The sequence below is a fragment of the Atopobium fossor DSM 15642 genome, assembly GCF_000483125.1.
In the GTDB taxonomy this organism is placed as follows: Bacteria; Actinomycetota; Coriobacteriia; order Coriobacteriales; family Atopobiaceae; genus Atopobium; species Atopobium fossor.
The window spans coordinates 288,357-345,315 of the sequence record NZ_AXXR01000003.1 but is presented as its reverse complement, the minus strand read 5'-3'; the positions used below and the strand labels follow the sequence as shown (position 1 = coordinate 345,315).

Annotated in this window: 49 protein-coding genes, 1 tRNA gene and 1 pseudogene (1 of these 51 running past the window's edge); 32 read left to right on the top strand and 19 right to left on the bottom strand. The window is 46.8% G+C overall.

The window, feature by feature from the left end:
- The 4 genes and pseudogenes from G469_RS0101660 to rlmD all read right to left on the bottom strand — a co-directional run.
- Nucleotides 1-1,371: pseudogene (locus G469_RS0101660) on the bottom strand (L,D-transpeptidase); the annotation flags it as partial.
- Nucleotides 1,372-1,459: 88 nt separating this feature from the next.
- Entirely contained in the window at nucleotides 1,460-1,834 is a 375-nt protein-coding gene (gene crcB, locus G469_RS0101655; protein WP_028263565.1) for a fluoride efflux transporter CrcB, read from the bottom strand.
- Between the two features lie 106 nt (nucleotides 1,835-1,940).
- On the bottom strand, nucleotides 1,941-2,450 hold the full coding sequence (locus G469_RS0101650) for a GNAT family N-acetyltransferase (protein WP_028263564.1): 510 nt from the start codon (nucleotides 2,448-2,450) through the stop codon (nucleotides 1,941-1,943).
- Nucleotides 2,451-2,455: 5 nt separating this feature from the next.
- Nucleotides 2,456-3,646: a 23S rRNA (uracil(1939)-C(5))-methyltransferase RlmD gene (gene rlmD, locus G469_RS0101645; RefSeq protein ID WP_028263563.1), complete on the bottom strand. Its 1,191-nt coding sequence runs from the start codon at nucleotides 3,644-3,646 to the stop codon at nucleotides 2,456-2,458.
- 255 nt (nucleotides 3,647-3,901) lie between these two features.
- Between rlmD and G469_RS0101640 the strand changes: the two genes are divergently transcribed.
- The 7 genes from G469_RS0101640 to G469_RS0101610 all read left to right on the top strand — a co-directional run bounded on the left by G469_RS0101640 (nucleotide 3,902) and on the right by G469_RS0101610 (nucleotide 12,316).
- Complete coding sequence (locus tag G469_RS0101640; RefSeq protein ID WP_035425223.1) at nucleotides 3,902-5,962, top strand: elongation factor G; 2,061 nt, start codon at nucleotides 3,902-3,904, stop codon at nucleotides 5,960-5,962.
- A 191-nt stretch (nucleotides 5,963-6,153) separates the two neighbouring features.
- Nucleotides 6,154-7,485 (top strand): hemolysin family protein, encoded by a 1,332-nt coding sequence (locus tag G469_RS0101635; protein WP_028263561.1) that lies wholly within the window; start codon nucleotides 6,154-6,156, stop codon nucleotides 7,483-7,485.
- 230 nt (nucleotides 7,486-7,715) lie between these two features.
- Nucleotides 7,716-8,345, top strand: coding sequence for a hypothetical protein (locus tag G469_RS08840; protein WP_156908388.1), 630 nt, complete (start codon nucleotides 7,716-7,718; stop codon nucleotides 8,343-8,345).
- A gap of 28 nt (nucleotides 8,346-8,373) precedes the next feature.
- The gene (locus tag G469_RS08835) at nucleotides 8,374-9,003 is read left to right on the top strand and encodes a cyanophycin synthetase family protein (RefSeq protein ID WP_051353686.1); all 630 of its coding nucleotides are present in this window, start codon (nucleotides 8,374-8,376) and stop codon (nucleotides 9,001-9,003) included.
- Nucleotides 9,004-9,134: 131 nt separating this feature from the next.
- Complete coding sequence (locus tag G469_RS0101620; protein WP_028263560.1) at nucleotides 9,135-9,608, top strand: YtxH domain-containing protein; 474 nt, start codon at nucleotides 9,135-9,137, stop codon at nucleotides 9,606-9,608.
- Between the two features lie 141 nt (nucleotides 9,609-9,749).
- Nucleotides 9,750-10,733 carry a PRC-barrel domain-containing protein gene (locus G469_RS08830; RefSeq protein WP_051353685.1) on the top strand — a complete coding sequence of 328 codons (984 nt, stop codon included), beginning with the start codon at nucleotides 9,750-9,752 and terminating at the stop codon, nucleotides 10,731-10,733.
- 62 nt (nucleotides 10,734-10,795) lie between these two features.
- Complete coding sequence (locus G469_RS0101610) at nucleotides 10,796-12,316, top strand: polysaccharide deacetylase family protein (RefSeq protein ID WP_028263559.1); 1,521 nt, start codon at nucleotides 10,796-10,798, stop codon at nucleotides 12,314-12,316.
- A 1-nt stretch (nucleotide 12,317) separates the two neighbouring features.
- Here G469_RS0101610 and G469_RS0101605 read toward each other — a convergent pair whose 3' ends face one another.
- Nucleotides 12,318-13,508: an Nramp family divalent metal transporter gene (locus G469_RS0101605; RefSeq protein WP_245579102.1), complete on the bottom strand. Its 1,191-nt coding sequence runs from the start codon at nucleotides 13,506-13,508 to the stop codon at nucleotides 12,318-12,320.
- Between the two features lie 127 nt (nucleotides 13,509-13,635).
- A complete protein-coding gene (locus tag G469_RS0101600; protein WP_028263557.1) occupies nucleotides 13,636-15,468 on the bottom strand; it encodes a magnesium transporter MgtE N-terminal domain-containing protein in 1,833 nt (610 codons plus the stop codon).
- 361 nt (nucleotides 15,469-15,829) lie between these two features.
- Here G469_RS0101600 and G469_RS08000 point away from each other — a divergent pair, with 361 nt between their 5' ends.
- The 5 genes from G469_RS08000 (at nucleotide 15,830) to G469_RS0101575 (ending at nucleotide 19,612) form a co-directional block, all read left to right on the top strand.
- Nucleotides 15,830-16,669: a C39 family peptidase gene (locus tag G469_RS08000; protein WP_051353684.1), complete on the top strand. Its 840-nt coding sequence runs from the start codon at nucleotides 15,830-15,832 to the stop codon at nucleotides 16,667-16,669.
- Between the two features lie 122 nt (nucleotides 16,670-16,791).
- Nucleotides 16,792-17,514, top strand: coding sequence for a response regulator transcription factor (locus G469_RS0101590; RefSeq protein ID WP_028263556.1), 723 nt, complete (start codon nucleotides 16,792-16,794; stop codon nucleotides 17,512-17,514).
- A complete protein-coding gene (locus G469_RS07995) occupies nucleotides 17,511-18,842 on the top strand; it encodes a sensor histidine kinase (protein ID WP_051353683.1) in 1,332 nt (443 codons plus the stop codon). The genes G469_RS0101590 and G469_RS07995 overlap by 4 nt, the downstream gene beginning before the upstream one ends.
- A gap of 77 nt (nucleotides 18,843-18,919) precedes the next feature.
- The gene (locus G469_RS0101580) at nucleotides 18,920-19,405 is read left to right on the top strand and encodes a hypothetical protein (protein WP_211225392.1); all 486 of its coding nucleotides are present in this window, start codon (nucleotides 18,920-18,922) and stop codon (nucleotides 19,403-19,405) included.
- A gap of 3 nt (nucleotides 19,406-19,408) precedes the next feature.
- Nucleotides 19,409-19,612 (top strand): hypothetical protein, encoded by a 204-nt coding sequence (locus G469_RS0101575; RefSeq protein WP_028263554.1) that lies wholly within the window; start codon nucleotides 19,409-19,411, stop codon nucleotides 19,610-19,612.
- A 92-nt stretch (nucleotides 19,613-19,704) separates the two neighbouring features.
- Here G469_RS0101575 and G469_RS0101570 read toward each other — a convergent pair whose 3' ends face one another.
- Both G469_RS0101570 and G469_RS0101565 read right to left on the bottom strand, forming a co-directional pair.
- Nucleotides 19,705-21,444 carry an ABC transporter ATP-binding protein gene (locus tag G469_RS0101570; protein WP_028263553.1) on the bottom strand — a complete coding sequence of 580 codons (1,740 nt, stop codon included), beginning with the start codon at nucleotides 21,442-21,444 and terminating at the stop codon, nucleotides 19,705-19,707.
- The gene (locus G469_RS0101565; RefSeq protein WP_028263552.1) at nucleotides 21,445-23,253 is read right to left on the bottom strand and encodes an ABC transporter ATP-binding protein; all 1,809 of its coding nucleotides are present in this window, start codon (nucleotides 23,251-23,253) and stop codon (nucleotides 21,445-21,447) included.
- A 129-nt stretch (nucleotides 23,254-23,382) separates the two neighbouring features.
- On the opposite strand from G469_RS0101565, the gene G469_RS0101560 reads away from it, so the two are divergent.
- The gene (locus G469_RS0101560; RefSeq protein WP_028263551.1) at nucleotides 23,383-24,456 is read left to right on the top strand and encodes an AraC family transcriptional regulator; all 1,074 of its coding nucleotides are present in this window, start codon (nucleotides 23,383-23,385) and stop codon (nucleotides 24,454-24,456) included.
- Nucleotides 24,457-24,560: 104 nt separating this feature from the next.
- On the opposite strand, the gene G469_RS0101555 is transcribed toward G469_RS0101560, so the two are convergent.
- Together G469_RS0101555 and G469_RS0101550 are read right to left on the bottom strand one after the other, a co-directional pair.
- Entirely contained in the window at nucleotides 24,561-25,112 is a 552-nt protein-coding gene (locus G469_RS0101555) for a LemA family protein (protein WP_028263550.1), read from the bottom strand.
- Nucleotides 25,113-25,295: 183 nt separating this feature from the next.
- Nucleotides 25,296-25,385 (bottom strand) — tRNA-Ser (locus tag G469_RS0101550).
- Nucleotides 25,386-25,454: 69 nt separating this feature from the next.
- Between G469_RS0101550 and tadA the strand changes: the two genes are divergently transcribed.
- Nucleotides 25,455-25,934, top strand: coding sequence for a tRNA adenosine(34) deaminase TadA (gene tadA / locus G469_RS0101545; protein WP_028263549.1), 480 nt, complete (start codon nucleotides 25,455-25,457; stop codon nucleotides 25,932-25,934).
- Here the strand turns inward: tadA and yfcE are convergent.
- A complete protein-coding gene (gene yfcE, locus G469_RS0101540; RefSeq protein ID WP_028263548.1) occupies nucleotides 25,915-26,457 on the bottom strand; it encodes a phosphodiesterase in 543 nt (180 codons plus the stop codon). The genes tadA and yfcE overlap by 20 nt on opposite strands.
- Nucleotides 26,458-26,653: 196 nt before the next feature.
- Nucleotides 26,654-26,842: a DUF362 domain-containing protein gene (locus G469_RS0101535; RefSeq protein WP_028263547.1), complete on the bottom strand. Its 189-nt coding sequence runs from the start codon at nucleotides 26,840-26,842 to the stop codon at nucleotides 26,654-26,656.
- 329 nt (nucleotides 26,843-27,171) lie between these two features.
- Here G469_RS0101535 and dnaK point away from each other — a divergent pair, with 329 nt between their 5' ends.
- From dnaK to G469_RS07990, 9 genes are all read left to right on the top strand, one after another.
- Entirely contained in the window at nucleotides 27,172-29,064 is a 1,893-nt protein-coding gene (dnaK, locus tag G469_RS0101530; RefSeq protein ID WP_028263546.1) for a molecular chaperone DnaK, read from the top strand.
- 11 nt (nucleotides 29,065-29,075) lie between these two features.
- Nucleotides 29,076-29,846 carry a nucleotide exchange factor GrpE gene (gene grpE, locus G469_RS0101525; RefSeq protein WP_028263545.1) on the top strand — a complete coding sequence of 257 codons (771 nt, stop codon included), beginning with the start codon at nucleotides 29,076-29,078 and terminating at the stop codon, nucleotides 29,844-29,846.
- A gap of 66 nt (nucleotides 29,847-29,912) precedes the next feature.
- Nucleotides 29,913-30,824, top strand: a complete 912-nt coding sequence (locus G469_RS0101520; protein WP_028263544.1) for a DnaJ C-terminal domain-containing protein — start codon at nucleotides 29,913-29,915, stop codon at nucleotides 30,822-30,824.
- 1 nt (nucleotide 30,825) lies between these two features.
- Nucleotides 30,826-31,251, top strand: a complete 426-nt coding sequence (locus G469_RS0101515; RefSeq protein ID WP_028263543.1) for a heat shock protein transcriptional repressor HspR — start codon at nucleotides 30,826-30,828, stop codon at nucleotides 31,249-31,251.
- Between the two features lie 129 nt (nucleotides 31,252-31,380).
- On the top strand, nucleotides 31,381-32,400 hold the full coding sequence (locus G469_RS0101510; RefSeq protein ID WP_028263542.1) for an SPFH domain-containing protein: 1,020 nt from the start codon (nucleotides 31,381-31,383) through the stop codon (nucleotides 32,398-32,400).
- Nucleotides 32,401-32,409: 9 nt separating this feature from the next.
- Entirely contained in the window at nucleotides 32,410-32,595 is a 186-nt protein-coding gene (locus G469_RS0101505) for a hypothetical protein (RefSeq protein ID WP_028263541.1), read from the top strand.
- Nucleotides 32,596-32,703: 108 nt separating this feature from the next.
- The gene (gene clpB, locus G469_RS0101500) at nucleotides 32,704-35,292 is read left to right on the top strand and encodes an ATP-dependent chaperone ClpB (protein WP_028263540.1); all 2,589 of its coding nucleotides are present in this window, start codon (nucleotides 32,704-32,706) and stop codon (nucleotides 35,290-35,292) included.
- Nucleotides 35,293-35,416: 124 nt separating this feature from the next.
- A complete protein-coding gene (locus G469_RS0101495; protein ID WP_084522263.1) occupies nucleotides 35,417-36,544 on the top strand; it encodes a PASTA domain-containing protein in 1,128 nt (375 codons plus the stop codon).
- 3 nt (nucleotides 36,545-36,547) lie between these two features.
- The gene (locus tag G469_RS07990; RefSeq protein ID WP_035425222.1) at nucleotides 36,548-36,787 is read left to right on the top strand and encodes a hypothetical protein; all 240 of its coding nucleotides are present in this window, start codon (nucleotides 36,548-36,550) and stop codon (nucleotides 36,785-36,787) included.
- 103 nt (nucleotides 36,788-36,890) lie between these two features.
- Here the strand turns inward: G469_RS07990 and mscL are convergent, their stop codons facing one another.
- The 3 genes from mscL to G469_RS0101475 form a co-directional block, all read right to left on the bottom strand.
- Nucleotides 36,891-37,367 (bottom strand): large conductance mechanosensitive channel protein MscL, encoded by a 477-nt coding sequence (gene mscL / locus G469_RS0101485; protein WP_028263538.1) that lies wholly within the window; start codon nucleotides 37,365-37,367, stop codon nucleotides 36,891-36,893.
- Nucleotides 37,368-37,451: 84 nt separating this feature from the next.
- Entirely contained in the window at nucleotides 37,452-37,820 is a 369-nt protein-coding gene (locus tag G469_RS07985; RefSeq protein WP_051353682.1) for a hypothetical protein, read from the bottom strand.
- A 108-nt stretch (nucleotides 37,821-37,928) separates the two neighbouring features.
- Nucleotides 37,929-38,759, bottom strand: a complete 831-nt coding sequence (locus G469_RS0101475; protein WP_028263537.1) for an MBL fold metallo-hydrolase — start codon at nucleotides 38,757-38,759, stop codon at nucleotides 37,929-37,931.
- Between the two features lie 128 nt (nucleotides 38,760-38,887).
- On the opposite strand from G469_RS0101475, the gene tilS reads away from it, so the two are divergent.
- The 5 genes from tilS to G469_RS0101450 are packed head-to-tail and all read left to right on the top strand — an operon-like array spanning nucleotide 38,888 to nucleotide 45,019.
- Nucleotides 38,888-40,387 carry a tRNA lysidine(34) synthetase TilS gene (gene tilS, locus G469_RS0101470; protein WP_028263536.1) on the top strand — a complete coding sequence of 500 codons (1,500 nt, stop codon included), beginning with the start codon at nucleotides 38,888-38,890 and terminating at the stop codon, nucleotides 40,385-40,387.
- 53 nt (nucleotides 40,388-40,440) lie between these two features.
- Complete coding sequence (gene hpt, locus G469_RS0101465; protein WP_028263535.1) at nucleotides 40,441-40,989, top strand: hypoxanthine phosphoribosyltransferase; 549 nt, start codon at nucleotides 40,441-40,443, stop codon at nucleotides 40,987-40,989.
- Between the two features lie 20 nt (nucleotides 40,990-41,009).
- Complete coding sequence (ftsH, locus tag G469_RS0101460; RefSeq protein WP_028263534.1) at nucleotides 41,010-43,031, top strand: ATP-dependent zinc metalloprotease FtsH; 2,022 nt, start codon at nucleotides 41,010-41,012, stop codon at nucleotides 43,029-43,031.
- On the top strand, nucleotides 43,021-44,214 hold the full coding sequence (locus G469_RS0101455; protein WP_028263533.1) for a pyridoxal phosphate-dependent aminotransferase: 1,194 nt from the start codon (nucleotides 43,021-43,023) through the stop codon (nucleotides 44,212-44,214). Before ftsH ends, G469_RS0101455 begins: the two co-directional genes overlap by 11 nt.
- On the top strand, nucleotides 44,204-45,019 hold the full coding sequence (locus G469_RS0101450) for a phosphatase (protein WP_028263532.1): 816 nt from the start codon (nucleotides 44,204-44,206) through the stop codon (nucleotides 45,017-45,019). The genes G469_RS0101455 and G469_RS0101450 overlap by 11 nt, the downstream gene beginning before the upstream one ends.
- On the opposite strand, the gene G469_RS0101445 is transcribed toward G469_RS0101450, so the two are convergent.
- Entirely contained in the window at nucleotides 45,014-45,733 is a 720-nt protein-coding gene (locus G469_RS0101445) for an exodeoxyribonuclease III (RefSeq protein ID WP_051353701.1), read from the bottom strand. The genes G469_RS0101450 and G469_RS0101445 overlap by 6 nt on opposite strands.
- A gap of 92 nt (nucleotides 45,734-45,825) precedes the next feature.
- On the bottom strand, nucleotides 45,826-46,719 hold the full coding sequence (locus G469_RS0101440; RefSeq protein ID WP_169726172.1) for a patatin-like phospholipase family protein: 894 nt from the start codon (nucleotides 46,717-46,719) through the stop codon (nucleotides 45,826-45,828).
- Nucleotides 46,720-46,818: 99 nt separating this feature from the next.
- Here G469_RS0101440 and folP point away from each other — a divergent pair, with 99 nt between their 5' ends.
- Nucleotides 46,819-48,357 carry a dihydropteroate synthase gene (gene folP, locus G469_RS0101435; RefSeq protein WP_028263529.1) on the top strand — a complete coding sequence of 513 codons (1,539 nt, stop codon included), beginning with the start codon at nucleotides 46,819-46,821 and terminating at the stop codon, nucleotides 48,355-48,357.
- An 18-nt stretch (nucleotides 48,358-48,375) separates the two neighbouring features.
- Nucleotides 48,376-49,197, top strand: a complete 822-nt coding sequence (locus tag G469_RS08825; protein WP_051353681.1) for a biotin--[acetyl-CoA-carboxylase] ligase — start codon at nucleotides 48,376-48,378, stop codon at nucleotides 49,195-49,197.
- Here the strand turns inward: G469_RS08825 and G469_RS0101425 are convergent.
- The gene (locus G469_RS0101425; RefSeq protein WP_028263528.1) at nucleotides 49,194-49,982 is read right to left on the bottom strand and encodes a type III pantothenate kinase; all 789 of its coding nucleotides are present in this window, start codon (nucleotides 49,980-49,982) and stop codon (nucleotides 49,194-49,196) included. The two genes, G469_RS08825 and G469_RS0101425, sit on opposite strands and share 4 nt — an antisense overlap.
- A gap of 253 nt (nucleotides 49,983-50,235) precedes the next feature.
- Between G469_RS0101425 and rpmE the strand changes: the two genes are divergently transcribed.
- Together rpmE and G469_RS0101415 are read left to right on the top strand one after the other, a co-directional pair.
- Nucleotides 50,236-50,643: a 50S ribosomal protein L31 gene (gene rpmE / locus G469_RS0101420; protein WP_028263527.1), complete on the top strand. Its 408-nt coding sequence runs from the start codon at nucleotides 50,236-50,238 to the stop codon at nucleotides 50,641-50,643.
- Nucleotides 50,644-50,865: 222 nt separating this feature from the next.
- Complete coding sequence (locus G469_RS0101415; protein WP_028263526.1) at nucleotides 50,866-55,989, top strand: LPXTG cell wall anchor domain-containing protein; 5,124 nt, start codon at nucleotides 50,866-50,868, stop codon at nucleotides 55,987-55,989.
- A gap of 89 nt (nucleotides 55,990-56,078) precedes the next feature.
- On the opposite strand, the gene G469_RS0101410 is transcribed toward G469_RS0101415, so the two are convergent.
- Nucleotides 56,079-56,959: the 3' portion of an HAD family hydrolase gene (locus G469_RS0101410; RefSeq protein ID WP_028263525.1), read on the bottom strand. Its footprint extends 67 nt past the window's final position; the window shows 881 of its 948 coding nt (coding positions 68-948); its start codon lies off the right edge, out of view; it ends in the stop codon at nucleotides 56,079-56,081.

The following is a 56,959-nucleotide window of genomic DNA, read 5'->3' as shown; positions in this document are numbered from 1 at the left end:
CCACCCCGTATGCATCCTTCCACTACTAGGATTGAGGTAGTACCACTTACCACCAACTTGCTGCCAGCCTGTAAGCATTTGGCCGTTGGAATTTAAGTAGTACCAAGCGCCTTTATCTTGCACCCAGCCTGTGCACAACACGCCTTGCTCTGAGTAATAGTAATAGTTGCTATCTTGTGAGTACTGCCAACCACAAATAGCTTTACCTGTTGTTGTATCAAAAAGGTGAGTTTTGCCATTAATGGTATGAGCGCCATATTGAATGGTGCCATTTACCAGATAAAACCAACCATCTCCAAACTTGGTAAGTCCGTCTGGAGGAAGAACGCCTTCGGCAAGACCATTAGCAAAACGTACCTGATTTCCTTCTCGCATGATTGTCATACGACCAGAGCCATCAAGCCAGCACAGTTGTTTGCCTTTTTGTCTCCAACATGAAGCAGCCATTGCACCTGAGTCTTCCAAAAAATAGCTTGCATCATTTAAATCAACCCAGCCTGTGCGCATCTTACAATTGCCTGGGTCTAACCAGTACCAAATACCTTTGAGCTTTTGCCAGCCACTTTTAAGAGCACCAGACTCAGTTGCTAGACACCAAGACCCTTCGGCAACACACCAACCGTTTTGTCCCATTGCACCAGAGGTATCAAAAGCATATTTTTTACCATTGATTTCACGAACTTGGTCTTGTATGCAAACGCCTTTAGCATCCATCCAATACCAAGTGTTGTGTATATACTTCCAGCCCGAGCACCTTGTGCCATTTTCAAGCCAGTACCAAGCTCCATCTGAAAAGTCCCAACCAGATGCATATCCAATCCAGGCTCCAGAAGAAGCAAAGTCACACCATGTGCCTCCAGCATTGCTTCGAGCATCTGCCATGGTAGCGTCTTGGTAAGAAAACCAATACCATACGTTGTTAATAAAACGCCACCCTTTTGCTATTTGTGCAGTGGCAGGATCTGCCCAGTACCAGTGATTGTTGATATAAAGCCACCCGGTATGAGCAGTACCATCTTGGTTGTAATAAAACAGCTTTCCATCTTGTTCTTGCCAGCCCACAAGAACTGGTTGTTTTTGGGACTCTTGTTGTGGGACAGATAGCTCTGTTTGAGGTTCAGAAACAGTGTTTGAAGAAGCTACAACGTCTTGTTGTTCTGAAACTTCTTGCTCATCTGAGACTGCTTGTGTCTCTAAGGCTTGCTGCTCACCAACAGATCCTTGTTCTGGCTCTTGTGCCCATGCAGATACAGGCACTCCAAAGCAAGTCACGCTAACCACAACAACAAGACTTACAACAAAAGACACAAAACAACGTTTAGGTAAAGCAACTCTTTTCATGGCATGCGTCCATTTCTGAGGAACGAGCATGTTTTCACTTTATTTTAAGCGTTAAGAGATAAATTATTTTGTTAAAAAGATTGTAGCGTGATAAGCCCTTGGCAGGAGTATTTAGTGATTAAAACATATGCACTAGCGTGTGACCAATCCAGCATGCACACAAAGCACCTGCTAAATTGGCTATTATATTTACTCCGCCCAACATAAACGAACCTTCGGCAAACAAGGTATAGGTTTCATTGCTAAAGGTCGAGAAAGTAGTGAGACCACCCATGATTCCTGTAGTAAGAAAGGTGCGGGCAGTATCATCCATACCAGTTTTAGGAGCCAATCCCATAATAAAACCTATGGCAAAACCACCTAGCATGTTGACCGCCAATGTACCCAAAGGGATGCTTATTAGAGTTGGGAATGGTGCACTTGAAATAAGGTAGCGTAAGCTTGCGCCCAGCGCGCCGCCTAGAGCTACTACAAGAAGTTTTTGCCAGGTCATCTGAGTTTCTCGATATGTTCGCAGTGTTTTTAGATGTTGTATTGATAGGGTAGGATATTTTTATAGGCAAAGCCTAAGTGAGAATATCTTTTTATGGGTGATATTGTTAATATCGCAGATCCAAACTCATTACATCAAAGTTTATATAGTCAAATCCAATTTTAAAAAAAGCTGGTATTACGCCTGTCTTCTTAAAGCCAAATTTTGTATATAAGTGAATAGCCGCCATGTTATCGCTACGGACCTCTAAATTAATAAACTCTAACCCGTTATTTTTAGCATGCATAATAATTTTTTGTAGAAGCTTTGATCCAATTTTGTTATTCCATTCACTTTTACGAACCGTAATACCCAAGTTAGCTCTATGTGACATTCTTCGAGGTAGTGCATGTAAATTTGCAGTGCCAACCAACTCAGTATCTTTCCAGGCGCACAGAAAAATACTTTGTTTATCATCTTGCATGGTCCTTAAAAAGCTCTGTTCTTGTTCTACGGTCATGCCGGAGCCTTCTGCACCGTAGCTAAGATTATTGGTCTCTGCACCAATTTTTTTGATGTATTCAATAATCTTCTCTGCATCTTCCGGTTTTGCTTCTCTGATGGTTATGTCAATCATGATTGTTATTCCTTTGACATCGACACGACCGTCTCCACATGCTTGGTATGTGGGAACATGTCTACGGGGGTCAAAGAATCAAGCTTCCAGCCCTTTTGGCGTAAGAACCACAGATCACGAGCTTGCGTTTGCGGATTGCAGGAAATATAAACAATGCGCTTAGGATTGCAAGCGCTGGCAGCCGATAAAAACTCTGGTGTAGAGCCAGCGCGCGGAGGATCAAGCATAATAACGTCGTAGTAAGCACTTGAGTGCATCTTATTGGAACGTTTGCTACCAGCAAGGTACTCGGTAGCATCCGCACGTACAAAACGCGCTGCTTGCTCTAAATGATTAGCACGAGCATTGCGCTTAGCATTAACAATAGCCTCTTCACCGCGTTCTACGCCAACTAGCTGTAGATCTTTGCAGCTATGTGCAGCACATAGACCAATGGTGCCGGTACCGCAGTAGGCATCCAGCAAACGCATGCCAGGCTCTAGTTGAGCACTTTTAATAGCAAGTGCATAGAGCTTCTCGGTTTGGCTGGGATTAGTCTGATAAAACGAGGTAGCACCTAACTCAAAAGTACAACCTAGTAAGCTGTCATGAATGATGCCCTTGCCATATAAAACGTTATTGCGACTGCCCAACATAGCGTTTGTTCGCCGCGTGTTTACGTTTTGCACAATGGTTGTAATCTCTGGATGAGCAGACAAGATTCCGTCTACAAAACGTAATTCTTGAGGGATATGGTTCCCGTTGGTAACAATGGTGAGCAGAATTTCTCCACCTACCATCGCTTTTCTTACTATGGCATGACGCAGCAAGCCAGAACCCTTATCCTCATGATAAGCGCTTACCCCTACCCGTTCTGCTACTCGTGCAACAGAGTTGAGTATGGGACGCAAAGAGAGTTCTTCTACCAGACATTCTGCGCAGGGTACAATGCGGTGCGTCCCTTGGGCAAAAAACCCGCTCCGGATACGACCTCGTGTGCCAGGAGCAAAAGGTGTTGCTGCTTTATAGCGATAAGCCCGCGGCTCATCCATGCCCACAATGGTAGAGATTTCACAGCCGTCTGCCTGTGCAAGATCACCAAACAACTGTGCTATAGCTTCTTGCTTGCGCTTTAGCTGGATGGGGTAGGGCACAGAAAGCCACTCGCATCCACCACATTGACGCGCAATGGGGCAAGTATACGTGCGGTATCCCATATAATCCTCCAGCGTGCAAAATGCAAATGTATTTTGATAATACCTTGTTGTGGACTGTCGTTGTATGAACAGCAAACAAAAATTGTAAGCATTAACCTGTCACAGTCTTAAAAAGCCCGTCTCCCGATACATGTTGGTAAGCTACCGTTTTGCGTGTAAAGTTAAACAAAGAGGCTCGCCACACAGTCATGCGGGTCCACCTCCTGGCTGTGCTGCGGCCGTAAGGCTCGAGCATATTCGTGCGAGGAGGCTATCATGTCACAACTAGACAAAGTAAGGAACGTGGTTTTGGTAGGCCAAGGCGGCGTGGGTAAAACCATGCTGGCCGAAGCGATGCTGCATCTTTCGGGCAAGACTTCAAGGTTGGGTGGCCATGCGGGTACCAAACCCACGCTAGATTACGACGAGCAAGAAGAGCGCCGCTCCTTTTCTATTTCCACAGCTACTGCCCCTATTATGTGGAAAAATACACGCATTAATATCTTAGATGCACCCTGCTACCCCGATTTTATTGGTGACGCCTATGCAGCGATGAGCGTCTGCGAAACTGCTTTGTTTATGGTAGATGCCACAGAGGGTGCACAAACTACCACCACGCGCTTGTGGTATGCGGCAGAGGATTTGTCCTTGTCGCGTGCGATTTTTGTAAACCGTTTTGATAAGACCGAGAAGGACTTTTATGACGTTCTTCTTGATTTGCAAGAGCATTTTGGCAATCGCTTAGGTGCCGTAACGCTACCCTGGGGTTATGGCGAAACCTTTGAAGGTGTCATTGATGTTGTACATATGGTTGCTCGTAAATTGGTGGATGGCAAGCCATGTGAGCAACCTATTCCAGAAGCATATGCAGGCATGGCTCAAGCCGCACGTGATTCACTTTGCGATTTGGTTGCCGAGGCAGATGACGAGCTCATGCTTAAATATTTGGATGGCGGTCAGCTTACGCAAGGCGAGTTGGAAAGCTTGCTGCATAAGGCCATCGTAGAGCGTATTTTTGTTCCTGTATTTACGGGATCGTGCGTGCGCGAAGAGGGCGTTATTTCATTCATGAATAACGTGGTTGAATATTTCCCCACACCTGAGGACTATGGCCCTGTGCCCTTGGTAAACGGTGAGGCTCTTAACATTGATCCTGGTGATGACCGTCCGGTAGTCTTTGTCTTTAAGTCTTTGAATGATACACAATCTGGTCGTTTGTCCTTCATTAAGGTGCTGGCCGGTACGGTCACAGCTGGTACAGAGCTTATTAATGCCCGCACACGCAAGACAGAACGCCTTACGCATCTTTATTTGATGTGCGGTCATGAAACAACGGACATTGAGGCTGTAGGTGCTGGCGATATTGTAGTTGTTCCTAAACTTGATGCCATGACAGGAGATACCCTGTCGGTAACGGGCAAGGTAGAAGCTGCTGCGTTCCGCTTCCCCAACTCCCTGTACAAAATTGCTATCGAGCCCGATAAGCGCGGTACAGAAGATAAACTCTTCACTTTCTTGGAGAAGAGCTGTGATGCAGACCCAACTATGAGTGTTTCTCACGATGAAGAAACCGGTCAGACAGTCATTTCCGCTATTGGTGAGGCTCAGGTTTCTGTTTTGCTCGAACGCCTGGAAGACCGTACAGGACTTACCGCTCACACCGTTGCCCTGCGTATTCCTTATCGTGAGACGATTCGTCGTACATCGTCTGCACAGGGTCGTCACAAGAAGCAGACTGGTGGCGCTGGACAGTATGGAGACTGCTGGTTGCGCGTAGAGCCTAACCCACTGGCTGGCTATGAGTTTATGGATGAAGTGGTGGGTGGTCACATTCCTCGTGGCTTTATTCCAGCTATTGATAAGGGCGTTCAGGAAACCATGACCGAAGGTGTCCTGGCAGGATATCCCATGATTGACATAAAAGTTGCAGTATACGAAGGCTCGTATCACCCAGTGGATTCCAACGAAATGGCCTTTAAAACAGCGGCACGCCTTGCGTTTAATAAGGCTGTTGAACAGGCAGAACCTGTTCTGCTTGAGCCCATGGCACATATGGAAGTCTCTATTCCAGAAAGCTATGCTGGCTCCGTAATGGGTGATATTTCTGCCAGTCGTGGTCGCGTTGAGGGTATGGAAGTAACCGATAAGGGCCTGACTTGCATTATTGCTACCGTGCCTTTAGCAGAAGTGTCAGACTATGCAACTCGTCTACGCTCACTTTCCCGTGGCACTGGTGAGTTTAATTTAGAGATTTCTGGTTATGAACAGGTTCCCCATGATGTTCAGGAGCGTTTGGCAGCCGAGTATGCTGCAAAGCGTGCTGCGGGTACTAAATAGGTCTAGCTGCAATAACATTTGGTAAGTAGGGTATAAATGGCTGCGCTTGAGTAGATAGGTGCAGCCATTTTTTGTATAACGAGCCGTGTTTAAGGTCGCGCACAAAGTAGTGCAGGTAAAGCTGTTAAAATACTCATATCTTGTTCGCTGGCGCATAAGCGCTAACGTTTTTGGAGGATGCGACTTTTCGCATGGACATAGTTATATCAATTGTTGTTACGGTACTTCTAACCCTGGTAAATGGTTATTTTTCCATGGCCGAAATGGCTTTATCTACAGCAAAACGTGCGCTTCTTGAGCATGAAGCGTCAGCGGGAGATGCCCGCGCGGCAGTAGCAGCGGAAGCTGTCGAGAACCCCGACTCATTTTTGGCAGCAATCCAGGTAGCTATTACTCTGGTTGGTTTTGCATCGTCTGCATTTGCAGCTACAAGTTTGTCTGCGCCCTTTGCGGCTTGGATGGTTTCTTTGGGCCTTGCTACATCGATGGCAGAGTTTGCAGCGCCTGTCATAATTACCCTGCTCATCTCATATTTTTCCATTGTAGTGGGAGAGCTCATTCCTAAGCGTATGGCCTTGAGTGATGCAGAGCGCATCGCAGAGTCTGTGGCTGGTCCACTTACAACATTCTCGACCCTTGCCCGTCCTTTAGTGTGGCTTACATCCGCCAGCGCAGATGGAGCGGCGCGCTTGCTTCATCTTAAAGCAACGTCTGATCGTCAGGCAGTTTCCGAAGACGAGATTAAATACCTTGTAACGGATACCGACGAGCTTTCCGAAGAAGAAAAATCAATGATTCATGAGGTCATTAGCCTAGGAGATACCATTGCTCGCGAGGTCATGGTGCCGCGCGTGGACATGACAGCCGTGGAAGATACGTTGTCCTGCAAAGAAGTGTTGGACATCATGCGTACCACGGGCTTCTCGCGCATTCCTGTGTATCATGACGAAGTGGATCGTGTTATTGGCATTGCGCACATCAAAGACCTTATCGAAGTCATTTTGTCTGGCGAGAAAATCGAGTACCCCGTTGCTCGGTACGTACGCAAGGCCGATTTTGTTCCCGATACTAAAGACATCATTCCACTGTTGTCTCAAATGCGTGCCAATCATGCACAGATGGTTATTGTTGTTGACGAATACGGTGGCACGGCTGGCGTGGTTACAGTGGAGGACATTGTAGAGGAAGTTGTGGGCGAAATTGAAGATGAGTTTGATCCAGACAATAAGTATTTAACGCAGCTTTCTGACACAGAATGGCTGGTAGATGGTCGTTACCCTATTGATGATGCTATAGAGCTTGGCTGGCCCTTATCGGACTCAGGTGAATATGAAACCATCGCGGGCTATGTATTGGATCAGGCGGATTCTGTACCTAATTCTGGCGAGAAACTCATGGTAGATGGATGGACTTTTAAAGTTGTTTCTGTACGTGGACGTCGTATTGCAAAGGTGCGGGTAAGTGCTCCTACACCTGCTTTTACCAGCTGTGCTCTTGACGGAGAATCTGATACCGTTCACTAATTGATAAACGGTATTTGCGCAGGTACACGTTCCTTCAAACAGATTTCACATCATATTGGTAGTATGAACGGGTAAAATTTTTACACACATAAATACGGTCCGGCGGAGCGCAAACCAAACACACCCTAGCTCTTGTCGGCGAGGCATAAATCAACCCCAATTAAACAACGCCTCAAATATCGCGGCAGCGCGATAGTACTACTGTTGCTGCGACGGATAAAGGATTTAGTTTGTTTAGGAGTTCTAACAAGGTACGTATGTGGTTGCTGGGTTTGGCTGCAACAGTTGTGATGATGCAGCTGGGCAACACGCTAGCATTTGCTGCAGACGTTCGAGCAATCGGTGTTGGAGACAGCACATCTGAAGTTGCCTCTAGTAACGATTTTCATAAAATTAAGGCCAGCGCTTCTCCTGCGGAATCTGCGGTGGATTCTCTGTTGGATGCGCATGAGCATTTGACATATCAGGTTCATAAACTTGGTCCTACCGAGACAAATATTAAGCCTGGCGCTGTTATCCAGGATGGTGGGGTAATTGTTAACCAGGATCAGGGATGGAAGAGTGGCTTGGCCTCTGCCTATACCATTGCCGATAATACCGGCGGAACTGCAACTGCTTCTGGCGTAGAACTTACCGAGTACAGCATGACCGTGGCAGTACCTGTTTCTAGGCGTGATCTTATCGGTAAGAAGGTAGAAATTTACTACAATGGAACCACCGTTACTGCAACCGTTACCGATACAGGCGGATTTGCTCCTTTGGGACGTGATCTTGACTTGGCCGGTGGCGTGTGGCGCGCCCTTGGTGCCAGTTCTACTGATGGCTGGGGCGTAAGGACGGTTAGCTACCGTTTCCTCTAAGCACAACAAGCACAGGGAGGCTTGCTCGATGGGCCAAATAATCGAAATTCAAAAAGTAACCGTTGGACCTCGCTATTTAACAGCTCGTATTCGTGTTGATGAAGAAGCTCCCTTGTTTACAAACGAGGATCTTGAGGGTACTACACGCGTTTACAATCTGATGCCACAAATTTGCGATCATGCTTGCTTTGGCGATGCCGGTAAGACATTTAGGGATGCATTGCATGCTACTGAGGTTGCCCATTTGTTCGAGCATATCTCGGTAGAACTTATTGCTCGCACTGGTTTGGGCGGTACTATTTCTACGGGTCGTACAACGCCTATTACCAGCGTAGATACCCGTACTTTTGATATTACCTTGGACTGCCCAGACGATGCGTTAGTTGCCGGTGCACTGTCAAGTGCTGCTTGGATTTTGCAGTGGGCTTATACGGGCGGAGGCAATCCCGAGCCGGGTATTGATGCCATTGTTGAAGGCCTTACTATGCTTGTGAAATCTTTGGATGATGCTTCTGAGTCGGGCAATAACAGCAGCGAGGACGCAGAGCTTCTTAACCAAACAGATTCCAAAAATGTTACTGCTAACAGTGCTTCTGACATTACTACCAGCACTGATGATGCTACCGCTATTGCAAGCAACACGGTTGATGGCGAGTAGTTCTTACCAATAATTACCAGCAAAGAAAACGTGCTGTACGTACACCTTAAGTACATTCCACACTGGTATACTTAAGCGCATAACCAAGCATGTATTGCCAGCGTGTGCTGGCTGTATGGGAAGGACGTAAGATGAGCAAGAAGAGTGGATTTGGATTTGTGCTGGGTACGGTCTTTGGCGCAGCCGTAGGTGCCGTAACCGGTTTGATGCTTGCTCCTCGTTCTGGTGCAGAAAGTCGTGCTATGGCAGCCGATGTCATGAACGATGCTTGGGATAATGCTAAAGATGCGTATGAGGTAACGAGCCAAAACACTGCCGAGAAGGTTGCTCACATTCGTCCTGTTGTAGATGCTACAACAGATGAGCTTCGTGCTAAGGTAGACGCAGCTCGTGAGCGCATGGATCAGGTTCGTAGTTCTTTGTCTGATGCTGTTGCTGTTGCCTCTGTTCAGGCACAGGATGCAATTTCTAATATTACAAGCCAGGTAGACGCGGTAGTTACTGAGGTTTCTGCCAATGCTGTTAAGGAACCTGTAGATGTGGAAGCTCAGGTAGAGATTGTTGATGAGGATACATCCAACGCATCAAGCGAGGTAGACGCCTAGTCCTTTATACAGTACAGCAACGTGTTATAACCTAAGGCTCTACCTTGTGGGTGGAGCCTTGATTTATATAGCATCAGGTCATCAGACATAGGGTACCAACACAACATGTCACGATTGTTAGAATGCAGCTGCGAGGTTTATATGCTCTCTCTTTCCAAAGTGCAAAACATCAAAGTCTTTACGACAAAACCAAACAAAAACGCAGATGAACTGGCACTTAAACGTATAGGTAAAGTACATCAGGTGGTTTTTGCACCCAATGGTAAGAAAATTATTGGCTTTATGGTTAAGCGCCCCGATGTGGTGGGCATGATCAAACGGGAGGATGTCTTTTTAGCATTTGACGCTTTTGATACCTGTGACGACGGTATTTATTGCACCAATAAGAAGACTGGCATAGGTTCAGCTGCGATTAAGCGCTTGGGTTTTGACTGGAATACTTGCATCATGTGGGCGGGCATGGACGTAATAACCACTAGTGGCAAGCGTCTTGGATATGTAGTAGATTTTGATTTCAATACCGCCACAGGGATGGTAGAAACCTTCAAGATTTCCAACGGTGGTACTGCAAAGGCTTTGATTGGCGCTATATACGTTCCCGCAAGTGCTCTACAAGGTCATCGTAACCAGACTATGATTGTGGCAGATGGTGTAGCAACTCAGGATTTCTCGGGAGGATTTGCTGCCAAAGCCGGTGAAGCTGTAGGTGCTGCTCAAGTTGCAGGAGCTAAGGCTGGTAAAAAAGTTGCAAAGGCTGCGGACAAAGCTTTAGAGAAAGGCTCCTATTCTTTTGGTCGTGCATTGGGTAAGGCTAGGCGTGCTGTCACCGAAGCTACACAGCTTGATCCAGAGGTAACCGAGATTGAGGCACAAGAAGTCAAAATTTCTTCGCCTGATACAGATGCAAAGATTGTGGATGGTCAATGTAGCGTAGCTACAAAAACTTCTCAAGAAACAACATCGCAAGCTGCAAAAACTTCTTCTACAAAATCTGTGAGAACAAAGGAAAAAACTTCATCGGATGATGCTACAGCCAAAGCCGCTCGCGCCTTAGGACGTAACCTTTCAAAAACTCGCGGTATGTTTGCTGCGTTTAAGGAAGAATTTGATAAGAGTAGTAAGTAAACCGTTATATACTTTAGAGTAACTGCTTTTCAAACGAAGTTATAAAAAATCTCGGAGGGCACATGGCACGCTCTGGTGCACATTACACACCGCATTCTCGCAACGATTCATCTATGCATGATTCTTCATACCGCAGTTCTGCACATGCAAATCCCGGTACTGCAGGTTCTGATACGTCTCGTCCAAGTACACCGCGTTTCTCGACTACTCGTGGCGATGCCTCTTATGCAGCTGCTGTACAGAAGAGTTCTGCTTCTAAAAATCCGTACTTGCAAGCACAAAGCTCTAACAGCAAGATTAAGCGCGATCGTGTTGGCTTTGTAACTGCCGATAAAGGCTTTGTTTCTGCTAAACGTCCCATGACGGGCAGCAAAAAGCCCAAGCGTGGCATGACACGCCGCGACTTTATTATGCTGGGCGGTCTTGCTGCTATAGCTGCGGCCTTACCCATTGGCTGGAACATTTTCCGTCCCGTTGAGATTGTTATTAACGGAGCTCGTCGTACCTACAACGTAAATACTCCCATGAGTGAAATTCTTTCCAAAGAAAAGATTAGCGTGACAGCGGGTAATCTTACGAGCGTTTCCGGCAACGTTATTACCGAGGGCAAGGGTTATGCTTACTCGGTTAAGATTGACGATAAAGACCTGTCCTTTGATGATGGCAACAACTATAAAATCCATGGCGGAGAAAACATCACCATTGGTAATGGTGGGGACATCATGGAAGAGTACTCCGTCGAGACAGTAGAGACGCAGCCTAAGCTCACAATGGATGGTACATGGGGTGCTGTTACCTATGTTTCTCAGTGGGGTAAGGTAGAGAAAAAGGAAATCCGTACAGGAAAAACTTCTGGCGAGACTGCCGATGGCGAAGTAACGCAAAAAGGTCAGGATTGCGTGCTTAAGACACGTAATTTGCAGCCTAAGGATGGCAAAAAGCTTATCTCTATTACCTTTGACGACGGCCCCAGCGTTTATACAGAACGGTATCTCCAGATTTTGAAAGATCATGGAGCGGTTGCAACCTTCTTTAATCTTGGCCAGAACGTGGACGAGATGCCAGAAATCTCTAAGAAGATTATTGATGCAGGTCATGAGATCATGAGTCACACGTATCATCATGACGTGCTTACCAAAGATTCCGCCGAGCGCGTTCAGTCTGAGTTAGATACCAGCTATGAGTCCATCAAAAAGGCTACGGGCGTAGAAACCACCATGGTTCGTCCACCTTACGGTGCGTTTACCGAGAAAACCTGGGCAGTAACTCAGGGTAAAATGAGTGCCTCTATTTTGTGGAACCAAGATTCACTTGATTGGTCGCGTCCTGGTGTGGATAAGATTGTGGCCAATTCTGTTAACGGCATCCAACCGGGTTACATCATTTTGATGCATGATGGCGGCGGTCCCCGAGAGCAGGATTTGGAAGCCCTCCCTCAGATTATTGATAAGCTTCATGACCAGGGGTATACCTTTGTAACCGTTACTGACCTTATGAAGGCAGATGGTGATGTGCCTGAGGATATCTTGACTGGTAAGGCCAAGATGCCCGAGGATGCTATTTGGCCTACAGAGCTTGGTTAAATTAAATGCCCAAGGCCTGCATGGCAAACATGACAATGGTTAAAAGGGTAACGGCAATAACAACAAACCAAGTTAGTACGTTCCAAATCTTGCCATTGCGATAGGGACCCATGAGGTGCTTATCGCTTGCAAGCAAGACCATGCATACCAACAAAACGGGCAGAGCAATGCCATTGATAATTTGAGCAACCATAAGGATGCCAAACAAATCGATGTTGGGGATCAGCACAATGAGCGCACTTAAAATGGTAATGGCCGTAATGATGCCACGATAAATGGGTGCCTCATGCCAGGTGCGATCTGCACCACGTTCCCAACCAAAAGCTTCGCATACAGCGCTGGCAGTAATACCTGGTAGTACACATGCTGCCAAGAAGGAAGCGCCAACTAAGCCAATAGCAAAAAGGGCAGAGGCATATTGTCCTGCCAAAGGGACAAGAGCGCGTGCGGCATCGGCGGCACTGTTTACCTCAATACCAGCAGGGAAGAGAACAGCGCCAGTGGTGAGAATAATAAACCATGCAATGATGCTTTGAGCTACGGCACCAGAGACATTATCGGCACGCTGTGCAGGAATGTCTGACTCATCCAGGTTTTTCTCGACAACATTACTGGAAACCATAAAGATCATATAGGGTGAGATGGTAGTACCAACGCTTGCTACCAGCAAAGAAATGTAAGCAGTGCTGGTACTAAGCTGGGGCACAACGGTTTTGTACAATGCCATGTTCCAATCTGGCTTACCTATAACGCCAGATACAATGTAGGTGATAAATACCGAACTAATAACCAGCAGGATTTTCTCGATACGACGGTATGAGCCGCTCATGGTAAGTATCCAGGTACCAATGGCTGCTACGGGAACACTAGCGTAAATAGGTACGCCAAACAGCAGCATGCTTGATGCAATACCTGCAAATTCGGAAATAGTTACTGCAAAATTTGCAATGATAAGGGCCAACATGGCTAAGGCAGAAATGCGCACGCCAAAGCGTTCGCGGATAAGTGAAGCAAAGCCTTTGCCGGTAGCACAGCCCATGCGCGCAGAGGTTTCTTGGACCACTACCAACAGTAAGGTCATGATGGGGATGGTCCACAGCATAGTAAAGCCAAAAGAAGCGCCTGAGGTAGAAAAAGTTGCAATACCACCGGCATCCATACCTGCAAATGAGGTGAGGATGCCAGGACCCATAGCAGCTAAGATGGCCGCGATGCCTGCCTTACCAGCAGCTTTGCTCACAGAATTGTTAGTGGAGCTGCTGGTTGATGTGCTTGTATTGCTGGGAGTACGTGTGGGTTTTTGTGCCTGAGCTGTCATACTATGCACCAATTCCATAAATCAGAACTGCTGCAACAATAATAAAGACTACTGCCGAGACAATCATGGCAATGGCAGCTAAAGAAACACCGGAGTTCTCTAGGTTTTTCTCGTCACGTTTACGCAGGATAGTAAGGTAAAGCGGGGTCAGTGCAAAGGACACAAGGATGCCCGCAACTGCAGCAATAATGCCCTTTATAAGGATGGTGTTTTGTGCATTGCTCTGAGAGACTACATTTACCAAACTACCCGAGATAAGGCCAACAAGCAGGGCAAACACTATACCCAATCCAAGCGATGAGAGAGCAAAACCAAGCATGGTTGGAGCATCTTCATCATCTGGATCATATTCAATAAAGGAGTTGGTAACATGGCTTGCAGCATCATTACCAGCAATAATAGCAACGGGGAGCATTGCACCCAACAAAAAGATGTTAAGCCAGCCTTGGGAGTTAAACAAAGCAGCTAGAGCAATCATGCTTAGCATCCAAACAAAGAACCACATCTCATTGCGCATAAGCCATAAGATGCCCTCCATGGGGCGGCGACCTTCGGAATCACCACTTGAGGCACCAGCAATTTGCAAATCCTCAGCGTGCTCTTCTTCCAAAACATCCAGAGCATCGTCTACGGTAACAATACCCAAAAGACGACGGTTGTCATCTACAACGGGCATGGCCAGCAAGTTGTATTTGGCAATGTTTTCTGCAACATCTTCCTGGTCATCTTCAGGACTTGCCACAATAAGCTCATCCTCAATGGCAATATCAGATAGTTTGGTATTTGAGCTAGCAATAACCAAAGAACGCATGGTAACCAAGCTGCTCAGGCGACCCTCGGCATCCTTTAGATAGATGTAGTGAACAGTTTCAAAGTCCTCATCCAGGTTGCGTAGAGCTTCTACCGCGTCATTAACGGTGGCATCTTCTGGGAGTAACACTGCTTCGGAGGTCATAATACGACCCGCCGTGTCTTCTCGGTAGCCAAGAAGCTGACGCACTGCCTTTTGTTCCTTAACGCCCATCAACCTCAGGAGCTTCTCGGCCTTTGCGTAGTCAAGCTCAGATACAAGCTCGGCTGCATCGTCCGGGTCCATTTCGGACAACATGCGTGATGCATCAAGCTCTGCCATGTCTCCTACGATTTCTGCTGCTTGATCGTCATCCAGCTCCGCCATGGCCTCTGCTGCTTGTGCGTCATCCAGTTGGGCAAATACTTGGCCTCGCAGACGGGGATCGAGCTGCTCAATAATATCTGCAATGTCTGCAGGATGTAGTTCATCTAACGTTTTATGGGTGACGGACAACTTAACATTGGACAGATTGCGATCCAGCAAGTCCATGTAGTTCCACGCAATAACGCGCTCGGGGATGTCTTTGCCAAAGTTGCGCATGATGCGTACGACGATCTTCTCGATAGTGGGAGAAAGAGAGCGTAGTAATCCGCGGGCGCCAACCTCTGCGCCAAGGAGGCGTAGCTGGCTGGAGCTGGTATCCGAAAGCTTAAGGTCGTTTACACGAACAACCTTCATACCGCGCGTATCTACAATCTGCTTATTAAGCAGGTCACGAGCGATAAGAACTTCTTCTGGCTGTAGATATGAAAAACGGATATCCGTTGAAGGAACGGTTAGGTGAACCTCATCCTCGTTAAAGGATTCTACATACTTGCGCCAGGAAATCATAAAAGGAGTCTTGCCGGGACCCTGAAACGCAAGAGATGTGACACGAGGGAAGACCTCGCCTGTTGCAATGCCGAGATCATTAACTACACCGATTTTATTGCCATCGGCATCAAGTACGGGGTTTCCCAAAAGTTGGGAGAGATAAATCATGCATGCTCCTTCCAGCTGTGCATTTTTTATGCACAAGCATTGCGCCGCTTACACGGTGCCGGTCATACCCCTCGCGGTAGACTCGGCAGAGCACACCACGGGGGCTATCGACTGTGAGGTCGAGGTTTCATAGTGCCCCTTCTCCTAGACTGCAAAAAACGCCACAAACACAAGGTTTGGCGAGTCTTTATTGTACACGTCAATTTTTTATATACAGCGGTAAGAATGTCAATTTCTTGTTTAATCTACGTTCTTGTCAAGCAAAATTAAGAAAATCTTTTGGCTTTTGGTTCTAGTTCCTTAAACCACCACCAGCAGATAATGCGCCCAAGGAACAATCTATTGGTGAGAAGGAAAAGCCATGAAAACCCTTAACAAAGAAGCTTTGCCTTATGACAATGTTGCTTGCGGAAGTGATACAGACATCTATAGTCGTAGTTCTTTAACTGCGCAATCCTATCATAGGCGCTATGAATATAAACGTCACAATCACCTTAGGCGCCTCATCGTTTTTTGTATGCTTGTAGGGATAGCATGTGCTGCTGTTTATGTGCACAATGGCTATTTGCCGTGGCAGCGACCATCAGAAACAACTCCTAACGAGCTTGTGTCTTTGTATGACCGCAATCCAGAAGCGCGGCAGTTTGTGCTTAATTACGACCAATACCACAATAATCCACCTGCAATTAATCTTTCGGAATTTGCTCATAGCCAAACAGTCCCTCTGCTTATGCAATGGGATGAACGGTGGGGGTACACGAGCTACGCTGGTCAATATTTTGCCCTCTCAGGGTGTGGGCCAACCTGTCTTTCGATGGCTTATATCTACCTTACAGGTGATACATCAATGTCACCGCTTGCAATGGGAACGTTTGCAACAGCTCATGGTTGGGCTGTTGATGGCATGGGAAGTGCATGGGCTCTTATATATGAAGGTGGTCGTGAGCTTGGTTTGAGCGTAACGCAAATTCCTTTACAAGAAAAACGCGTTAAAGCAAATCTAAAGGTTAATAATCCTATTATTTGCATTATGGGACCAGGTGACTTTACTAAGACAGGACATTTTATTGTCCTTGCAGGCCTTAAGGATGACAAAATTATTGTATGTGATCCCAACAGTAAAGAGCGTTCAAACAAAACGTGGACATATGACGAGCTTCAACATCAGATTCAAAACCTTTGGGTTCTTTGTAAAGCCTAAGTTTTCTTGGGCAGACGCTTTTTTCTGTAAGACGGTGCACCCTCATGAGAAAATAAGCATGTTTATAAACACTTTGTCTGACCAGAAAGTGACCAAACATCAAAGTTTAAGGAAGAGCCAAGATGTATCGCATTCTGTTAGTAGATGATGACCGTGACATTGTAAGAGCTCTTGAAATTTATTTACAAAACCCTCAATGGGAGCTCTTATGTGCGTACGACGGCAAACAGGCCGTTGCTGCTGTTGAGCAAGGTATCAAAACCAACAACCCCATAGATCTTGTTTTGTTGGACGTAATGATGCCCGTAATGGATGGCTCAGCTGCACTTGTGGCAATTCGTAAGCTGTGTAATGTGCCAGTAATTATGGTAACTGCAAAAAGTGAAGATACAGACAAGGTACTTGGGCTTGATTTAGGTGCAGATGATTATGTGACAAAACCTTTTGTACCTGTGGAGTTACTTGCACGTGTGCGTAGCGTATTGCGTCGGTATAAGGATTTAGGTGCAGCTAAGGCTAAAAATAAGATGGATGCTCCCGCGTCATATGTTCTTGGTGGTATTAAGCTTGATGATGCAGCAAAAATAGTTACGGTTGATGACCAAAGTATTGCCCTTACGCCCAAAGAATACGATATATGCCGTTTTCTTATACAACATCCCAATCACGTCTATAGTCCCGCTGAAATTTATCAGGCGGTTTGGGGTCAGCCCTCATATGGTTGCGAGAATACTGTTGCAGTACACGTGCGACATTTACGAGAAAAAATTGAAATTAACCCATCTGAGCCTCGTTATGTACAGGTGGTTTGGGGCCGTGGCTACAAAATGGGAGAGGTACGATGAAGCGCAATAACCATCAAAACCTTAATACACATGCGGGCGCAATGTGGGTTTGGCTCATGTGTATTATGGCTGGTACTGGTCTTTTTTTGTTAGTGCCACTCCTTCACGCTTTTTTTGCGCCTGCTGCTTACGGTGCTTATTATTTTCCTAGGGCATACTACATCATCAGTTTTGTTGACTGCGTGGCCATGGCTGGCATGTTGTTTATTGCAAAACAGCGGGAGATGGCTAACGATATTAAAATTGCCTGGCTTTTTCTTTGGCGCTGGATGCTAGGGTACTGTGTTTTAGCTGTGCTCGTACTAATCTGTACCTATACAGGGCTGGCACTTACGCTCCTCGTTCTTACGGTGTGTTCCTTGAGCTTTGTGATATTAGCTGAACGTCAGGCATGTCTTACTCAGATACAAAAAACTGTTAGAAATCTTGCAGCAGGAGACCTTACAGCTCAAGTGGATGATTGCATGATGCAAGGAAGCTTGCGCGAGCTTGCTCACGACGTGAATAAGCTTGCGCAAGTAATTTCCAAAGCTGCAGATGAACGGGCAGAGGCCTTGCGCAAAAGTCTTGATGCAGAGCAAAAAAAAGTACATGCAGAACGTTTGCGTAATGAACTTATTGCAAATGTAAGCCACGATCTTAAAACACCGCTTACTTCGGTGATTTCCTATACCGATTTGTTGTCTCATGAGCTTGTTAGTGCTCCAGAAGATCGTGAAGAGCAAAAGCTCATAGAGTACTCCGATGCGCTTACTCGTCAGTCTTTACGCCTAAAGAAGCTTATTGAGGATTTAATTGAGGCATCAAAGGCACAAACAGGCAATATCTTAGTGACGCTTACTCCTCTTAATGCTGGCGTGCTTATTTCTCAAGCAAGCGGTGAGTGGAAGGCTCGTCTATCCGAGAAGGGCATCGAGCTTGTTTGCAAAATTCCCGACTCTCCACTCATGATTGATGCGGATGGCAAACAGATGGGAAGAGTAATCGACAATATTTTGAGCAATGTTGCTAAATATGGAATGACAGGTACAAGGGCGTATGTGAGTGCCTTTGAGAATGAAGCTGGTGATATTGAAATAAGCTGCAAGAATATTTCTACTACTCCCTTACACGGTAATGCAGATGAGCTTCTTGAGCGATTTGTTCGAGGCGATGCTTCGCGTACAACCGAAGGTTCGGGTCTTGGTTTATCCATTGCTCAAAGCCTTGTGGAGCTTCAGGGCGGTGCTCTTAAGCTTGGAGTAGACGCAGATCTCTTCTCGGTTGCACTATATTTTCCGCAGTCCTCTTCTGCAAACACTTACAGTACATCTGATAAGGATGTATAAAGCATGTGTTAAGAATTAAGAAATGGTAGTGAACCAGTTCCGCAGATGCTATAAGTAGTTATCTATAGAACTTTGCTATGAAAGGTCTTGTTATGGGCTGGTTTGGTAAAAAGAAGGAATGGGATCTTCAGAAATCCGACGCAAACAAAAACAAATTAAGAGCGTTGTTTAATGGTGTTATGGAAGATGGAGACTCCTGGAATATTATTTATGGCTTTTCAGAAGATATTTCAACGACAGGCTACGTAATTGTAAGGAAAACCACATATACATATGCAAGCCTCATTATTGGGTATCGCGAGTCGGATATGAGCCTTGTAGTTATCGAAACAACACCAGAATTAGATGCCTGTGGCGAACCTACTCTCTATACGAGAGATGCTATTAAGAAAACAAAAATTACTATGGGCGCGTATGTGCTGTATAAGCAAGGTGGAATGATGGCGGGATATACGAGCTTTTCTGCTCAAGAAGGTAATGATGATAAATACCTTGCCTATATTTATCAGCCGGAAGAGATGAAACGGTTTAATGAGTTTTTTAAGGGATACGGAAAGAAGTAGCATATGGACTTAGTAGCGTATTTCTTAGTATTCCTAGCCGTCTGTGTGGTGTGGTTTTTAATCACACGTCTTTGGGTGGCAGGAATAGATGCAATTATTTCACTCTTTAAGAAAATGTTTGGTCTTAATAAAAGTGAACCTACAAAAAATTGGCACACCCTAGAGGATCTCCAGAAGAAGAACGATAAAAATAATCCCTTAGGATGAGTTATCACGCAAGCTATTGGGAATTAGATTACAAAAAGCAAACCGCCTTGTAATCGAGGCGGTTTGCTTTTAAGATTTTGCCGTTGGGAGAGTTATAGCTGCCAACTTGCGCTTTCGCGTTGCAGCTTAACCATACGTGCAAAAGCACTTTCTTGTTGTAGTAGTTCTTGAGGTGAGCCTTGTTCTACCACTCGTCCTTCATCGAGTACAACAACCTTGTCTGCGTGTTCTACCGTACGCATGCGATGAGCAATAACAAGGACAGTCTTGTTTGCTAGAAGGCGAGAAAGAGCTTCCTGAACTTTAGTTTCGTTTTCTACATCAAGACTTGCCGTGGCCTCATCCAAAAGCAGAATAGGCGCATCTTTAAGCAGGGCGCGTGCAATAGAAATGCGCTGACGCTCACCGCCAGAAAGTCTCGCGCCATTCTCACCAATAAAACTTTGATAGCCTTCTGGTAGTCGCTGAACAAACTCATCGCAATTTGCTGCACGAGCTGCTGCAAGAACCTCTTCATCGCTTGCACCGCGTCTACCTAAACGAATGTTTTCCATTACGCTGTTGTCAAAAAGTACGACATCTTGGAAAACAATGGAAATGTCCGAGAGTAATACTTCAGGGTCTACCGTGGAAGCATCTACGCCACCAATACGTATGGTTCCAGTGTTTGCATCCCAAAGACGTGCTACGAGGCGCGCGCAGGTAGATTTACCCGAACCACTTGGCCCAACTAGGGCAGTAACTTCTCCTTCTTTGGCAACAAAACTTGCGTCACGCAAAACAGGCTCGTTCTGGTAAGAGAAGCCAACATGGTCAAATTCCACATCGTGGCCTACAGGAGTAAATGTTTTTTCTCCGCCCGCAATAGGCTCATCATAAATGCCTTGCAAACGCTGTGCTCCTACCTTAGAGAAGAACATCTCTGCAATAAGTGCGAGTGCCTGATCAAAGGGTGCATATATGCGCGTTACCATCAAAAGAAAAGCAATAAATACGAGAAAATCTAACTGGCCAGCCGCAATGAGCTGCGCACCCACAAGTACGGTACTTGCAATACCTAAGCGCATAATAACCGAAGCCGCATTCATAGCAATGCCGGTAATGGCTTCTGCGCGAGTTTCCAGACGTTCGCTGGTATCTATCTTTTTGAATACTGCCAAAAGGCGATGCTCTTCTAAGTTGTTAGAGCGAATCTCCCGCACCTCTTCGATAGATTCTTGAATTTGATCTGCTACTTCAAGTGCTGCAGCACGTGCCTTCTTTTGCTCTTGATAGGTGAGCTTCCGCAGGCCAAAAAGCAAGCCAAAAGCAACAGGAACGCTCCAAAGTGAGGCTAACGCTAAACGCCAGTCATACATTAAGAGCATTACAGCGATAATGGCAGTTGAGATATAGGCCCCATACAGATAGCCCAAGACATGAGACCACACGTGTTCAAGCTGTGTGACATCATGCATGATGGTCTCTGCTAAATCAGCTAAATCACGGTGCCCAAAAAATGATAAGGGCAATTTACGCATGCGCTCACCAAGAGCAAGACGCAAATGGCCAACTTCGTTATATACCGTGCCATAGGTGTGGTAATACTGCTGGCTATGTACAAGATACGACACAACACAAAACACAAGTAATGCTGCGGCATAGGGCAAGATTGAAGGCAAAGGAGCCTGGTGCATAAGTGTTTCCATAAGCGCCTGTAGAAGCTTAAAAAGAATGCCTATGCCAGCTATGCTTGTAAGATTAGTAATAACGGTCCATAGTATGCCCTTACGCACTGCGGCAATGCCGTTATCGGTAAGCGCAAAGTTTCTTTTGAATTTCTCGCCAAACATTTAGGCCTCACCTCGCTCAATTTTCCAAGTTGCGGCATTTTGATAGTCATTCCACATGCGGGCATAAAGACCGCCTGCAGCAATCAACTCTTGATGGGTTCCCTGCTCTTGCAGTTTGCCCTCATTAAGTACGGCAATCTTAGTGGCGCTTACTACGGTTGAGAGGCGATGAGCAATCATGATGACGGTTTTTCCTTGGGCAAGGCGTGCAAAAGCCTGTTGGATAAGTGCTTCGTTTTCTGGGTCGGCAAACGCAGTTGCTTCGTCCAAAACCACAATGGGAGCATCTTTAAGAATGGCCTGCGCAAGAAGAATACGCTGAACTTCTCCGCCAGAAAGATAGGTGCCACTCGTGCCAATAACCGTGTCTACTCCCTGAGGAAGTTTGGCTAAAATATCGTCACACTGAGCAGCATGCAGCGCTTCAAGTACTTGTTCATGCGTTGCATTGGGGCGTGCTGAGAGAACATTTTCCAAAATGGAACCCTTAAGCAAATGACTGCGCTGGAAAACAAAGGCAACATTGTCCATAAGTTCATGCGTATCAATATCACGTACATCAACGCCGCCTACGAGCACGCGACCCTTATCCACATCCCAAAAACGGGGAACTAAGCTTGCAGCAGTTGTCTTGCCTCCTCCAGAAGGACCTACAAGAGCCAAAGTGGTTCCAGGCTCTACCGTTAAGCTTAGTGAGTCAAGGGCGGGGTGTGTGGCACCTTCGTAGGTAAAGCTTACATTTTCAAAGCAGACACTTGCATCCTGTGGATGTGTGGTGTGTGCTGCTATGGGCATTTGAGCCGTGTCCATTACTTGGCTATAGCGGCGAAGTGCTTCGTTTGCCTGCATCATACCGCCGGTTGCAAACATAATTTTTGCAAGGGCTGTGGCAATAATGGCGCTAAAAATAGCGTAGAAGGCAAAGTCGCAGACAAAGTTTACAAACTGTCCTGAGGCCAGAGCACCAGGTGCTAAAAGAATTGCCACAGGAACCAAAAAGATAAAAGCGCCTTCTGTAAAGGTAAGATTAATACTTTGGGGAGCTCTACATACGTCTACAGAGTATTTTTGAGCCCAAACACTGTAATTCTCGACAGCCTCTTTATAGGCCTTGAACGAATATACTGTCTGTTGAAAAACCTTTACAACAGGAATGCCACGCAAATATTCAGTGGCAGCGGAACCCATGTTATCAAGTGCCGACTGATAGCGATCTAAATAGGATTTGCGGTCTCCACCCATCATGGACATCATGCTGGCAATGGAAATAGCTACTGCGATAAGACAAGCGCAACCCATGCGCCAATCAAAAATGAAGAGCAGTATCAGCATGGAAATAAATAGCACAATGGTACCGGTAATATCTGCAAGATTGTGAGCTATAAGCGTTTCTGTTTCTCGGGCCACTCCTTCAATTCTGCGGCGTAGCATGCCAGAACTGTGGTTGTCAAAATAACCCAAGGGCACGTGCATGAGGTGCTCAAGACCACGTTTGCTCATATTGGTTTGAATGCGAAAAGCTGCAAGGTGTGTGCACATAAGACCTATGAAATAAAGCACAATACTTGCAATGGAAAATGCAAAGGCAGCCCAGCCATAGCTAGAAATACTTGTTGCTTGTTGCCAGTTGGGAGCCACCATTACCAAGTCGCGTACGACGAGCCAAATAAAAACAAAAGGTGCCAGGCTTAAGAGCATGGAAATTCCCGAGAGAGCACATCCCACAAAAATGAGAGGTTTTCTCGAACCTGCAAGCTCAAATAAGACTCCAAGCGTGTTTTGCTTGGCACCATCTGATGAAGACTTCATCTATCTCCTCCTCACATCTGTTGCATGGTATATTTGGTTAACTGTAGTTAACTAATTATGAATGCTGGAAGAAGCCAAAGAACACAAAGGTGAACGATTTACGCGTTTGACGAACAATTAAGGAGGAATATGACGCATGTAGAACAAGTGCTTGATGCCGCCTGCTCACATATTTCCCCTCAAATGCAGTCAATTTTTTTGCCTCAAATCAAGCAGGTTAAAGCGTATCCAGAGTGTAAGTGGACAGGTGTAGGTACGGTATTTCGTATAGACAGTGAGCGAGCACGCGGCTGGTATTGGGCCTATGTGCCCTTTGAAGGATGTCTTATTTCTCGTATGAGCTGGCTTGCTCTTGCATCGTTCTCACTCGAAGAGAAACCCGTGCAGGATTATGTTTGCATTGGTACCATGCAAACACAGGAGCTTGCGCTTATGAGTGAAATATGGGAGCGAATAGGCTCGCCCCAGCCGTACGCGCATATCAACGAAGAGAGTCTTGAAGCACTGGCTCAAGATATGCCGCATATTACCATGTCGTTTCCCTGTTGTGCGGGCAGCTATCAGTTTGAAATAGAAGAACAAACGGTGTATTCCAGCGCAACGGTATGTCTTACACAAGAGTGCCTAGCTGATTTTTCTAAACGCTTTGGGGAGCTTTGGGATACCATCCAACTTTTGTCAAAGTGTCCTTTGGCGCTTAATGAGAATAACAAGGTAAAAAAGATGTTTTCGCGACTTTTGCCCAGTAGCTTTTCTCGCCAGATGCCGCAGGTTGATGCGTATGCACAAATTCTTAACATGCTGGCTGCTCTTGCCGATAGTGGCACCCACACGCTTAAGACAGATCTGGGTATGATTACCCCTCTTACAACAACGCGTCCCATAAAGCGTTTTTCTCAGGCAGTAGTGACTTTTTTGCAAGAGTCACTTTCTTGTCCGCCCACACTTGATGAGTTGGCGCGTACGTTTCATATAGGTCGTACTACGCTGTGCACACGATTTAAGGCAGAACAGGGCAAAAGTATTGGTGAGGCGCTCACAGAGTTACGTGTTAAAAAGATAGAAGAAGCATTGTTGTGTGGCAAAACGCTGCACGAAATTGCCTCAGAACTTGGCTATACAAGCGAGAGTTCTGTGCGCGGTATTTTTGTCAGACAAAAAGGCATGTCCCCGCGAGATTGGCTTAAACAGCAAGGTAGATAGAGTGGATAGACAAAACAAAGGCACCTCTGTGCACGTAATGCTGCAGAGGTGCTCCTTATGTTTATTAAAGCAAAAAACGAAAAAAGTGAACTGTTAAGAGACCTTTAGAAGGAAACCTTAGGAGCTTGACGCTCAGCCTCGCTGGCAACCTCAAAGCCCTTTTTGGCAATAAAGCCGCAAATACCAGCAATTAATACACCGGGGAAGGTTTGAATTGCGTTGTTGTAGTTAAGCACGCAATCATTAAAGCTCATACGTGCATAAGAAATCTTATCTTCGGTGTCAGACAGGTCCGTCTGAAGTTGTTGGAAGTTAGTGTTTGCCTTGAGCTCGGGGTAAGACTCGGACAGAGCAAAGAGTTGGCGTAGAGCGCCAGTAATCTGATTATTGGCATCCATTGCTTGCTCAGGTGTGGAGGCGCTTACATAACTGTTGCGTGCCTGAATAACAGCTTCAAGGGTCTGAGACTCATGAGCAGCGTAACCCTTTACCGTTTCTACCAGATTAGGGATGAGATCACTACGGCGCTGTAGCTGTGTATCAATAGTCTGCCAAGCGTTATCACAACGATTACGCAGGCCAACCATGTTGTTGTACAGACCAACCAACAAGAACAAAAGCGCAGCCACAACCACAACGGCAATAATTACGGGCATGATAGTCCTTTCTTAGTGTCGTTGACTACAAACGCAACGACTTATTCCTAAGTATACCCATCCTTATAACGAGCGTATATATCTTATTGATTGTCTGTTTGTTTGGTTGGGGTGCCCTGCAAATAAAACAACCCCACAAACCTAAGCAAAGGCCACTTAAGCTGCGGGGTTATATCAAGTAAATGGCGGAGGGAGAGAGATTCGAACTCTCGGAACGCACAAACGCTCAACGGTTTTCAAGACCGCCGCATTCAACCACTCTGCCATCCCTCCGTGGTTGTGTAGCCATTTTAGCGCATCTGACGCTACCATAGAACCATTAACTTTAACTAAGGGTGGTTTATGTTTAATCAACACGATGATGAGAAGTTCATGCGCTTGGCACTTGAGGAGGCTACTCGTGCTGCTTTAGAAGGTGAGGTTCCCATTGGTGCGGTAGTGGTGTGCGATGGTGAGGTTGTGGCTCGTGCACACAATAAGCGTGAACAAGACCTAGATCCTTCCGCTCATGCAGAGTTTTGTGCCATGGTAGCTGCAAGTCAAAAGCTTGAGCGCTGGCGTTTGAGTGGTTGTACGGTGTATGTAACGTTGGAACCCTGCATTATGTGTGCGGGGCTTATGGTTAATGCCCGTATAGACAGGTGTGTATATGGTGCCAGTGATCCCAAGGGTGGTGCACTGGGCACGCTATACGATATGAGCCATGACATACGGCTCAACCATGAGTTTGAAGTGACATCAGGTGTGCTTGCAGACAAGTCTGCTACTCTATTGCGGAATTTCTTTCGAGCTCGTAGGGCTTCTAAAAAAGAACGTGAGTAAGCTCGCCATTTTTGTAGATGCCATAGCTATTAGTGTCATCTTTAGGAAGACTGGTTGATCCGGGATTGAACACGGTAATGCCCTCATGACCCTTTATCTGTTGATTAACCTTTTTGTGCGTATGTCCATACAAAAAGATATCTCCTTGCTTAAGTGTTGGCCATCGGTCAACACTATTGTGCAGGCCAGGACCCCAAACATGACCATGACTAAGGAAGATAGTCTTGTTAGTGTGCGGGTCAATTAAGGAATTTGCTTCTGCCATACAAGCAAAGTCCAGTACCATCTGGTCTACTTCTGCTTCACAATTTCCACGGCATGCAATAATGCTTGCGGCAAGCGGATTGAGAAGGTTAATGACCTGCTTAGGGTTATAGCCACGTGGGAGGTCATTTCTGGGACCGTGGTAGAGAATGTCTCCTAAGAGTATCAAGCGGTCGGGTTTCTCGATAGCTACCGCATCAATGAGCTTTTGGCACCAGTAGGCAGAGCCGTGAATATCTGAAGCAATAAGCAATTTCATAAGTCTGAGCCTACTTTCACGATAAGAGTTAGTTTGGTGTGCTCTACAAGGCATAGTACGTTTGACGGGTTGTGTGTAATGTCCTGCAATGCGCACCGTCATACAAAATATTATAAGAAAAGGGACCGTGAGGAACGGTCCCTTAGCTGTCTCTCGATGAGAAAAACTATGTTAAAGGCCAAGAGATGGCTTAAAACTAGTCCTCTACAATCTCGGTGATGGCACCGGTGGGGCAAGCGTCCAAGCAAGCGCCGCAGGCGATGCAAGAATCGGCGTCAATTACTTCTGCGCACTCGTCGCCAAGCTCAAGAACATCACAAGGGCAAGCGTCTACACAAGCGCCGCAGGATACGCACTCATCGGCAACAATAACAGGGTGAGACATGCTATTCTCCATTCCTTCTTATTTTTCAACTCGCGTGTATCCCTCTCCGAATACACTGCTGCGAGTGACTCCTCGGGGTTGAGAATAGCACCCATGGGATGTAAATCAAGCAAAAAATGAAGTCTTTTTTTAAGATATTGAAAATTTCTATTATAAGTTTGTGCAGGTAAACTAGTGGGAATTAGATGACTCATAAAAGTTTAAATATGAACAATTAAAAAATATATCAATAAGTCACTTAGATTTTGTATATTGATGTAAAGCATGGGTATCAATCAAAGCGTAAAGCACTTGCTGGCGCATACGCCGGCATATTGGAAGGATATATTATGGGTAACAAGATTCTTGGTATCGACCTTGGTACTACCAATTCCGCAATGGCAATTTTGGAGGGTGGCGAGCCTACCATTATTGTTAACGCAGAAGGAGATCGCACTACTCCTTCTGTTGTAAGTTTTCGCTCCGACGATCGTGTAGTGGGCAAGGCAGCAAAGAACAGTGCTGTTGCAAACCCCAAGAACACGGTTTTCTCGATTAAGCGTTTTATGGGTCGTCGTTTTGATGAAGTAAGCTCTGAGCTTAAGACTGTTCCCTATACCGTAAAGTCTGGCCAGGGTGGCCGCTCGGTGGTAGAGATTGATGGTGAGGATTTCACTCCAGAGCAGATTTCCGCAATGATTCTTTCTAAGATGAAGGCAGATGCAGAGAAGTATTTGGGAGAGACCGTAACAGACGCTGTTATTACGGTTCCTGCCTACTTCAATGATGCTCAGCGTCAGGCAACCAAGGACGCAGGCAAGATTGCCGGTCTTAATGTTCAGCGCATTGTGAACGAGCCTACGGCTGCAGCTTTGGCCTATGGTTTGGATAAAAAGGAATCCGAGCAGAAGGTTCTTGTATTTGACTTGGGTGGTGGCACCTTTGATGTATCTTTGCTTGATCTTGCAGATGGCGTGGTAGAGGTTTTGGCTACCAATGGTGATAACCATTTGGGTGGCGATGACTGGGATCAGCGCATTATTGACTGGATGGCAGATAAGTTCAAAGACGAGAATGGCATTGACTTGCGCAATGATCCTATGACGCTGCAGCGTCTTAAGGAAGCAGCAGAGAATGCCAAGAAGGAACTGTCTGCTTCTTCTCAGACCACCATCAACCTGCCTTTTATTGCCATGGATGCTAATGGCCCCAAGAACCTTATGTATGATTTGTCTCGTGCAGAGTTTGAGCGCATTTCTCGCGATCTTCTCGACCGCTGCAAGCAGCCAGTAACCAAGGCCTTGCATGACGCAAATGTTGCTATCTCTGAGGTAGATGAGGTTATTTTGGTTGGTGGTTCCAGCCGTATGCCAGCTGTTCAGAACTTGGTAAAGCAGATGACCGGCAAGCAGCCTAACATGTCTGTTAACCCAGACGAGGTAGTTGCAGACGGTGCAGCTGTTCAGGGTGGCGTTCTTACTGGTGACGTAGAGGGCATCTTGCTTCTGGATGTAACTCCGCTGTCTTTGGGCGTAGAGACCATGGGCGGCGTTATGACCAAGATGATTGATCGTAACACCACCATTCCTACCTCCAAGACGGAGGTGTATTCCACCGCTGCAGATAACCAGACTTCTGTAGAAATTAATGTCTTGCAGGGTGAGCGCGAGATGGCTCGCGATAACAAGAGTTTGGGTCGCTTCCAGCTTGAGGGCATTCCTGCTGCTCGCCGTGGTACTCCTCAGATTGAGGTCACCTTTGATATTGATGCAAACGGTATTGTTAAGGTAACCGCTAAGGATAAGGCTACAGGCAAGAGCCAGCAGATTACCATTTCTGGTTCTACTGCCCTTTCTGACGACGAAGTAGATCGTATGGTTAAGGATGCCGAGGCTCACGCCGAGGAGGACAAGCGTCAGAAGGATGAGATTGAAATTCGTAACCAGACCGATTCTTTGGCGTATAGCACTGAGCAAACCCTCAACGAGCTGGGTGATAAGGTAGCAGATGATCTTAAGACCGAGGTACAGGCTGCCGTTGATGAGGCTAAGAAGGCCCTTGAAGGCACAGATATTGAGGCTATTAAGTCTGCTTCCGAGAAGCTCCAGGAGGTTGGACACAAGCTTGCCGAAGTTGTGTACTCTGCAGCTAACGAGCAATCTACAGATGGTGCGTCTACAGCTTCTTCCGATGACGTAGTTGATGCAGACTACGAGGTAGTAGATAACGACAAGAACGAGTAAGGGGACCGGATATGTCTGAGGACACTTCTTTAAAGCCCGAGGATATCGAGGAGCCCAAAGAACTCGAGCAAGATATGGATGTTCAGGACGGGCAAGGCGCTGACGACTCGGCCAGCGCCGCCCCCGAGCTGGACGAAGAAGCTCTGGTTGCAGAAGCAATCCGTCGTGGAGAAGAAGCAGCAGAGGCTGACCTAAAGGCAGAAGCAGATACTGCACGCTCTGAACGCGATGAGCTGGCTGCCAAACTTGAGGAAGCTCTTGAGGCAAAAGCTTCTGCGCAGGAGCGCGCAGCGCGTGTGCAGGCAGATTGGGAAAACTATCGTAAGCGTACGGCGGGCGAGCGTCTGGCAGAGCGCGCCTTAGCTACCGAAAAGCTTGTATGTAATCTGCTCCCCGTCATTGATGATCTTGAACGCGCTCTGGCTCATGCCAATACGGTTTGTGAAGGCAACGAGGATCTCGCTTCCTTTACTAAGGGTGTCGATGCCGTTCGCGCTAAGTTTTTGGATGTGCTTGGCCGTGAGGGTGTTGAAGTTATCAATCCTGCAGGAGAAGTTTTTGATCCTTTAGCTCATCAAGCTGTTGGTCGTGTGGATGATGCCAACGATTATGCGGATACTGTTCGTGATGTGTATCAACTGGGCTATCGCATGGGTACTAAGGTTATCCGTCCTGCCATGGTTACGGTTACTTTTAATGGTCCCGCGCGCCCCGTTCCTGCTGTGGAAGAGCAGGTAGATGAGGAAGCTGTTGCAGATAAGGCAACAGATAAAAACGAGTAATAACATATACGGCTCACGCCCGAGCACTGCTCGGGCGTAGCTATGTGAAGGGAGGCGAACTTCTCCATGGCAAAGCAAAAAACCTATTACGATGTCCTTGGTGTGAAGAAAAACGCCACCCAAGATGAGATTAAAAAAGCATTCCGCTCACTCGCACGCACCTATCATCCCGATGCTGGTGGTGACGAGAAGAAATTTAAGGAAATCAGCGAAGCATACGATACACTCTCTGATGAGCATAAGCGTCGAGAGTATGACCAAATACTGTCCTTTGGTGGCATTCCTGGTGGCGGCAATTATCGTAGCTATGCTGGGGGTAATGGCGCTGGTGTTAATTGGGCAGACTTCATTAACAATGCTGGTGGCAGTATGGGCGGTTTTGATTTTTCCAGCATCTTTAATGGTGCGGTCAACCGACCTCAAAAAGGTAGTGACTTATCGCTTACTGTAGAAGTAAGTTTTGATGAAGCCTTAGAGGGAACTACGCGTAAGGTTACCTATCGCGTTCCATCCACGGGCGAGCAGCAGAGTTTGACCGTAAAAGTTCCTGCTGGCGCTGTACATGGTGGTAAGCTGCGTTTTAAAGGTCGTGGCGAGTTTGGTCGTAATGGCGGCACTCGTGGTGATTTGGTGGTTACTACCAACATTATTGAGCATCCTGTGTTCAAGCGCGATGGTGCAGACGTGCGTATGGAGCTTCCCATTAGCATGTATGAGGCTGCATTGGGCTGTGTGGTAGAAGTTCCAACCCCGCAGCATTCCACAGTTTCTATCAAAATCCCTGCAGGTACGCAGGATGGAAAAAAGATGCGCTTGCGTGATTTAGGTGCACCTAATGTTAAACGCAAGGGTACTCGTGGTGCGCTCTACGTGGAAATTCGCGTAAAAGTTCCTACGCATCTGAGCGAGAAGGAGCGCACTGAGCTTGAGGCACTTCTTAAGGATGATACGCGTGAGTACCGAAAGGACGTGAAGTAGTATGGCTCTGGGCGAAGATAAATTTTCGGCTGGCAGAGATAAGCCTCTCTACATGATTAGCGTTGCTGCGGAACTTACAGGCATGCATCCTCAGACTTTGCGTATTTACGAGCAAAAAGGCCTGGTTAATCCTGGTAGGTCTCGCGGTAATACACGTTTGTATTCCGCCCGTGATATTGAGCGTCTGAATCTTATTAGCAAGTTAACGGATGAAGGCATTAACTTAGCGGGTGTTATTCGCATTTTGGATATGCGCGAACGTTATCACGAGCAGGATGAGGAAATTATCCGCCTGCGCGCTCGTATTCGCGAACTTGAAGATGAGGTGCATGAGTTGAGGATGCGTGAACGAATTACCTCATTAGCACGCTATGAAGGGTCAAGTCCCGAAGCGGTTATGCGCGGTCTTTTGGGTGAAGGACGATAAAGAAATCGGTGGGAGTAAAATCTCACCGATTTTTCTTGCATAGAGAAACCAATGTGATATCATCTCGATATATCGAGTCCAGCACTTTCACAGGGAAAGTTCGCAACTCGCTGTGTAGAAAGAACGATCATGTCTCAGAGCGCAAATGTAAGTGTTGAGAAGGAACTTCATGCCAAAAGCGGTTGGCTTATGTTAGCCGTTACTATTGGACTGTTCCTTGCGGCCATCTTTTTTATCGTAAATTTTGTAATGTCTGTAATTGAGTTGGAAGCCTATGGCTTGGAGCCCAGCTTCTTGGAGTTTAGCAGAATCATCTTGGCTGTTTTGTGCGTTATTGCTGGTGCTAACCTTGCCAATGGATTCTTTAGTCTGCAACCTGGTCAGGCCCGCGTGTGCGTCTTGTTTGGTGACTATGTTGGTACGGTGCGCGATACGGGCTTTCGTTGGGCCAATCCCTTTTATGCCAAGAACTTGGGTAATGTAGAGACGGTCGAAAATCTTGGTAGCATGGTCACTGGCCTAGAGGCTCCCGTAACTAAATCTCATAAGTCCATTATTTCTGTTCGTGAGCGCACTCTTAATGGTGAGCGTATCAAGGTAAACGATCGCATGGGCAACCCTATTGAGATTGCAACCGTCGTTGTGTGGCATGTAGCAGATACCGCCAAAGCTTTGTTTGACGTGGATGATTACGAGTCTTATGTAAGCATGCAGGCAGAAACCGCACTACGCCACGTTGCTAGCGTGTATGCTTATGATCATATGGAGGATGACGATAACGCCGCAACCTCTATTACTCTGCGCACCAATATTGAGGAAGTATCTGATGCGTTGCAGGTAGAGCTGGAAAACAGGCTTGCTCCCGCTGGTGTTGCGGTAAGTGATGCTCGTCTGACTCACTTGGCCTATGCCTCCGAGATTGCTCAGGCAATGTTGCGTCGCCAGCAGGCAGAGGCAGTTATTGCTGCACGTAAGAAGATTGTAGAGGGTGCGGTGTCCATGGTAGATATGGCACTTAAGCAGCTTTCTCGTGATGGCATTGTAGAGATGGATGAGGAGCGCAAAGCCACTATGGCATCCAATCTTATGGTAGTGCTCTGTGGCGAATCTGAGGCTCAGCCCGTTCTTAATACTGGTTCACTTTATTAAGGTCGCGCTATGCCAAGCAGAAAACAGTATCCTCTTCGTATAGATCCAGATATTTGGGATGCTGTCCAACGTTGGGCAAATGACGAGATGCGCAGTTCAAATGGCCAGATTGAGTGGATCTTACGAGATGCTCTTAAGCGCTATAAGCGTCTGCCACAAAAAAGTAATTCTCGTTCATCAGAAGATGATGCTTAGATAATCTTATATAGATAGACTTAGATTTTTGAATAAAGCTTCTCTCGCTGGGAATACTTCGTAGTGATAAAACACGCGGAGACCCCGCACAGCGAGAGGAGCATTTCTATGAGAATCGATAAATGGGCGGTAACTGCCCAAGAGGCGTTACAAGCCTCGATTGGAATTGCCAGCGAGGCGCAAGCGAGCGCAGTGGAGCCTATTCACCTGCTTAAGGCTTTAATGAGTACGGGCGAACATAACCTTAAGGCCATTGTGGAGCGCATAGGTGCAGATCCTCGTCTTATTGAACAGCAGGTAGATGCCAAGATTGCGAGTATGCCTCAGGTATCTGGTGGCATTGCACAAATGGGTCTATCCAACGAGTTTGGTCGTGTAGCGGATGCTGCCGAGAAGTTCGCAACAAGCATGGATGATGCCTATGTTACGTCTGAGCATTTGTTGTGTGCCTTATGCCAGGTAAAAAGTGATGCCTCCAATATTTTATCGGCAGCTGGTGTTACCGATAAACGCGTGCGTGAGGCGTACGCCAACTTACGCGGAGATGAGCGTGTAACTTCCCAGGACAACAAGCAGCAGTTTGATGCGCTAGAGCAGTACGGTCGCAATGTGACGGACCTTGCACGTCAAGGCAAACTGGATCCTGTTATTGGTCGTGTGGAAGAAATTCGTCATACCATTCAGGTGCTAAGCCGTCGTACCAAAAACAATCCTGTGCTTATTGGCGAGCCAGGTGTTGGTAAAACAGCTATTGTAGAAGGCCTTGCTCAACGCATTGCTTCTGGTGATGTTCCTTCCACACTTAAGGATCATGATGTTGTTGAGTTGGATATGAGTGCGTTGGTTGCGGGCGCTAAGTATCGTGGCGAGTTTGAGGACCGTCTTAAGAGTGTGCTTAAGGAGGTCAAGCAGGCAAATGGTCGCGTTGTACTGTTTATTGATGAGCTACACACCATTGTGGGTGCTGGTGCAACCGAGGGCTCCATGGATGCAGGTAACATTCTTAAGCCTGCGCTTGCTCGTGGCGAGCTGCACGCCATTGGTGCTACCACGCTTGATGAGTACCGTAAATATATCGAGAAAGATGCAGCACTAGCACGTCGTTTCCAAACGGTACTGGTAAGTGAGCCTTCTGTAGAGGACACCATTTCCATTTTGCGCGGACTCAAAGAAAAATACGAGCTTCATCATGGTGTGCGTATTACCGATGCTGCGTTGGTAAGTGCTGCGGATTTGTCCAATCGCTATATTGCAGACCGTTTTTTGCCAGATAAAGCAATTGACCTGGTAGATGAGGCTGCTAGTCGTCTGCGCATGGAGCTTGATTCCATGCCAGCAGAAATTGATGCGGTGGACCGTCAGCTCACGCAGATGCAAATTGAGGAACAGGCTCTACTTAAGGAAGACGATGCTGCTAGTAAGGATCGCCTCAATGCTCTGCAAGCAGAGATGGCTGGCGTACGCGAGAAGCTCGACGCTATGAAAGCAGATTGGCAAAACGAGAAGAGCGCCATTGATCGTGTGCAAGAGCTTAAGCAGCAGCTCGATGATGCTCGCGGCGAGGAGGAGCGCGCCACACGTTCTGGAGATTTAGCGCGCGCATCTGAGTTACGCTACTCTACCATTCCAACCCTACAGCATCAGTATGACGAGGCAGAGCAGATATTAGCTTCTAAGCAACAAAGTGGCGCCCTGCTTAAGGAAGAGGTTACCAATGAGGAAATTGCCGAAGTGGTTTCCGCTTGGACGGGTGTACCTGTTTCTAAGATGATGCAAGGAGAGATTGAGAAACTTAAAAACCTTGAAGATCAACTTCATAAGCGCGTAATTGGTCAAGATAAGGCTGTGTCTGCAGTAGCAGCAGCCGTGCGACGTAGCCGTGCAGGTCTATCTGATCCCAATCGACCCATTGGTAGTTTCTTCTTCCTAGGACCCACGGGTGTAGGTAAGACCGAGCTTGCAAAGGCGCTGGCAGAATGCCTATTTGATGATGAGCGTGCGCTTGTACGTATTGACATGTCTGAGTATATGGAGAAGTTTAGCGTTCAGCGTCTGATTGGTGCTCCTCCAGGATATGTAGGCTATGACGAAGGTGGTCAGCTTACAGAGGCAGTTCGTCGTCGTCCTTATGCGGTAATCCTTCTTGACGAGATGGAAAAGGCCCATCCTGATGTCTTTAACGTACTACTGCAAGTGTTGGATGATGGCCACCTAACGGATGGTCAGGGTCGTGTGGTTAACTTCAAGAACACTATTATTATCATGACCAGCAATATTGGCTCACAGTTTATCGCTGGTGCCAACGCTGCAGGCAATCCCGAGGACCTGTCCAAGAAGATTGATGAGGCTATGCGTCAGGCTTTTCGCCCCGAATTTCTCAACCGTATTGATGACGTGGTAACCTTCAGTTCGCTGGGTCTTGAGGATATAGAGAAGATCGTGGACATTCAGCTGGCAGATGTACGTAAACGTCTTGCTGCTGAGCGTATTACACTTGAGCTTTCGCCCGCAGCCATACAGTCCTTATCGCTCGATGGACTCGACCCTGTATATGGGGCTCGTCCTCTTAAGCGTTTGATTCAGCGTCAGGTTGTGGATAACGTGGCAAATCTTATTATTGAGGGAACACTTTGTGAGGGCGATACCGTTCGCATGGATGTAGGTGACGATGGTACGTTAGTGGCGCTTCGCGCCTAGACGCTCAAAATTCAAAACAACATGTAAGAATTGCGCCGTATACCAATTGGGTTGCGGCGCAATTTTACCTACAGGGGATTTTCGGGTAAGGTTATTCGTTGATAAAATACCAACGGGGGTTGTTATGAATTGTCCTAACTGCGGTACAGAAATCCCCGAGGGGATGGCGTACTGCCCATCATGCAGTCAAAAGGTTATTAAGCATCTGTCTGAAGAAGCATCTGCATTAGCCTCACTTGAGGTGCCTATTCCTGCGGCAGAACTTACCATAGAACCTGCTGTAGACATTACAACGGATATCTCTAGCGTGCCTGCCGTATCTGCCGTAGAGCCTATAGCCAAGTCAACAGATGAATTAACGGCCAATCCAGTGGTTGAATCAGAATCTATCTCACCAAACAAGCCTATTCATGCAGAGGAAGATGTCGCAACGCTTACATCCACTCCAATTTCTGAGCTTACCCCTGCTTTGGATGAACAAGCTTTAGTAGAAGAGCCTTCCGAGGAAGTTCTTCCTCAATATGATGAGAATAGCGTTGTGGTTCGTCCAATAGAGGAGAGCGAACCCATACTTGCGCCATCCGACGCACGTCCTAAAACGCGCCAAGAAAAGCGTGCTATGCGTGCTCGTTTGCGCACTATGCGTATTGCACTAGCGCGTGGTATAGAGCAACGCGGTGATCCTCATCTACATGTGCATGATAACGATCTTTCTGCGAAGGCAGCTCCGGTGCAGCCTATCTCTAAGGTCAAAGAAGTGCATATGTTCCGACGCCAAATTATATTGGGAGCATTATTTGCTTGTATTATTTTGGTCATTTTGGGCGGTCTGTATGGTGCATGGAGCACGGGCCTTATTGGCGGTGTTACGGTGCCTGATGTGCGTGGGCGCAGTGCAGCAGATGCAACAGCTGTGCTTACGGATGCAGGGTTTGACGTAAACCTGGCTATCACGTATGTAGATGATTCTGCTGGTCTAGTTGTAAATATGGTTCCTAAGCCTGGTGAGAGACAACCTTACGGGCAGACTATTACTGTTCAAGTGAGTGAGCAGCGTGTTATTCCAAATATTGTTGGAAAAACCTTTGATGAAGCGGCTAAGGAGTTATATGACCGTGGTTATGATGTTGTAACGGTTACTGGTGTTGATGCTGTTGAGAAATCTGATATCGTAACGGCTGTTACGCCAGATGAGGGTACTTCTGCAACGGTTGAGCAATCTATTACTCTTACGGTTAAGCGTGCGGAGTAGTGTATGAGCACCAAAAAGCCTGTCGAGGATACAGCTTCCTTCCCACAAACCACTCAGTCTTCGGAACCGCAAAACGCTAGCTCTCAGTTGGGCTCCAAGCAAAAGTTTTTATCTGTCAAAAAGAAAGATGGGGTAGACCGTAGCTTTGCACGCGCAGCAAATGAAGACGATGATGGCTATGATCCATGGTCGGATAGGCCTGCTAAGCGTGAACCTTTATTTCAAGCTGATCCTTGGAGCTAAAATTTTTTGCGGCTAAACTAAATGAGCGCCATAAAAGACGCTACAAAAAAGCTGCCAACCCAGTATGGTTAGCAGCTTTTCTTGCTTGTATCAGGCATTCTAACTAAGCGTTTGTGCCAGACATCTGAGCAACTTCGTCAGAAGAAGCATTGGGCAAAACGGAAGTGCAATGAGGGCAGCGCGTTGCGTCCTGTGCAATCTCGGTCTTGCAGTAAGGGCAAGTGCGAGCAGGAGTTTCTGGAGCCACATCCTCTTCCTTCTTAAACTTCTTTGCAGCCTCTTGGGCAGATTTAATAGCACGCAGCAGCATGAATACCACAAAAGCGGTAATCAAAAAGTTAATAACGGCACCAATAAAAGCACCAAAGTCAATGGCCTGCTCACTACCAGGAATAGCAATAGCAAGACCGGAAACATTGCCCGTACCACCAGTTGCAGCAGTAATCAGAGGATTAATAATATAGGTGATAAGTGCCGTTACAATTGCAGTAAAACCGCCACCAATAATGACACCAACGGCCATATCCATCATGTTGCCACGATTGATAAATTCGCCAAATTCCTTCAAGAACTTCTTCATGGGGTAACCTCTCCTTGGTTGTTGTTCCATGTTGATTGCAAGTGTGTAGATGCAAGCAGGATTAGATGCTATCTGAAAGTTAACTTACGCACCTGCACGACCAATAAAATGCCAGAGAATCGCTACAAGTACTGCAAGACCTGCAATAACAAGCACCATAACTACAGCAGAATTAATCCTTGAGCGACGCTCGCGTGCCGAAAAAATTGCGCGACGCCCTTTAGGAATAGACAAGTACTGCCCATAGGGGAGGTCATGGCGAAGCTGGGGCATCTCATTACGAGATTTGCGGTATGCGCGACCAGAAATTGGGTTGCTGCCACGCGTAGTGTAGTTTGAGTCGTGAGCACTGTGTGCGTAGGCGTCATCCATTTCCAGGTCATCTACGGGATCAACGGTACGATGAGAGCGGGTAGACCTTGTTTTGCGCATATCCGAATTATCCTGCGACATTGCACTCCTTGGGTATACACACTATAAGTAATAAGACATAATGCCTACTCATATCATACCTGTTTGTCTATGCGAGTGTGTCGTACGACTTGCGTTGTTACCTATCGGTTACTCTATGGTCATAGGAGCATCCTGAGCTGCGCAAACTATACTCAGGAATTTATCAGCTGTGGCAGCTCGTGTACCCATATCATTTTGTGGAGTTGCACCCACAGCTTGGGAGAGGGTTTTAACAGCTAATCCAGGTCTATTGTTTTCTTGTGACAAATGCATGGCTATCACATACTCGGTCTTTTTGGTAACTAAGGTGGTTAGGGCAGTGCAGGCTTGTTCATTGGATAGGTGACCCTGCGCCCCACCAATACGCTCTTGTAAAAACAATGGATAAGAGCTATGTGCCAGCATCCGAGGGTCATGATTAGCCTCCAGTGCCAAAATACGAACGTTGTGCAGCAGCTCTAGAGCAGGTTGTGTAAGCACACCGGAATCCGTGCAGTAGCCAAGGGCATCTCCATGCGCTTCAAATCTAAAGCCAATAGGATCTACTACATCATGTGATGTGGGAAAACACCTCACACGAATATCTCCAATTTCAAAATCAGCATTACGATCAATGGCTTTAAACGGCAATACTGCCAGATGCTTACGTGCGCCAGCGGTGCCCTTGGTTGCCAGCATCGGACCAGTAAAATGCTTGCACCATACGCTTAAACCTGCGGTGTGGTCAGAGTGCTCATGGGTTACAACGGTGGCGGCAATATCAGACAAATCCACATTAAGTACAGCAGCGCGGCGAGTTAGTTCGCGATATGAGATGCCACAATCAATCAAAATTTTGGTATTTGCGGATTGCACCACACAGGCATTTCCTTTGGAACCGCTTGCTAAAATATGGAGTCTTAACTGCGAATTTACAGCGGCAGAAGCATCAGATGTCATACAATCCTCTCTCAACAATTCACCTGTAGCTTAGCAGCAGGCTTGGACATATACGGTATAAAGTTGCAAAACGGCGGTACAATCACGATTTAAGAAGAGAAAAACCATTGCATCTGCCAAGGAGATTCATGACAAGCGTTGCTCGCCGGTATGCTCAAAACACTCGTACGTTTGCTCACCCATCGGATTGCGGTGTAGATGAAGGTCATGCGCCCGTGGTTCTTATGGTGTCAGGTGGAGCAGATTCAACAGCGCTTTTGGTGTTGGCAGCTACGTCTACACTGGACATTGCAGATGGCCGCGGCCTAGCGCGTATTGCAAAAGAGCGTTTGCACGTCTTGCATGTAAATCATGGTTTACGTGGTAAAGATGCTCAAAAGGATGAGATTTTTGTTCAGCAGTTATGCCTGCGGTTTGGCATTCCATGTGAGGTTATACAGGTCAAGGTGGCAGACCTTGCAGCACGCTTTGGTGGCAACGTGGAAAATGCTGGCCGAGAAGTACGTTATGCTGCAGCTCATAAACTTGCTAATGAACTTTCCAACCAACTGGGTACGTCTCGTTCTGCTGCACGCATTCTTACAGCCCATACCGCCAATGATCGTGCAGAAACTTTTTTTGCCAACGCTCTTAAGGGCACAGGAACTGCAGGTCTTACTTCCATTCCGCGTCGGCGTAACCGCATTGTGCGCCCTTTGTTGGATTACACGCACGAAGATCTTTGTAATCTATTAGAGTTGCGTGGTATGACCTGGCGAGAAGATGCTACTAACTCGGATACGCATTATCAACGAGCATTTATTAGACATGAGATTATGCCTCAACTTAAACGGCGTAATCCCAATGTGGTGCAAAGTATAGGAACTACCTGCGAAATTCTTTCAGATGAGGATATTTATCTATCCCAAGTTTCTGCTCAGGCTTTGCGTGCCGTACAATCACGTAGCCAAGAGGGCTTGATTGCTCTTAACGCGGCAAAACTGGCAGCTATGGATGTGGCAATTGCTCGGCGTGTGGTGCGCATGGCTGTGTACAATCTGGAGCCTGAATGCCGTATAGAAGCTCAGCATATCAACCGCGTGTTGAGTATTGTGGCGCAGGGCGCAGGTTCAATAAATTTGCCTATGGATATGGATTGCCGTGTGGAATTTGGCATGTTGTTTTTGCGTACGCATACCGCTCAACACCTGCGAGCGCCACAGTGGTTGGCTATCCCCAATACGGTACAGCTTGACGAGAAAACCCGCGTAGCAGCACGTTTAATTTCTGTACAGCCCGCAGACGATCCTCAACAGATTGCCCGAGCACATGGTAAAGAGTGGCAAAACACTTCTGTGCTACTAGATGCTCAACTTGTTGGAGCTGTTGGCGAGGGGGCAAAGCTGTGGATTGATACACCTCAGCCGGGAGATGTGCTTTGCCCGTTGGGTATGCACGGACAGTCTAAAAAGCTCTCTGATTTACTTGGCGAAGCAAAAATTCCCGTGTCTGAGCGTAATGATATTGTGGTAGTTCGTACCAAGCCAGCAGGTCCAATTGTGTGGGTTGCGGGCGTTCGTGCAGACGAGCGTTTCCGTTGCACAGACAAGACAAAAGTGCTGTTAGAATTAAAGATTCATACGGACTAGTTGTACACAAGGCTATACAACACCTGCGGCGTAGCGTTAAGAAAGGTAAGGTCATGGAGCAATTTCATCCCGATATTAAGGATGTTCTTCTAAGTGAAGACGATATTAAAAAAATTGTTTCGTGTATTGGTGATCAAATTTCTACCGATTACGAAGGCAAAAATCCCTTGGTTATTGCTGTATTACGCGGTGCATTTATCTTTACCGCAGACCTTATGCGCGCCATTAAAACAGACTGTGAAGTAGACTTTATGGCTGTTTCGAGCTATGGGGATGGCGTAAAGAGCTCTGGTGTTGTGCGCATCATTAAGGACCTTGATACCAAGATTGAGGGACGTGACGTTATTATTGCAGAGGACATTTTGGACTCTGGTCTTACGCTTTCGTACCTGATTAAGGCTCTGGGTGCTCGTCATCCTAAATCTATCGAGATTGCTGCGTTTCTCGTAAAGGATATTGAGGGCAAAAAGCCTGCGGTTACACCACGCTACGTAGGCGCGCATGTACCTGATGCATTTGTTGTTGGTTATGGTTTGGATTACGCTGAGCACTATCGTAATTTACCTTATATTGGCGTACTTAAGCCTGAGGTATATAGCTAAGGCATAGAGGAGTTTTATTCGTGAGTTTGAAGGATGATAAGGGAACGCCACGTGAACCTCGCAATCCGCGCGATCCCTTTAACGGGGATCGACAGATTCGCATTCCCATTGCGTATGTACTTATTGGCATTGCTTTTATTGCATATTTAGTTTTTGCGTTGCAAAATGGCTTGCCATTCCAAAAGCAGGCAGACAAGCTTGCTACCAGCGAGGTCATTACGGCTATCAAAGAAGACCGCGTGTCTGAAGTTACCTACCGTGATGCAGATGGCTTTGTTAAGGGCAAGTACTGGAAGGACGCTAACGCTAGGGGCAAAACCGAAGCTTTGAGCGATTTTACCAGTACGTATGTTGGTGCAGATTCCTTAGCAGAGCAAATGGCAAAGCACCCCAAGGTTAAGTACGTAGTGGATACGTCTAAACCAAATGCTTTGGGTGACATTTTGTTGCAGCTCATTCCAACCGTGCTTATGGTGGGGGCTGTGCTGTATTTCCTTAATCAAATGATGGCGCAAAACAGCCAAGCTATGCAATTTGGCAAGGCAAAAGCTCGCATTACCGAGAAGACCCGTCCTAAGGTTAAGTTTAAAGATGTCGCTGGTATTGATGAGGCGGTAGAGGAACTCAAGGAGATTCGCGATTTTCTCGCTGAGCCTAAGCGCTTCTTGTCTATGGGTGCCCGTATTCCTCGTGGCGTGCTGTTGGTTGGCCCTCCAGGAACGGGTAAAACGCTGTTGGCTAAGGCTGTTGCTGGTGAGGCTGGTGTGCCGTTTTTCTCTATTTCGGGCTCTGACTTTGTAGAGATGTACGTAGGTGTTGGTGCAAGTCGCGTGCGAGATCTATTTAAGGAAGCCAAAGAAGCTGCTCCGTGCATCATCTTTATTGACGAGATTGATGCAGTTGGTCGCCAGCGTGGTGCTGGTTTGGGCGGCGGTCATGACGAGCGCGAACAAACACTTAATCAGTTGCTGGTAGAAATGGATGGCTTCGAGCAAAACGAAGCTGTTATCTTAGTAGCAGCTACCAACCGCCCTGACATTCTTGATCCTGCTTTGTTGCGCCCTGGTCGTTTTGATCGCCAGGTAACGGTTGACCGTCCTGACGTTCGTGGTCGCGAGAAAATCTTAAAGGTGCACTCCGAAGGCAAGCCTCTGGAGGGTAGCATTGACTTTGCTAATATGGCTAAGTTAACACCTGGCTTTACGGGTGCGGATTTATCCAACCTCATGAATGAATCTGCTTTGTTGGCGGCTCGCCGCAATAAGAAGGCCATTAGTCAGTCAGAGGTCGAAGAGGCAATGGAGCGTATCATTGCTGGCCCCGAGCGTAAGAGTCGTGTTATTACGCAAAAGGAGCGTAAGACCATTGCGTACCACGAAAGTGGTCATGCTTTGATTGGCCATTTGTTGGACAATTCTGACCCTGTACACAAGATTTCAATCATTAGTCGTGGCCAAGCTTTAGGCTATACGCTACAGCTTCCTGATGAAGATCGCTTCTTGCAGTCTCGTAGTGAGATGCTCGATGAAATCGTAGTGTTGCTTGGTGGCCGTACGGCAGAGGAACTCTTCTGCGGTGATATTACTACGGGTGCCAGTAACGATCTTGAGCGTGCAACCAAGCTTGCACGCAATATGGTTACTCGCTATGGCATGAGCGATGCTTTGGGTACGCGCGTGTTTGGGGAAGCTCAGCATCAGGTATTCTTGGGTCGTGATTATGCGGACAAGCAGGACTATTCGTCCGAGACGGCCAAGCGCATTGATGATGAAGTAGAGCGCATCATGCGAGAAGCCCATGAGCGTGCAACTCAGATTTTGAGTAATCGTCGTGAGCAAATGGATACCATGGCGCAGGCACTGCTTGAGCGAGAGACCGTAGAGGGTGACGCCATGATGGCTCTTCTTAATAACACATGGGAAGAGTATCAAGTGGCGGAGGCTCACCAAACAAGTCAAGCAGACCAGACAGCTCAGGCTGACCAAACACAACAGATGCAGCAAACACAGCAGGCGGGGGATGCTCCACAAGATGAGGATTAATCAGAAGTCGTATGACCTAGGCGCCGCAAAGTCTTCTATTCGTGAAATTGCAGCATATGCAGCAAAGCGACGCGCAGAACTTGGTGCCGATAAGGTCTTTGATTTCTCGATTGGAAATCCTTCCGTTCCTGCTCCAGCTGCCGTTGGCGCGTCCATTCAAAAAACTATTTCACTTCCGTCAGTGCAGGTGCATGGCTATACGCCCGCAGCAGGCTTGCCTGAGGTAAAAGAAGTTGTGGCTTCCTCTTTGTGTCATCGTTTTGGGGCGCAGGCAGCTCGCCCACAAGATTTGTATCTTACCTGTGGTGCTGCAGCATCAATCTCCATTACGTTGCACGCCATTAGTAACCCGGGAGATGAGGTTGTAGTAATCACACCTTATTTTCCTGAGTATCGCGTGTGGATTGAACATGCGGGTGCTACCTGCGTAGAGGTACCCTCTCGCGCAGATGATTTTCAAATTGATGTTACTGCCTTGCGTGCTGCTCTTACCCAGCGCACCAAGGCAGTTATCATTAACTCACCCAACAACCCTGTAGGTACTATCTACTCTGCACAAAATCTTGCAGAGGCAGCCTGTGTGCTACGTGAGTGTTCCCAGCACTTTGGTACGGATATTTTGCTTTTGGCAGATGAACCCTATCGTGAGATTACATACGGTCTACAAGTTCCTTGGGTACCGGACATATACGCCAACACGGTAGTGTGTTATTCGTATTCCAAGTCTTTATCCTTGCCAGGTGAGCGTGTGGGTTGGATTTTAGTTCCACCCACCAATCCCAACAATGCTCAACTCATTCCTACTGTGGCAGGTTCTGGTCGCTCGCTGGGCTTTGTGTGTGCACCAGCATTGTTTCAGCGTGTTATTGCGGATTGCGTGGATGAGCCATCCAACGTAGAGGCGTACGATCGCAACCGTCGAGCGTTAACAGAAGGGTTGCACAAGCTTGGTTATACCTTTGTGGAGCCTCAAGGTGCATTTTACCTGTGGCTTAAGGCTTTAGAGCCAGATGCACGGGCGTTTTATGAGCGCTGCCGTACACATGAACTGTTGCCGGTTCCCTCAAACAGTTTTGGTTGTACGGGATGGGTGCGCTTAGGATATTGTGTTCCATATCAAACCATTATCAATTCTATGGACGCTTGGGCTGCAGTAATGAAGGAGTACCAAAATGAACTATAGCTGTTGTGATGTGCATACGCATACCTTGTATTCACGGCATGCGTATTCCACAATTGCAGAAAACATTACTGAGGCTGCCGATAAAGGTCTGGAATTGCTGGGTAGCGCAGATCATTTTAGTTCCATGTTGTATGGTGAGCCGTACGACGTAAAGGACTTCCAATATTTTCTTAACATGCGTGCATGGCCACGCACATGGAAAGGTGTTGTACTTCTGCGCGGTGCAGAGGCAGACATTGTGGATTTGGATGGGAACCTATTTGGTCACAATATTGCTTTGGATTCGGGCATTACGGGCGCTTCGTATGATGGAGCGCAAACGCTTAAAGACCTCGTGTTTGACGAGTTAGATTATGTGGTTGCAAGTATTCATAACCGTAGCTTTGCACGCGGCGCAACACTGGCGCAAACCACGCAGATGTATATTAACGCGTTGCATGACCCTAAGGTACAGGTACTTGGTCATCTAGGACGAGCAAACGTTCCTTTTGATGTGGACGAAGTACTTTTCTGTGCTAAAGATTTGGGCAAGCTTATAGAAATTAACGAGCATACCCTATCTGACCAGCAGCAATTTAGCGAATCGTGCCAGCATATTGCTCAGCGTGCAGCAGAAATTGGTACGCAGATAGTGGTTTCTAGTGACGCTCATATTTGTACAGCAATTGGTGGGTTTGATACTGTTCATACCATGCTTAAAGCAATTCACTTCCCAGAAGAACTCGTGGCAACACGCTCTGCTCAAGCATTTTTAACTTCGCTTGAGCAAAGCGGTGTTATGCCACACGCTACGCAGCCTTTATAAATCAAGCGTAAGTTCAACAGGACAGTGATCACTGCCAAATACCTCAGGCAGGATTGAAGCGCTGGTAATATTTGGAGTAAGAGACCCAGAAACCAAGAAGTAGTCAATACGCCAGCCAACATTGCGTTCACGCGCGCGCATGCGGTAGCTCCACCAGCTGTATGCATCAATGGCATCCGGATGACAATGACGGAAGCTGTCCACAAAACCAGCATCCAAAAGCTTAGTAAAGCTCTCGCGTTCCTCATCAGAAAAACCGGGATTCATATGGTTGGTAGCAGGGTTCTTAAGGTCAATTTCCTGGTGAGCAACATTGTAATCGCCACAGGTTACTACAGGCTTATCTTGAGCTAGTTGAGCAAGGAAATTGCGATACGCTTCATCCCAAGCTAGGCGAACGTCTAAGCGCTTGAGTTCATTTTGAGAATTAGGCGTGTACACATCTACAAACCAAAACTTGTCAAATTCCAGTGCACAAACGCGTCCTTCATCGTCTGCCTGTTTAGCTCCAATGGTGCGGATAACCTGCAAAGGTGCTTCCTTGGAAAATACTGCGGTACCAGAATAACCCTTACGTTGGGCATAGTTCCATGTTTGTGTGTAGCCAGGTAGTTCAAGATCAATCTGGCCTTCCTGTAGCTTGGTTTCCTGAATGGCAAACACGTCTGCATTCATTGAGCCTAAAATTGCATCAAAAGCAGGGTCTTTTTTCATAACGGCACGCAGGCCGTTCACGTTCCAAGATACAAAGCGCCACTCGCGGCTATCCGTTGTGTTGGTAAGGCTTGTGCTGGGGGTGGAGGTACTCACAATAAAAATTCCTTCCAGGCGTCCAATTGCATAACACCCTGCTCACGGCCAAGCTCAAAAGCCTCGGCCAACTCTTCTCTATTAAGGGTAGTATTCGAAATTCGCATATTAAGAGGTCGAACCACAAAAGCACGACCTTCTTGTTCCAATTTTGCTAAGTGTTCCATAGCAGCATTGTAGCGTTGTGCACGTGTCAAAATGGCATCGCGCAAGAAAGGATAGTTACCAAACATGTGACCTACGGCAGAGTGCTGCATACCTTGCATAGCAGGCTTTACATAGCCTTCAGGACGAGAAGCTACAACAAAAAAGCGCGTTTGGCCATCGTCTTGCGCTATGTGCAGTGGAATACCTGCTCCAACACCTAGTCCACCGTCATACATTACCTGACCATCAATCTCTAGAGGGTTCATGAGCCCAGGCATGGTGGAGCTTGCGCGTACTACATCAAGAGTATCTTGCAGTGTTTGCATGTGCTTGCGACCCCATACTACGGTACGGCCGGTGTCTCGTTCAAAGCTTTGGATACGCAGAATAGCGGGGTTTGCCTTAAAGGTTTCCCAGTCCAAAGGTATGGTAGCTTGTAAGTTAGCGGCATTATATAGGTATTCACTATCAAAATAACCTCGTCCAGTAAGTAAAGATTTGGGACCGCCTGCACGCGGATCGTCCGCTACATCCACAAAACCTCGACGCATCCGCTCTAAATCACGTGCTACATAGTTAACCGCACACGATGCACCTGCAGAGAGACCGCATACGTACGAAAAGTATATGTGCTCTTCAAGCAGTACACTTAACAAACCCGAGGTGTATGCACCACGCATGCCACCACCCTCAATGACAAGAGCGGTGCTAGTTATATTATTGGGCTCTAACACGTTGGTCATGTGCATCCTTCTTGCATGCTGTGTTTTCTCGCTTTAGACGTTGTACCCCAAAAACCAAGGCGGGTACAATCGATACACAAGAACTAAAAAGGAGCATCTATGTTACGAGATAACACGGCACTATGGCGCTGCGGATCACACGAACTTTCTCTTTGTCGGCCGCGTATTATGGGTGTGCTCAATGTGACGCCCGATTCTTTTTCTGATGGCGGTGCTTATGTAGACACTGATGCTGCCATTGCTCGTGGCCTTCAGATGCTGGATGAAGGTGCAGACATTATTGATGTGGGCGGTGAGTCTACGCGCCCGGGTTTTACAGCAGTAAGTCCCGAGGAAGAGGCCGCGCGTATTGTTCCCGTGGTTCGCGCTTTGGTGGCGGCTGGCGCGATTGTCTCGGTAGACACGCGTCACGCTGAGGTTGCGCGCATGTGCGTGCGTCTAGGTGCGTCTATCATCAATGATGTAACAGGTTTTACGGATCCTGCTATGGTGCAAGCAGCTGCCGATAGCAATGCTGGTGTAGTGGTTATGCATGCGGGTAAAGTTGCCGAGCACGCCCCTCGTCAAACAGTGGTGCTAGATAGCGCTCCCGGAGCAAAGGTTGCAAGCAATAATGCTTCCAAAAACACCCCAGAGCCTCAAGCCGAATCTACCGATAAGAGCCTTTCGCTTGATTCGCTCATGCAGCAGTCTGTGATTGTGGATACCAATGCCGCAACGGTACGGCTGTCTGGCAATCGTAGATTTGCCACACCTGATTCTGCTCCTATTATGCGCAACGTTATGGGCTTTTTAGGCGACCAGGCTCGTACGCTTGTCCGTGCTGGTGTGGATCGCAGTCGTATTGTGATTGATCCTGGTCCTGGCTTTGGTAAGTTTGCAGATGAGGATGTAGTTATTCAGCGTGCTACAGCAAAGATGGTATCCATGGGGTATCCCGTGCTCTGTGCGGTTTCGCGTAAGCGCTTTGTGGGAGCAGTTTCTGGTGTAACTCAGGCATCCAAGCGTGATGCTGCAACTGTTGGTGTGGTTATCGCAGCATTAGAAGCTGGTGCACGTATTGTGCGTGTACATGATGTTGCCACAGCCTACCAAACTCTTACAAGCTATTGGACAGTTGCTCATCCAGATGAGCGTCGTGCTTTTGTAGCGCTTGGCTCCAATGTAGGAGATCGTATGGGCTACCTTGCTAAAGCATGCTCTCTTATCAACGCAATTCCGCTTACCTGTGTAGTAAACGTAAGCCATGCGTACGAGACAGAGCCTGCATATGGTATTGCTACGCCTGTAGCAAATGCTGTTGTAGAAATTAAAACAGAGCTTGCTCCTCTGGTGCTTCTTGAGCAGCTCCTTGAGGTAGAAAATCAGTTACATCGTCAGCGACCTGCAGATCAAGAAGGTCATGGACCACGTACCATTGACTGTGATCTTGTATGGATGGAGGGCGAAGTACACGTGGGCAAGCGTTTATGTTTGCCTCATCCTGGTTTGGGCGAGCGAGATTATGTGTTAACTCCAATGGAAGATATCATGCATGATCCCGACCGATTCTTTACGCACGCCGGTGTGACCATTTTGCCCCAAGAACAGCGCGTAGGTCTGGTGCGTGAGGATTTGGGTGTAATTGAGTGGTGTTAAAAATAACAGGAGCTCCGTATGCAATCAGCACAACTTACCTATCTTTCTAGCACCAAAAATATCGTCGATGCAGCTAAAGATCTTGCGCGGGATGGTGCTGTGCATGCAACAGCGCTGTTTACTACTTCACAAACAGAAGGTCGTGCTCGCATGGGGCGCATTTGGCATTCTGTAGATGGTAGCTTGCATGTAGCACTTGTACTGCGTCCGCAGGTGGGTATGACCTATCTTAATGGTCTTACTACTGTGTGTTCCTTGGCAGTGCTTGATGCGCTGCGTAGTTTGGGAGCACAGGATATAGTGCCCAAATGGCCTAACGACCTTATGTATAAAGGCAATAAGTTGGCTAGCATTTTTGTAGATGCTGGATACGGAGAAGGTGTGTTTGCCGTATGTGGAGTCCATCTCAATGTGAGACAAAATCTCCAACTCGCACAGCTCATCGTAGATTCTTTTGATGGCTCTCCTTGTCCTGCAGCTCCAGCTTTTTTGTTAGATACCTTTACAGAGAAATCCGCTAAAGCAGCTAGTCCAAACCTCAGCAATGAGTACATAGCTACAGTGATATGTGATGCAATGCTTGCACGGGTAAGCAGCTGGGAGCAGGATGTGGTGTCTGGCAAATCTGTCGCAGGTCCTATTGCATCGGTGCTCAACGAGTATTATGACCAGATGGATCTTCTTACCAAGCAAGTAGATGCCCTGTTGCCCGATGGACGCGTGGTGCTTACAGGCATGCTTGCGGGCATGGATATTTGGGGCCGTGTTAGCTTGCTTGATGCAGAGGGCCGCGAATATGAAATTGCTCCAGAACAGGCCTCACTGCGTCCAGCGCGTTAGGGCTGTTGTTGCTTCCAAATTTGATAAATGCCGTAAATAGTAAGGTTACCGTCTACGTAATCAAAAATGTTTGTTGCCTGAGCAACGGTTTTGGCAAGACCTCCTGTGGCTACAACAACAGCACGTGGAGCAGATGGATTACGTTCCAAGAGCTCTGTTTGAATGCGCTCAACTAGTCCTTCTGCCATTGCGGCCGATCCAACAATCAAGCCAGATTGGACAGCGGTTTCGGTATTGGAGCCCAAAGCGTGCTGTGGTGCAATCAAAGGCACACTGGATAACTTAGCTGCTCGCGAGAAAAGCGCTTGAGCAGAAAGCATAAGTCCAGGCATTATAGCGCCGCCCACAAAAGTGCCGTCTGCATCTACTACGTCAATGTTGGTGGCTGTGCCAAAGTCCACCACAATAACAGGTGATCCATAGCGAGCTTTTGCTGCCATAGCATTAGCAATGCGATCGGCACCAAGCTCATAAGGATTGTCCAGAGCAATACACAAACCACAATCCAGTTTGGCATCTATCATAAGTGGTTCGGTATTTAGCACGCTGTGCATCATAGCTTGCCACTCTTGGGAAAGCGCGGGCACCACACTAGCAATAGCAACATGGGTCACTTCAGATAGATTCCTACCAAACATGGCAAAATAGCTATGCAAGCGACTATGGAGCTGGTCTTTTGTGTCTGTTGTGTTGGTAGCCATGCGCCACTGATGCACAATTGTGCCGGCATCATCCAACATTCCAACTGTGGTTTGTGTGTTGCCACAATCTATAGCTAATAACATGCAATGCTCCTGTAACAGCAGCTGCGCAAGCAGCATAAGGGATATATATAGTGAACTGCTAATCATGTCTGAGATTTTAACAGTTCGTTGCAATTGTAAGCATCCAAAGGACCTGTGCGCAACACATGCAATATCCATGAACTTGCCGCAGGAAGTGGGTATATGTGTTAACATTTCTAACCTGTATGTTTTCGGATACAAGCCGGAACGCATTTGCTCTGGTCGGAAACCAGAGTCGTTAGAAGGAGTCCTTATGAAAACTGGTATTCATCCAGAGTACGTAGAGTGCACCGTACGTTGCACCTGCGGTAACACCTGGAAGACCCGCTCTACCAAGAGTGAAATGACGGTTGATTTGTGTGACAAGTGCCACCCATTCTATACGGGCCAGCAGAAGCTCGTAGATACCGGTGGTCGTGTACAGCGCTTTGCTAACAAGTTTGGTGGCGCAGCTGCAGAGCAGCTCAAGAAGGCTGAGGAAGCTAAGGCTGCTAAGGCTGCTAAGGCTGCCGAGGAGGCTGCTGCAAAGAAGGCTGCTGCTGAGGCTAAGGCTGAAAAGAAGGCCAAGCGTGCTGCAGAGTTTGAGAAGAAGGCTGCCGAGCAACCCGTTGCAGAGTCCGCTGCCGAGGAGCAGGCAACCGAGGAGAACGCAGCTGAGTAAGCTTTACGCGCAACAAAAGTTGTCACTATAGTTCTTAGAGATGTCTTAGAAGGTCAGGAGAAGTTATTCTCTTGACCTTTTTTTGCTGTCAGTAAAAATTGTTTTGCAAAAATAACGCAGTTACCAGCATAAATAGTTAAATCTGTTACTTACCTTAATAATTTATGTATGCTATCCTTAAAACAATTTGAGAATTGGGCGAACCATAATCTGGGAGTATGTATGGTACACACAAAGCGATTTGTTTCGGGATTGCTGGCAGCATTGCTTGTCTTGCAGCTGGCCTTTCCTGCAGGTGTGCTGGCAGCAGAAGAGCAATTAGTTTCTGTTCCTACGACAACAGAACAACCTCAAGAAGGTAATGCTGTTGCCAAACAAGCACAGGCTACAGATGTTGTAGAAGGAACTGATGATAAAAGCAATATCGCTGTGGAGGCAAGCACTTCTGTTGCAGTGGAATCTGCATCAGCTTCAGCAGATGATCGTGCTGTGGCGTCTGTAGCTCAGGAAGGCATTGAAGTAAGCCTTGTCTCTACTGATGGCAAGACCACTTATGGGACTCTTGCAAATCCTAAGGCAAGTGTGTCTCTTCCCAAAGGCAGAAAATTTAACTTGCGCATCCACGCGATTTTTCCCTCTGCTACCAATAAGTCTATTGAGATAGCTTTGCCATATGGTATGGAATGGAACACAGATTTTAAGTTTGATAAGACCGCTGGCTGGGTTGGAGAGTTACAAACTGATGGTGTAATAACTCCCGCAAAACAAACCGAAGCTTCTAAACAGCCTGTTTCTGTTTACAACTGGTCTTCTGCGGGCACTCTTACCCTAAACTTCCAAGACACTACGCAAGAGGTAACGTTTGATTTGCCTATGGGTCTTGCCTTTTCTGTTGATACGGGTCTAGCAAATATTCCCAATGCTATTACGGTTACGCAAAACTATACCAAGGTCGGAAATACTCCCACAGCATCCAGTCTTGCTGCGGATATTGCTGTTACCAATAGACCTGGACTAACCTACATTGGTTTTCGTGGCGATTATACAAACAAACTCAATAAAAATGGCAATATAGAAGTCGGTTTAGACTCTCCTATTGGAACAGGACACGATGTTTCTTGGGCTGCTGCTCTACAAGCCAACAGCTATGAAAAGCTTGTTCTGGAAGATTATTTTTACGCCATGCTTGCTCCAGAAAAAGCAGAGTATCTTGGTCGTTATTCCACTTTTGCAACCTCAAATACTGGCTTCGGTCTAAAGGAAAAGGATCTTAAGATTCTTAATCCTGGAGAAAAATTTACGCTGAGTACGGGTCAGGAATACACGGTTCCCACTGGTAAAAAGCTGTACGTTTGGGATCGCGCTCAACATCACACCATTCCTGTTTCTGGTTATGAAGAAGAATTTAGTCCCATGTGGCGTTTCCCTAAGGAAGATTTCCCTGTTGGCAGTGTTGCAGAGATTAGTCAGATTGATGTTGGCGTTAAATACCACAACCCTTATGGAGTAAGTTCTTATCTTCCTTATGATGCTAACCGCCTCAAAACCATGAAGTATGAAATTGTTGAGCCTAAGGAAGATGTATACGTTAATACCACCATGTATGGCTCAGGTAAAGACTGGCCATTGTGGGAAGGTTACATTGCCGATAATGAAGTATATATGGGTGCTCCAGGCTTTGAGCATACGCAAGAGCGCACCCTTGGTTACTTTACAGTGGGCAACCGTGGTACAGGCGATAGCCGTAATAAGACCGTAATTATTGATTACGATGTAAATAACACTAAGATTGCCGGTGTTACATCGCAGACATTACCACTTATTTCTAAAGAAAAGGCAGATGGTACACAGCCTACCAAGGTGAGTGATTTTAAGGTTACCCTTTGGAATAGCAAAACAGGCGAAACCTCCAACTACACACTGGATGCCTCAAACATTAAGCAACGTTTTCGTGTGGAAGACGTACTCGGTAAGCATATAGAGGGCATGTACCTTAAGCGTATTGAATACAAAATTAATACTATCCCTGCAAAAACCGAGTTTACTGCTTGGAGCATTTCGGATAATGGTGGCGAAAGAAAAGAGGAAACAAATGACTTTGCCTTTTTTGGCAATGTTCTAACAAATGATGTTCGTGTAAAGGGTCAGTGGGGAGATGATCCTTCTCTCTTTAAGACACGTATTCGTATTGAGAATACCGGTGCAGAAGAGCCTAATTGGCATCATCGCAATCAGAGTGAGTGGGACTTTGGGGATGGTAAGGGAACCATAAATCTAAAATATCCTGGTCGTTCTGCAGACCATGTAACCATTGGTGATACGTTTACCGCATTTACTGGTAAAAGTTTTATTCAAGGACATGGTCAGACCACTGCTTACCATGACGGTACTGCCTATCCCCTAAACTATGTTATTGGTGACCAGATTCGCAATACATATTTTAACTACTTCTCTCCTGTTTGGAATGGATCAACTGCTGGTATACAAACCCATAAAGCAATGTACTACATTAGTCCTCTTGGTGATGATTTAAGTTTCCAGATGGTATACCGCTCGGTTGGAGCTAAAGATTTTTGGAGAGATAATAGCGTAGATGAAAATAAGGTAAGTCCAAAGCAACCTGATGTGTATGAAGTACCTGTTTCTGATGCGCTTAAGCAAAAATATCCTAATGCAAAGGTATATAAGCTAGATTTTTCTAAGTTTACATCAGATCAGGATACATTTGATACTCGCGCCTTTGGTCCTTCTGTATATTGGAGGGAGTCTGCGCAGGCAATCCCCTATGCAATCAACTCTGCATATTGGGCTTATACGGGTGAACCTAACGTTCTTGTGAGTTTTAACTCTGACCCTGAGAAGGACGTACCTGGTACCTACGATCAACTTATGTGGTATGAGTACGATATTGATACTCCAGAAGACCTTGTATATGGCAGTGGCATGACCAAGGATATATATGATCTTAATGGCAATGGTAGTACCGAGGATATGATTGGTACAGCTTTTGGTATATGGAATGTCAAAGCACCAACAGATCTTATTGTGAGATCTGCTGCTAAGATGGCAACTCAGCCAGATTCCCAGTACATTACCTACGATGGTCTTGCAAAGACTCTGATTGGTGCCAATAGTACGGTTGACTATCGTCTCATTGCAAACAATCCAACTCAAAGTGATGCCAATGGGTTTACGGTATATTGGCCTGTTCCTAAAAAGGATGAGAATTGGGGTAAAGCAATCCAACCCAATGGTGCATTCCAGTTTGATTTATTCCTCAATGGTGGGATTAAGAGTCAGCTACCTGCAGGATATACCGTTTCGTATGCAAAAAATGCTACACCTACTAGTCAAGCGCTTGATTGGGATGGGTTTAACTGGACAAACGAGGCAGACACGGCAAACTGGAGCCAGCAGGATTGGGATGCTGTAAACTTTGTCCGCATCTCCTCTCCAAAAGATAGTGTTTTCTCGGCTGGCGCACGTGAAGAATTTAAGTTCAACCTTACTTTGCGTGATGTTCCAAAGGAAGACTTTGAGAAGCAGCTCATTAATGTGTACACCCCAACGTACTTGCGTGACCTTGGGTCTGGTAAGGGTTATCGTTATGGTCAGCCAGTAGCTATTGTTCCTACGCCCAGCATACTAAAGGGCAAGGTTTGGGTTGACGCAGATTACGATGGCAAGATGGACACGAGCGAGACTGAAGTAGTTGCAGGTGTGAAGCTTGAGCTGTTTGATACAAGGGGTAAGCTGGTTGATACTGCTACTACTGAGTCTGATGGAACATATAGTTTTAAGGGCCTTAAGAACTGGTCAACAGACCCTTCTGGAAAATTTGATGAGTATAGTATTAAGGCCTATAACCCAACTGACCCAACTGCAAATACGTTAAATACCTTTGTGCGTTTTTCGCCTAACGCGGACAAAAAGGCACAAGACAAAATGGTTATGACTGCTGCGGCAGACCAAACTACCGCAAGTGTTGCAGGTGTAACGGTTGCAGACGATAACGCTCTAGCACTTAACGTTGGCCTTACGCGTATGACTAAGGTTGAAGTAGTAAAGAAATGGGTTGAAGGTAAGAATGCGGATGGTACTGAAGGTGGAACCATCAATCATGATCCAATCCAAGTTGAGCTTACAGAAGATGGCGCCGCTGCTACAAATATCGATGCAAAGAAGGTAGACCCAATCACGCTTTCTGCCAATGGCTGGTCTGGTACGTTTGAAAATCTTTTGTATAACAATCCTGCTACTAATGCTGTGGCGGCATATAGCGTTGCAGAATCTGAGGTTCCAGAAGGCTATGTGGCTGAGTATAGCTACGAAACAAAAACCGATGCTACTGCTTCTTACAAGGTTGCAACCATTACCAATACACGTATTCACGGTACGATTAAAGTTTCTAAGGTGGATAAGGCTCAAAACGATAAGTTCTTGCCTAACACTGGTTTTGAGTTGAGGAAGGATGGCGTTGCAGTACGCCAAGGCGTAACGGATAACACAGGTGTACTTACCTTTGAAGATGTTCCTTACGGTGAGTATGAGGTAGTAGAGATTACCGCGCCTGAAGGCTATGTTTTGGATCAGACGCCTTATCCGGTACAGATTACTACTCAAGATCAGGTTGTTTCTCTGACGGTAGGAGACGATGAGATTACGAGTTCTATCTTGGTAACTAAGGTAGATGCTCAAGACGAGAATAAGAAGCTTGTTGGTGCTGAGTTTGAGCTTAGGAAGGGTGATACGGTGGTTGCTAAGGCCACAACTGGCAATGATGGCACCCTAACCTTTGCTGATGTTACCTATGGTGAGTATGAGGTGATTGAAACTAAGGCTCCCGAAGGCTATGTCTTAGATCAAACGCCACATCCTGTAAAGATTGTTACGCAAGACGAGGTTATTTCTCTAACCATTGGCGACAATAAGATTAAGAGTTCTGTTTTGGTAACCAAGGTAGATGCTCAAAATGAAGGTAAGGTCCTTCCTGGTGCTGAGTTTGAACTCAGGCAGGGTGACAAGGTGGTTGCTAAGGCAAGCACTGGCGCCGACGGTACGGTGCTGTTTAGTGACGTTGCTTACGGCAGCTACGAGCTGGTAGAGACTAAGGCGCCTGAGGGTTATGAGCTTGATCAAAAGCCTACAGCAGTTACGGTTACAGAAGACGGTGCTGTTATTAAGCTGGTGGTAAAGAATACGCCTACACCTGTTGTAGTAGTACCCAAGCTCAGCATTCTTCCCAAAACGGGAGACAGCGCTGGTAGTGTGGCATCAATCTTGTTTGCATCTGCTACGCTTACGGTATTTGCGTGGGTCCTTAGGAAGAAGCGCAAACAGGCCTAAGATGAGTTTATACACATAAAAGTCAATACACATGAGTAGTTAGTACACACAAGCGAGCTGTTGGAAGTAAAACCAGCAGCTCGCTTTTCTTATGCGCGTGCGGCAAGTAACGTTTGCATGGCTTCGCACCAACCATCGGTAGATGGCAAGTTAGATACAAACGCGTTGTCGTGCTTAGCCAACTCGGCATACGCATCATCATGTTCAAAGCCATTTTTCATAAAAAGAAAGGTGCCAACAAAGTCTGCCATTTCACAGTCTGCGGGTGAATCACCAGCTGCGAGCATTTGGTCCTTCTCTATATGCATGAGCTTGGCAAATTGTGCAATACCAGAGCCTTTGGTAAGACCATGAGGCATGATGTGATAGGTGTGGATGCCTTGAGGATGTTCCATGGTTATGCCTTTAAGCGTGGTACTGCCGTTTATGCGCTTAACAAGGCCATTGTCTGCAAGGTAAAGCGGCAACGAACAGCTGTCGAGTATGGCTTGCACCTCAGATGCTTCCACACTTCCACGTAAAGCTACACTTACTTCGCGGTATTCAAAACCTACGTAGTTATCGTGGTAGGTTTCCAGCTTACCGGGGTAGCGTGCAATAAGCTCATCCACAATACCTGTCTCACAAATAAGATCATGTGGGGTCTTAAGGGAGGTATGCTTGTAGGGCATATCACCGGTAAAGTAAGTCCATTCGGGTTGGCTGCCACTCTTGGTACAAATAAGTCCACCCATTTCTGCGATCCATGCCCTAAAACTCAAAATGCGTGCATCCTCAAAGGTCATAGCACGATTGCGCCCAGATACAGGCACTACTTCAATTCCTGCATTACGCAGGTCAACTAGGGTTTTGATGAGTTGGGTGCTGGGTAGTTTAGAACTGTTTTGTACGGCGGAGGCTCCTGTAAGCATTGTCCCGTCTAGGTCTGTCATAACATAGCGGATTTTTGCTAAGCGTGCTCTTTCCTGTG

Coding starts and splice junctions, on each gene's coding strand:
- crcB (WP_028263565.1), bottom strand. CDS start 1,834: ATGACCTGGCAAAAACTTCTTGTAGTAGCTCTAGGCGGCGCGCTGGGC.
- G469_RS0101650 (WP_028263564.1), bottom strand. CDS start 2,450: ATGATTGACATAACCATCAGAGAAGCAAAACCGGAAGATGCAGAGAAG.
- rlmD (WP_028263563.1), bottom strand. CDS start 3,646: ATGGGATACCGCACGTATACTTGCCCCATTGCGCGTCAATGTGGTGGA.
- G469_RS0101640 (WP_035425223.1), top strand. CDS start 3,902: ATGTCACAACTAGACAAAGTAAGGAACGTGGTTTTGGTAGGCCAAGGC.
- G469_RS0101635 (WP_028263561.1), top strand. CDS start 6,154: ATGGACATAGTTATATCAATTGTTGTTACGGTACTTCTAACCCTGGTA.
- G469_RS08835 (WP_051353686.1), top strand. CDS start 8,374: ATGGGCCAAATAATCGAAATTCAAAAAGTAACCGTTGGACCTCGCTAT.
- G469_RS0101620 (WP_028263560.1), top strand. CDS start 9,135: ATGAGCAAGAAGAGTGGATTTGGATTTGTGCTGGGTACGGTCTTTGGC.
- G469_RS08830 (WP_051353685.1), top strand. CDS start 9,750: ATGCTCTCTCTTTCCAAAGTGCAAAACATCAAAGTCTTTACGACAAAA.
- G469_RS0101610 (WP_028263559.1), top strand. CDS start 10,796: ATGGCACGCTCTGGTGCACATTACACACCGCATTCTCGCAACGATTCA.
- G469_RS0101605 (WP_245579102.1), bottom strand. CDS start 13,508: ATGGGTCCTGGCATCCTCACCTCATTTGCAGGTATGGATGCCGGTGGT.
- G469_RS0101600 (WP_028263557.1), bottom strand. CDS start 15,468: ATGATTTATCTCTCCCAACTTTTGGGAAACCCCGTACTTGATGCCGAT.
- G469_RS08000 (WP_051353684.1), top strand. CDS start 15,830: ATGAAAACCCTTAACAAAGAAGCTTTGCCTTATGACAATGTTGCTTGC.
- G469_RS0101590 (WP_028263556.1), top strand. CDS start 16,792: ATGTATCGCATTCTGTTAGTAGATGATGACCGTGACATTGTAAGAGCT.
- G469_RS07995 (WP_051353683.1), top strand. CDS start 17,511: ATGAAGCGCAATAACCATCAAAACCTTAATACACATGCGGGCGCAATG.
- G469_RS0101580 (WP_211225392.1), top strand. CDS start 18,920: ATGAAAGGTCTTGTTATGGGCTGGTTTGGTAAAAAGAAGGAATGGGAT.
- G469_RS0101575 (WP_028263554.1), top strand. CDS start 19,409: ATGGACTTAGTAGCGTATTTCTTAGTATTCCTAGCCGTCTGTGTGGTG.
- G469_RS0101570 (WP_028263553.1), bottom strand. CDS start 21,444: ATGTTTGGCGAGAAATTCAAAAGAAACTTTGCGCTTACCGATAACGGC.
- G469_RS0101565 (WP_028263552.1), bottom strand. CDS start 23,253: ATGAAGTCTTCATCAGATGGTGCCAAGCAAAACACGCTTGGAGTCTTA.
- G469_RS0101560 (WP_028263551.1), top strand. CDS start 23,383: ATGACGCATGTAGAACAAGTGCTTGATGCCGCCTGCTCACATATTTCC.
- G469_RS0101555 (WP_028263550.1), bottom strand. CDS start 25,112: ATGCCCGTAATTATTGCCGTTGTGGTTGTGGCTGCGCTTTTGTTCTTG.
- tadA (WP_028263549.1), top strand. CDS start 25,455: ATGTTTAATCAACACGATGATGAGAAGTTCATGCGCTTGGCACTTGAG.
- yfcE (WP_028263548.1), bottom strand. CDS start 26,457: ATGAAATTGCTTATTGCTTCAGATATTCACGGCTCTGCCTACTGGTGC.
- G469_RS0101535 (WP_028263547.1), bottom strand. CDS start 26,842: ATGTCTCACCCTGTTATTGTTGCCGATGAGTGCGTATCCTGCGGCGCT.
- dnaK (WP_028263546.1), top strand. CDS start 27,172: ATGGGTAACAAGATTCTTGGTATCGACCTTGGTACTACCAATTCCGCA.
- grpE (WP_028263545.1), top strand. CDS start 29,076: ATGTCTGAGGACACTTCTTTAAAGCCCGAGGATATCGAGGAGCCCAAA.
- G469_RS0101520 (WP_028263544.1), top strand. CDS start 29,913: ATGGCAAAGCAAAAAACCTATTACGATGTCCTTGGTGTGAAGAAAAAC.
- G469_RS0101515 (WP_028263543.1), top strand. CDS start 30,826: ATGGCTCTGGGCGAAGATAAATTTTCGGCTGGCAGAGATAAGCCTCTC.
- G469_RS0101510 (WP_028263542.1), top strand. CDS start 31,381: ATGTCTCAGAGCGCAAATGTAAGTGTTGAGAAGGAACTTCATGCCAAA.
- G469_RS0101505 (WP_028263541.1), top strand. CDS start 32,410: ATGCCAAGCAGAAAACAGTATCCTCTTCGTATAGATCCAGATATTTGG.
- clpB (WP_028263540.1), top strand. CDS start 32,704: ATGAGAATCGATAAATGGGCGGTAACTGCCCAAGAGGCGTTACAAGCC.
- G469_RS0101495 (WP_084522263.1), top strand. CDS start 35,417: ATGAATTGTCCTAACTGCGGTACAGAAATCCCCGAGGGGATGGCGTAC.
- G469_RS07990 (WP_035425222.1), top strand. CDS start 36,548: ATGAGCACCAAAAAGCCTGTCGAGGATACAGCTTCCTTCCCACAAACC.
- mscL (WP_028263538.1), bottom strand. CDS start 37,367: ATGAAGAAGTTCTTGAAGGAATTTGGCGAATTTATCAATCGTGGCAAC.
- G469_RS07985 (WP_051353682.1), bottom strand. CDS start 37,820: ATGTCGCAGGATAATTCGGATATGCGCAAAACAAGGTCTACCCGCTCT.
- G469_RS0101475 (WP_028263537.1), bottom strand. CDS start 38,759: ATGACATCTGATGCTTCTGCCGCTGTAAATTCGCAGTTAAGACTCCAT.
- tilS (WP_028263536.1), top strand. CDS start 38,888: ATGACAAGCGTTGCTCGCCGGTATGCTCAAAACACTCGTACGTTTGCT.
- hpt (WP_028263535.1), top strand. CDS start 40,441: ATGGAGCAATTTCATCCCGATATTAAGGATGTTCTTCTAAGTGAAGAC.
- G469_RS0101455 (WP_028263533.1), top strand. CDS start 43,021: ATGAGGATTAATCAGAAGTCGTATGACCTAGGCGCCGCAAAGTCTTCT.
- G469_RS0101450 (WP_028263532.1), top strand. CDS start 44,204: ATGAACTATAGCTGTTGTGATGTGCATACGCATACCTTGTATTCACGG.
- G469_RS0101445 (WP_051353701.1), bottom strand. CDS start 45,733: ATGAAAAAAGACCCTGCTTTTGATGCAATTTTAGGCTCAATGAATGCA.
- G469_RS0101440 (WP_169726172.1), bottom strand. CDS start 46,719: ATGACCAACGTGTTAGAGCCCAATAATATAACTAGCACCGCTCTTGTC.
- folP (WP_028263529.1), top strand. CDS start 46,819: ATGTTACGAGATAACACGGCACTATGGCGCTGCGGATCACACGAACTT.
- G469_RS08825 (WP_051353681.1), top strand. CDS start 48,376: ATGCAATCAGCACAACTTACCTATCTTTCTAGCACCAAAAATATCGTC.
- G469_RS0101425 (WP_028263528.1), bottom strand. CDS start 49,982: ATGTTATTAGCTATAGATTGTGGCAACACACAAACCACAGTTGGAATG.
- rpmE (WP_028263527.1), top strand. CDS start 50,236: ATGAAAACTGGTATTCATCCAGAGTACGTAGAGTGCACCGTACGTTGC.
- G469_RS0101415 (WP_028263526.1), top strand. CDS start 50,866: ATGGTACACACAAAGCGATTTGTTTCGGGATTGCTGGCAGCATTGCTT.